General features: G+C 59.4%; 53 protein-coding genes and 9 pseudogenes (1 of these 62 only partly in view). 31 read left to right on the top strand and 31 right to left on the bottom strand.

Going from position 1 to position 56,643, the window contains the following annotated elements:
- The 4 genes from PKE80_RS03270 to PKE80_RS03255 all read right to left on the bottom strand — a co-directional run.
- Positions 1–434, bottom strand: partial view of an FkbM family methyltransferase gene (locus PKE80_RS03270; RefSeq protein WP_271181250.1) — the beginning only. Its footprint begins 520 nt before the window's first position; only the first 434 of its 954 coding nucleotides appear in the window; the start codon lies at positions 432–434; its stop codon lies beyond the left edge, outside the window.
- 167 nt (positions 435–601) lie between these two features.
- Positions 602–1,072 carry an NUDIX domain-containing protein gene (locus PKE80_RS03265; RefSeq protein ID WP_271181249.1) on the bottom strand — a complete coding sequence of 157 codons (471 nt, stop codon included), beginning with the start codon at positions 1,070–1,072 and terminating at the stop codon, positions 602–604.
- Positions 1,060–1,677 (bottom strand): 6-phosphogluconolactonase, encoded by a 618-nt coding sequence (locus PKE80_RS03260; protein WP_271181248.1) that lies wholly within the window; start codon positions 1,675–1,677, stop codon positions 1,060–1,062. Before PKE80_RS03260 ends, PKE80_RS03265 begins: the two co-directional genes overlap by 13 nt.
- 174 nt (positions 1,678–1,851) lie before the next feature.
- On the bottom strand, positions 1,852–2,082 hold the full coding sequence (locus PKE80_RS03255) for a ferritin family protein (protein WP_271181247.1): 231 nt from the start codon (positions 2,080–2,082) through the stop codon (positions 1,852–1,854).
- A 347-nt stretch (positions 2,083–2,429) separates the two neighbouring features.
- On the opposite strand from PKE80_RS03255, the gene rfbA reads away from it, so the two are divergent.
- The 8 genes from rfbA (at position 2,430) to PKE80_RS03215 (ending at position 10,206) form a co-directional block, all read left to right on the top strand.
- A complete protein-coding gene (rfbA, locus tag PKE80_RS03250) occupies positions 2,430–3,332 on the top strand; it encodes a glucose-1-phosphate thymidylyltransferase RfbA (RefSeq protein WP_271181246.1) in 903 nt (300 codons plus the stop codon).
- Entirely contained in the window at positions 3,329–3,874 is a 546-nt protein-coding gene (gene rfbC / locus PKE80_RS03245) for a dTDP-4-dehydrorhamnose 3,5-epimerase (protein WP_271181245.1), read from the top strand. Before rfbA ends, rfbC begins: the two co-directional genes overlap by 4 nt.
- Complete coding sequence (gene rfbD, locus PKE80_RS03240) at positions 3,871–4,728, top strand: dTDP-4-dehydrorhamnose reductase (protein WP_271181244.1); 858 nt, start codon at positions 3,871–3,873, stop codon at positions 4,726–4,728. The genes rfbC and rfbD overlap by 4 nt, the downstream gene beginning before the upstream one ends.
- Positions 4,721–5,791, top strand: coding sequence for a dTDP-glucose 4,6-dehydratase (gene rfbB / locus PKE80_RS03235; RefSeq protein WP_271181243.1), 1,071 nt, complete (start codon positions 4,721–4,723; stop codon positions 5,789–5,791). The genes rfbD and rfbB overlap by 8 nt, the downstream gene beginning before the upstream one ends.
- 658 nt (positions 5,792–6,449) lie before the next feature.
- The gene (locus PKE80_RS03230) at positions 6,450–7,247 is read left to right on the top strand and encodes a M48 family metalloprotease (protein ID WP_271181242.1); all 798 of its coding nucleotides are present in this window, start codon (positions 6,450–6,452) and stop codon (positions 7,245–7,247) included.
- Positions 7,248–7,606: 359 nt separating this feature from the next.
- Positions 7,607–7,867: a DUF6429 family protein gene (locus PKE80_RS03225; RefSeq protein WP_271181241.1), complete on the top strand. Its 261-nt coding sequence runs from the start codon at positions 7,607–7,609 to the stop codon at positions 7,865–7,867.
- A 17-nt stretch (positions 7,868–7,884) separates the two neighbouring features.
- Positions 7,885–8,682 (top strand): hypothetical protein, encoded by a 798-nt coding sequence (locus PKE80_RS03220; protein WP_271181240.1) that lies wholly within the window; start codon positions 7,885–7,887, stop codon positions 8,680–8,682.
- A 6-nt stretch (positions 8,683–8,688) separates the two neighbouring features.
- Positions 8,689–10,206 carry a hypothetical protein gene (locus tag PKE80_RS03215; RefSeq protein ID WP_271181239.1) on the top strand — a complete coding sequence of 506 codons (1,518 nt, stop codon included), beginning with the start codon at positions 8,689–8,691 and terminating at the stop codon, positions 10,204–10,206.
- Positions 10,207–10,717: 511 nt separating this feature from the next.
- Here the strand turns inward: PKE80_RS03215 and PKE80_RS03210 are convergent.
- From PKE80_RS03210 to PKE80_RS03170, 9 genes and pseudogenes are all read right to left on the bottom strand, one after another.
- Positions 10,718–10,978 (bottom strand): hypothetical protein, encoded by a 261-nt coding sequence (locus PKE80_RS03210; protein WP_036526832.1) that lies wholly within the window; start codon positions 10,976–10,978, stop codon positions 10,718–10,720.
- A 531-nt stretch (positions 10,979–11,509) separates the two neighbouring features.
- Positions 11,510–11,638 carry a hypothetical protein gene (locus tag PKE80_RS03205; RefSeq protein ID WP_271181238.1) on the bottom strand — a complete coding sequence of 43 codons (129 nt, stop codon included), beginning with the start codon at positions 11,636–11,638 and terminating at the stop codon, positions 11,510–11,512.
- Between the two features lie 50 nt (positions 11,639–11,688).
- Positions 11,689–12,147: a Dps family protein gene (locus PKE80_RS03200; protein ID WP_008827646.1), complete on the bottom strand. Its 459-nt coding sequence runs from the start codon at positions 12,145–12,147 to the stop codon at positions 11,689–11,691.
- Positions 12,148–12,235: 88 nt separating this feature from the next.
- A complete protein-coding gene (locus tag PKE80_RS03195; RefSeq protein WP_271181237.1) occupies positions 12,236–12,793 on the bottom strand; it encodes a hypothetical protein in 558 nt (185 codons plus the stop codon).
- A gap of 44 nt (positions 12,794–12,837) precedes the next feature.
- Positions 12,838–13,590, bottom strand: a complete 753-nt coding sequence (locus PKE80_RS03190; RefSeq protein WP_211150517.1) for an HAD-IIB family hydrolase — start codon at positions 13,588–13,590, stop codon at positions 12,838–12,840.
- Positions 13,591–13,756: 166 nt separating this feature from the next.
- The gene (locus tag PKE80_RS03185; protein ID WP_248006024.1) at positions 13,757–13,900 is read right to left on the bottom strand and encodes a hypothetical protein; all 144 of its coding nucleotides are present in this window, start codon (positions 13,898–13,900) and stop codon (positions 13,757–13,759) included.
- A gap of 28 nt (positions 13,901–13,928) precedes the next feature.
- Positions 13,929–14,078, bottom strand: a pseudogene (locus PKE80_RS03180) (DUF2721 domain-containing protein); the annotation flags it as partial.
- Positions 14,079–14,096: 18 nt separating this feature from the next.
- Positions 14,097–14,933 carry a class I mannose-6-phosphate isomerase gene (locus PKE80_RS03175; RefSeq protein ID WP_211150518.1) on the bottom strand — a complete coding sequence of 279 codons (837 nt, stop codon included), beginning with the start codon at positions 14,931–14,933 and terminating at the stop codon, positions 14,097–14,099.
- 10 nt (positions 14,934–14,943) lie between these two features.
- The gene (locus PKE80_RS03170) at positions 14,944–15,990 is read right to left on the bottom strand and encodes a mannose-1-phosphate guanylyltransferase (RefSeq protein WP_271181236.1); all 1,047 of its coding nucleotides are present in this window, start codon (positions 15,988–15,990) and stop codon (positions 14,944–14,946) included.
- A gap of 228 nt (positions 15,991–16,218) precedes the next feature.
- Here PKE80_RS03170 and otsB point away from each other — a divergent pair, with 228 nt between their 5' ends.
- From otsB to PKE80_RS03150, 5 genes are all read left to right on the top strand, one after another.
- On the top strand, positions 16,219–17,043 hold the full coding sequence (gene otsB / locus PKE80_RS03165; protein ID WP_211150520.1) for a trehalose-phosphatase: 825 nt from the start codon (positions 16,219–16,221) through the stop codon (positions 17,041–17,043).
- A complete protein-coding gene (locus PKE80_RS03160) occupies positions 17,040–18,854 on the top strand; it encodes a glycoside hydrolase family 15 protein (RefSeq protein ID WP_211150521.1) in 1,815 nt (604 codons plus the stop codon). Before otsB ends, PKE80_RS03160 begins: the two co-directional genes overlap by 4 nt.
- Before the next feature lie 86 nt (positions 18,855–18,940).
- On the top strand, positions 18,941–20,431 hold the full coding sequence (gene otsA, locus PKE80_RS03155) for an alpha,alpha-trehalose-phosphate synthase (UDP-forming) (RefSeq protein ID WP_211150522.1): 1,491 nt from the start codon (positions 18,941–18,943) through the stop codon (positions 20,429–20,431).
- Positions 20,432–20,979: 548 nt separating this feature from the next.
- On the top strand, positions 20,980–21,321 hold the full coding sequence (locus PKE80_RS25285; protein ID WP_373877733.1) for a transcriptional regulator domain-containing protein: 342 nt from the start codon (positions 20,980–20,982) through the stop codon (positions 21,319–21,321).
- Positions 21,242–21,787, top strand: a complete 546-nt coding sequence (locus tag PKE80_RS03150; RefSeq protein ID WP_051586921.1) for a DNA -binding domain-containing protein — start codon at positions 21,242–21,244, stop codon at positions 21,785–21,787. Before PKE80_RS25285 ends, PKE80_RS03150 begins: the two co-directional genes overlap by 80 nt.
- Here the strand turns inward: PKE80_RS03150 and PKE80_RS03145 are convergent.
- On the bottom strand, positions 21,784–22,293 hold the full coding sequence (locus tag PKE80_RS03145; protein WP_008827695.1) for a helix-turn-helix domain-containing protein: 510 nt from the start codon (positions 22,291–22,293) through the stop codon (positions 21,784–21,786). The two genes, PKE80_RS03150 and PKE80_RS03145, sit on opposite strands and share 4 nt — an antisense overlap.
- Before the next feature lie 215 nt (positions 22,294–22,508).
- Between PKE80_RS03145 and PKE80_RS03140 the strand changes: the two genes are divergently transcribed.
- The 4 genes from PKE80_RS03140 (at position 22,509) to PKE80_RS03125 (ending at position 26,156) form a co-directional block, all read left to right on the top strand.
- Positions 22,509–23,324 carry a GntR family transcriptional regulator gene (locus tag PKE80_RS03140; protein WP_309298975.1) on the top strand — a complete coding sequence of 272 codons (816 nt, stop codon included), beginning with the start codon at positions 22,509–22,511 and terminating at the stop codon, positions 23,322–23,324.
- A gap of 231 nt (positions 23,325–23,555) precedes the next feature.
- Entirely contained in the window at positions 23,556–23,687 is a 132-nt protein-coding gene (locus tag PKE80_RS03135; protein WP_162177395.1) for a benenodin family lasso peptide, read from the top strand.
- 61 nt (positions 23,688–23,748) lie between these two features.
- Positions 23,749–24,435 carry a lasso peptide biosynthesis B2 protein gene (locus tag PKE80_RS03130; protein ID WP_211150524.1) on the top strand — a complete coding sequence of 229 codons (687 nt, stop codon included), beginning with the start codon at positions 23,749–23,751 and terminating at the stop codon, positions 24,433–24,435.
- Positions 24,432–26,156: an asparagine synthase-related protein gene (locus PKE80_RS03125; protein WP_211150525.1), complete on the top strand. Its 1,725-nt coding sequence runs from the start codon at positions 24,432–24,434 to the stop codon at positions 26,154–26,156. Before PKE80_RS03130 ends, PKE80_RS03125 begins: the two co-directional genes overlap by 4 nt.
- A gap of 37 nt (positions 26,157–26,193) precedes the next feature.
- On the opposite strand, the gene PKE80_RS03120 is transcribed toward PKE80_RS03125, so the two are convergent.
- The 5 genes from PKE80_RS03120 to PKE80_RS03100 form a co-directional block, all read right to left on the bottom strand.
- Positions 26,194–28,290: an Atxe2 family lasso peptide isopeptidase gene (locus PKE80_RS03120; protein ID WP_271181235.1), complete on the bottom strand. Its 2,097-nt coding sequence runs from the start codon at positions 28,288–28,290 to the stop codon at positions 26,194–26,196.
- 2 nt (positions 28,291–28,292) lie between these two features.
- Positions 28,293–31,028, bottom strand: a complete 2,736-nt coding sequence (locus tag PKE80_RS03115; RefSeq protein ID WP_271181234.1) for a TonB-dependent receptor — start codon at positions 31,026–31,028, stop codon at positions 28,293–28,295.
- 94 nt (positions 31,029–31,122) lie between these two features.
- On the bottom strand, positions 31,123–32,124 hold the full coding sequence (locus PKE80_RS03110; RefSeq protein ID WP_271181233.1) for a FecR family protein: 1,002 nt from the start codon (positions 32,122–32,124) through the stop codon (positions 31,123–31,125).
- A 10-nt stretch (positions 32,125–32,134) separates the two neighbouring features.
- Positions 32,135–32,662 (bottom strand): RNA polymerase sigma factor, encoded by a 528-nt coding sequence (locus PKE80_RS03105; RefSeq protein ID WP_271181232.1) that lies wholly within the window; start codon positions 32,660–32,662, stop codon positions 32,135–32,137.
- Positions 32,662–33,486 (bottom strand): hypothetical protein, encoded by an 825-nt coding sequence (locus tag PKE80_RS03100; protein ID WP_271181231.1) that lies wholly within the window; start codon positions 33,484–33,486, stop codon positions 32,662–32,664. The genes PKE80_RS03105 and PKE80_RS03100 overlap by 1 nt, the downstream gene beginning before the upstream one ends.
- A gap of 308 nt (positions 33,487–33,794) precedes the next feature.
- Here PKE80_RS03100 and PKE80_RS03095 point away from each other — a divergent pair, with 308 nt between their 5' ends.
- Positions 33,795–34,007, top strand: coding sequence for a hypothetical protein (locus PKE80_RS03095; protein WP_271181274.1), 213 nt, complete (start codon positions 33,795–33,797; stop codon positions 34,005–34,007).
- Between the two features lie 46 nt (positions 34,008–34,053).
- Here the strand turns inward: PKE80_RS03095 and istB are convergent, their stop codons facing one another.
- Both istB and PKE80_RS03085 read right to left on the bottom strand, forming a co-directional pair.
- On the bottom strand, positions 34,054–34,794 hold the full coding sequence (gene istB, locus PKE80_RS03090) for an IS21-like element helper ATPase IstB (RefSeq protein ID WP_271181230.1): 741 nt from the start codon (positions 34,792–34,794) through the stop codon (positions 34,054–34,056).
- A 10-nt stretch (positions 34,795–34,804) separates the two neighbouring features.
- Positions 34,805–35,539: pseudogene (locus tag PKE80_RS03085) on the bottom strand (Mu transposase domain-containing protein); the annotation flags it as partial.
- 91 nt (positions 35,540–35,630) lie between these two features.
- Here PKE80_RS03085 and PKE80_RS03080 point away from each other — a divergent pair.
- Positions 35,631–36,571 (top strand): IS630 family transposase gene (locus PKE80_RS03080; protein WP_271181229.1). Its coding sequence is split into 2 segments (ribosomal slippage): positions 35,631–35,976 and positions 35,976–36,571, totalling 942 coding nucleotides; the frame shifts between segments, so codons are not numbered across the junction.
- Between the two features lie 7 nt (positions 36,572–36,578).
- Here the strand turns inward: PKE80_RS03080 and istA are convergent.
- Positions 36,579–37,379: pseudogene (gene istA, locus PKE80_RS03075) on the bottom strand (IS21 family transposase); the annotation flags it as partial.
- Between the two features lie 200 nt (positions 37,380–37,579).
- On the opposite strand from istA, the pseudogene PKE80_RS03070 reads away from it, so the two are divergent.
- Together PKE80_RS03070 and PKE80_RS03065 are read left to right on the top strand one after the other, a co-directional pair.
- Positions 37,580–38,206 (top strand): annotated as a pseudogene (locus PKE80_RS03070) (IS110 family RNA-guided transposase); the annotation flags it as partial.
- A gap of 42 nt (positions 38,207–38,248) precedes the next feature.
- Positions 38,249–38,539, top strand: a pseudogene (locus PKE80_RS03065) (transposase); the annotation flags it as partial.
- On the opposite strand, the gene PKE80_RS03060 reads toward PKE80_RS03065, so the two are convergent.
- The 3 genes from PKE80_RS03060 to PKE80_RS03050 form a co-directional block, all read right to left on the bottom strand.
- Positions 38,532–39,743: a tetratricopeptide repeat protein gene (locus PKE80_RS03060; protein ID WP_271181228.1), complete on the bottom strand. Its 1,212-nt coding sequence runs from the start codon at positions 39,741–39,743 to the stop codon at positions 38,532–38,534. The pseudogene PKE80_RS03065 and the gene PKE80_RS03060 overlap by 8 nt on opposite strands.
- Positions 39,685–41,889 carry a GumC family protein gene (locus tag PKE80_RS03055; RefSeq protein ID WP_271181227.1) on the bottom strand — a complete coding sequence of 735 codons (2,205 nt, stop codon included), beginning with the start codon at positions 41,887–41,889 and terminating at the stop codon, positions 39,685–39,687. Before PKE80_RS03055 ends, PKE80_RS03060 begins: the two co-directional genes overlap by 59 nt.
- Before the next feature lie 94 nt (positions 41,890–41,983).
- A complete protein-coding gene (locus PKE80_RS03050) occupies positions 41,984–43,318 on the bottom strand; it encodes an O-antigen ligase family protein (protein ID WP_271181226.1) in 1,335 nt (444 codons plus the stop codon).
- Positions 43,319–43,636: 318 nt separating this feature from the next.
- Between PKE80_RS03050 and PKE80_RS03045 the strand changes: the two genes are divergently transcribed.
- On the top strand, positions 43,637–44,461 hold the full coding sequence (locus PKE80_RS03045; RefSeq protein ID WP_271181225.1) for an IS5 family transposase: 825 nt from the start codon (positions 43,637–43,639) through the stop codon (positions 44,459–44,461).
- A gap of 219 nt (positions 44,462–44,680) precedes the next feature.
- Here the strand turns inward: PKE80_RS03045 and PKE80_RS03040 are convergent.
- Positions 44,681–45,334: pseudogene (locus PKE80_RS03040) on the bottom strand (IS21 family transposase); the annotation flags it as partial.
- A gap of 827 nt (positions 45,335–46,161) precedes the next feature.
- Complete coding sequence (locus tag PKE80_RS03035) at positions 46,162–46,725, bottom strand: polysaccharide biosynthesis/export family protein (RefSeq protein ID WP_271181224.1); 564 nt, start codon at positions 46,723–46,725, stop codon at positions 46,162–46,164.
- Positions 46,726–47,236: 511 nt separating this feature from the next.
- Here PKE80_RS03035 and PKE80_RS03030 point away from each other — a divergent pair.
- Positions 47,237–47,362: pseudogene (locus PKE80_RS03030) on the top strand (transposase); the annotation flags it as partial.
- Here PKE80_RS03030 and PKE80_RS03025 read toward each other — a convergent pair.
- The 3 genes and pseudogenes from PKE80_RS03025 to PKE80_RS03015 all read right to left on the bottom strand — a co-directional run.
- A pseudogene (locus tag PKE80_RS03025) lies at positions 47,358–47,459 on the bottom strand (hypothetical protein); the annotation flags it as partial. The pseudogenes PKE80_RS03030 and PKE80_RS03025 overlap by 5 nt on opposite strands.
- Before the next feature lie 57 nt (positions 47,460–47,516).
- A complete protein-coding gene (locus PKE80_RS03020) occupies positions 47,517–48,002 on the bottom strand; it encodes a helix-turn-helix domain-containing protein (protein ID WP_271181273.1) in 486 nt (161 codons plus the stop codon).
- Between the two features lie 9 nt (positions 48,003–48,011).
- On the bottom strand, positions 48,012–48,887 hold the full coding sequence (locus tag PKE80_RS03015) for an ISL3 family transposase (protein ID WP_271181223.1): 876 nt from the start codon (positions 48,885–48,887) through the stop codon (positions 48,012–48,014).
- 362 nt (positions 48,888–49,249) lie between these two features.
- Between PKE80_RS03015 and PKE80_RS03010 the strand changes: the two genes are divergently transcribed.
- The 3 genes and pseudogenes from PKE80_RS03010 to PKE80_RS03005 all read left to right on the top strand — a co-directional run bounded on the left by PKE80_RS03010 (position 49,250) and on the right by PKE80_RS03005 (position 50,488).
- Positions 49,250–49,903: an IS66 family transposase gene (locus tag PKE80_RS03010; RefSeq protein WP_373877734.1), complete on the top strand. Its 654-nt coding sequence runs from the start codon at positions 49,250–49,252 to the stop codon at positions 49,901–49,903.
- Positions 49,900–50,190: pseudogene (locus tag PKE80_RS25280) on the top strand (UPF0149 family protein); the annotation flags it as partial. The gene PKE80_RS03010 and the pseudogene PKE80_RS25280, both read left to right, overlap by 4 nt.
- Before the next feature lie 31 nt (positions 50,191–50,221).
- The gene (locus tag PKE80_RS03005; protein ID WP_271181221.1) at positions 50,222–50,488 is read left to right on the top strand and encodes a YecA/YgfB family protein; all 267 of its coding nucleotides are present in this window, start codon (positions 50,222–50,224) and stop codon (positions 50,486–50,488) included.
- Here PKE80_RS03005 and PKE80_RS03000 read toward each other — a convergent pair.
- Positions 50,454–51,287, bottom strand: coding sequence for an IS5 family transposase (locus PKE80_RS03000; protein WP_271181220.1), 834 nt, complete (start codon positions 51,285–51,287; stop codon positions 50,454–50,456). The genes PKE80_RS03005 and PKE80_RS03000 overlap by 35 nt on opposite strands.
- A gap of 560 nt (positions 51,288–51,847) precedes the next feature.
- Here PKE80_RS03000 and PKE80_RS02995 point away from each other — a divergent pair.
- From PKE80_RS02995 to tnpC, 5 genes are all read left to right on the top strand, one after another.
- Positions 51,848–53,074, top strand: coding sequence for a glycosyltransferase (locus PKE80_RS02995; RefSeq protein ID WP_271181219.1), 1,227 nt, complete (start codon positions 51,848–51,850; stop codon positions 53,072–53,074).
- A gap of 63 nt (positions 53,075–53,137) precedes the next feature.
- The gene (locus tag PKE80_RS02990; RefSeq protein WP_271181218.1) at positions 53,138–54,118 is read left to right on the top strand and encodes a polysaccharide pyruvyl transferase family protein; all 981 of its coding nucleotides are present in this window, start codon (positions 53,138–53,140) and stop codon (positions 54,116–54,118) included.
- A 466-nt stretch (positions 54,119–54,584) separates the two neighbouring features.
- On the top strand, positions 54,585–54,953 hold the full coding sequence (gene tnpA, locus PKE80_RS02985) for an IS66-like element accessory protein TnpA (protein WP_036524684.1): 369 nt from the start codon (positions 54,585–54,587) through the stop codon (positions 54,951–54,953).
- Entirely contained in the window at positions 54,950–55,183 is a 234-nt protein-coding gene (gene tnpB, locus PKE80_RS02980) for an IS66 family insertion sequence element accessory protein TnpB (protein ID WP_271181217.1), read from the top strand. Before tnpA ends, tnpB begins: the two co-directional genes overlap by 4 nt.
- 33 nt (positions 55,184–55,216) lie before the next feature.
- Positions 55,217–56,643: IS66 family transposase (tnpC, locus tag PKE80_RS02975; RefSeq protein WP_271181216.1), on the top strand; the 1,427-nt coding region annotated here is incomplete at its 3' end.

The following is a 56,643-nucleotide window of genomic DNA, read 5'->3' as shown; positions in this document are numbered from 1 at the left end:
TCCTTGATGAATAGCTGAGCGAGCGCGCAACATGCAGACTGCGGCTCGAAGCCGACATACTCTCTGTCCGCGTCGATCGACAGGATGCGCAGCAACGTCTGCCCCTTGTTCACTCCGACATCAACGATCGGTCCAGCCCGCGAAGCCATCGCAGCGCCCAGTGGCTTGGCAAGGTACGGCTCGTGCCCCATGTCGACGGCAAACTGGCTTGGAAGGTAGCCCTTCACGCGGTAGCGACGGGTACCAATGGAAACCTGACTGCCGAGTTCCCGAGCAAGACGCGCAAAGTGAAAACGCAAGCTTTGCAACTTCATCAGCTCTGGCCCCGGGAAATTGTTCATCCGGCTCGCTGGATACCAGCCCTGAAAATAACCGGGTATTGGGACAATCAACCACGCTGTTACTGCCGTTTTGCGACCGTAGCGCGGACTCATCACATGATCACCAGTGCGTATAGTGGTGACATGATACTTGGCGATGATGACCGTTGTCGTAAATCGGATGTCATCCAGTCAGCGGATTCGCGCTGCGGCGCCCGCGAATTGCGAAGCTCCGGAACAGCAGCCTCCCTTGCGCAAGGACGCGTCGCCAGCACGCTTTGTCAAGCTGCCACCCAGCGCCTGATCTCCTCCGCCAGCCCACGCGGCATGTGCTGCGGCAAGTCATCCAGGGCAAAGAAGCGCGCCTCAACGATTTCACGCCCGTCGGCGCGCGGCTCGCCGCGGGCGGCCCCGCGCACCACCCGCACAACATTGCGGCTGCCGTGCAGTTCCTCGGTGCTCACGGTCAGCAAGCGCGCGCCAACGAGTACGCAGCCGGTCTCCTCCAGAGTTTCACGCACTGCAGCCGCGACCGGGTCCTCGCCGGATTTGAGGCCGCCTCCAGGCGGCATCCATTTGTCCGAGCCATAGGAATGGCGTACCAGCAGTATGCGCTCATCCGCATCGAGCGCCAGTATGCGCACCCCGTCGAGGCGCGGACGCCACAGGCGCCAGATCTTCACGCGTATCGCATGCGCCGCCCGGTAGAGCGCCCGGTGCAGCGGCGCGGGCAAACGGATCAGCAGAAGCAAGTGACTTTCGCGCTAGTCGTACGCAGCAGGCGGGCGACGGGCAGGTCATGCTCCCCGGCAATCGCCGCGTCGAATACCGCGCGCTTGTCGGCACCCCGGATGACGAACACGATCTCGTCGCTATCGATGAGCGAGGGGATGGTGAGGCTCACCCGATCAAACGGCGCCTCGGGAGGGAGCGGATCGGGAGTCAGCCGACGAACGGGCAGCAGATCATCGACCTGGGGGTCGGTATTGGGGAACAGCGAGGCGATATGACCATCGCTGCCCATCCCCAGCCATGCGATGGCGAAATGCGGCGGCGTCGCATCCTCGGTCAGCGGGACAATCCTCGCGCCGGCGGGCTCGAGCCGGGCGCGGATCTTGCCAACGTTGCTGGCGGGATGGTCCTCGGCAACGATGCGGTCATCGCCGGGCCACACCGCAATGCGCGGCCACGGGAGATCCTCGGCCGCAAGCCGCTCGAAGATCGGGAAAGGCGTGGACCCGCCCGGCACGGTCACGGCGATCTCGATAGATACAGCCAGCGCACTGCGCAGGCGCGCGGCAAACCAGGTGGCGATGGCAGCGTCGTCGGCGCCTTCGATCATTTCGACGTTGAGCATAGGGAGCCGCCCTAGCACTCCGCCGCTCGCTGCGGAATGGGCCAAGCGAGATTCTCGCGCAGGAACCGCGCGCGCTGCACGGCTTGGTCGGCCCGGTCGTCGATAATGCTGACAGTGGCGTTATCGCCGGCTTCTCCGGCCGATTGGCTTCTCCCGCCAGTTCCTTGGTCGCTTTCAGCGTCGCGACAAAGGCCGTGTTGTCCTAGAAAAGTCCTTAACCATGGTCATCGCGTCGAGGCTGGTGTCATCCTCGTTCTTGATCGTGGTCTTGGCGCCGATCGCGCCAATCAACGTCAAGGTCTTGTCGCACAGACTGCGCACCCGCTCAGCGATGAGATCGGTCAGGCCGAGATTTGCGTCGCATAGGCGCCCAACAGGCGTGCAGCCCATGGCACTGCGCACCACGCGTGTGGGAGTGGAAATTTCTAGTTTTCAGGTCGAGCACACAAACGCGCAGCCAGCATCCTGCTTACGCAAATTATCCTTTAGAATTTCCTCCATCCTTTAGGACAAGGCTTTTGCCGTATTAATTATCCTAATTGCGCTGCAACATGGATTCTCCGATGAGGACTTACGCACGGGTCGGAGGTCATCTCAAATCCGCTATACTTCCGTCACGAAGCCGTGACGCAAGAGCGAGATCCATAAGTATCTTCCCTAGTAAAGATGGCCCAACCATTTTTCGACATGTCCATCGAAGCAGCCTGATCTCTTGTCGAACACAGCCGCTAGGTCAGAAAGAGGGGTTGAAGTTGAGGAAAGGTATCATTCTTGCCGGTGGCTCCGGCACCCGCCTTTTTCCGCTCACCCGAGGTGTGTCGAAACAATTGATGCCTGTCTACGACAAGCCTATGATTTACTACCCTATGTCTGTCCTGATGCTAGCGGGTATCCGTGAAATCCTCATCATCACTACGCCGCATGACAACGCCGCGTTCAAAGCCTTGCTGGGCGATGGGTCGCAGTTCGGGATCGAACTGCAGTATGCTATCCAGCCCGAACCTGCGGGGCTGGCCCAGGCCTACCACATCGGTGCGGAGTTCGTGGGCAGCAATCCTTCCGCGCTGGTGCTGGGCGACAACATCTTCTACGGCCATGGCCTGACCCAAATGCTCGATCGTGCCGATGGACGCAAAACCGGGGCCTCGGTGTTCGGATACTACGTCAAAAATCCAAAGGCCTACGGCGTCGTCTCGTTCGACACGCAAGGTCGTGCTGAAACGATCGAGGAAAAGCCGGAACAGCCGCATTCGAACTACGCTGTGACCGGGCTTTATTTCTACGACAGCAAGGCAGTCGAGTATGCGCGTGACCTCAAGCCCAGCCGGCGCGGCGAGCTCGAAATCACCGATCTCAACCGCATCTATCTTGGAGAGGGCGAACTCACGGTCGAAATCATGGGCCGCGGCTACACCTGGCTCGATACAGGTACTCATGCCTCGCTGCTCGATGCGGGAAACTATGTGCGCATCATCGAGCAGCGCCAGGGCCTGAAAGTCGCCTGCCCCGAGGAAATTGCATGGCGCAAGGGCTTCATCGATGATGGCAGACTGGAGGAGATCGCTGCGCCGCTCGTTAAGAGCGGCTACGGAGCCTATCTGCTCAACCTGCTTAACAACCCCGACGCGCTGCTCGCGACCGAGGTCGGAGCATGAACGTCATACCCACCGACATCGAAGGCCTCGTCGTCATCGAGCCCCGCGTATTCGGAGATGATCGCGGCTTCTTCATGGAAAGCTGGAGCCGCAAGACCTTTGCCAACCTCGGCCTGGATCTAGACTTCGTGCAGGACAACCACAGCTGTTCCGCCAGGGGCGTGTTGCGTGGCCTGCATTATCAGCAGCCCAAGCCGCAAGGCAAGCTCGTGCGCGTCACTGCCGGTCGCGCCTGGGATGTCGCGGTGGATCTGCGCGCCGGCTCGGCGACCTACGGCAAATGGGAGGGTATCGAACTTTCTGCCCAGAACAAGCGGATGCTATGGGTGCCACCGGGGTTCGCTCATGGTTTCGTCAGTCTGGAAGACGGCACCGACTTCCTTTACAAATGCACTGATTTCTACGATCCCGCCAACGAGCATTCGCTCATGTGGAACGATCCTGAAGTCGGCATCGAATGGCCGCTCGAGGGAATTGATCCCCAGCTTTCTGCGAAGGACATGATCGGCAAGCCGCTGAACCAAGTGGAGCCTTTCGCATGAAGGCGCTGATCGTCGGGGCCAAAGGGCAACTCGGGAAGGGCCTGTCCGCAACCGCCCCCGCCGAAGCCGACATCGTCGGCCATGACATCGACACCCTCGATATCACCGACCGCGCTGCAGTATCCTCGCTCGTTGCCGAGGTTAGACCCGATGTGGTGTTCAACGCCGCCGCCTATACTGCGGTGGACAAGGCCGAAGGCGACGAGGACGCCGCGCTTGCGGTAAACGCGACGGCGGTCGGTTACCTCGCCGATGCCACGCGCAGTGTTGGGGCCCGCTTCGTGCACGTTTCCACCGACTTCGTGTTCGACGGACTGTCCGGCGTGCCGTACGCACCCGACGCCAGGCCCGCGCCCATCAGTGCCTATGGCCGCACCAAGCTCGCCGGCGAAGTCGCCGCAGGCGAGGACGCACTGATCGTGCGTACGGCCTGGGTCTATGCCCCCCATGGCGGCAATTTCGTCCGCACCATGCTGCGCCTCATGAGCGAGCGTCCGGAAGTGCGCGTGGTTGCCGACCAGATCGGAACCCCGACATATGCCCCGGGTCTTGCTGCAGCATTGTGGACGCTCTCGTCCAACGGGGTGACCGGATTGCACCACTACACTGACGCAGGGGCGTGCAGCTGGTACGACTTTGCCGTCGCAATCCAGGAAGAGGCACTCGCGGCCGGGCTTCTGGACACGGCAGTACCGGTGATTCCGATCAACGCAGTCGAATATCCCACGCCCGCGCGCCGTCCACACTATTCCGTGTTGGACAAGACCTCGACGTTCACCGCCCTTGGCGGCCCCACGCTGCATTGGCGCATCAACCTTCGCAAGATGATTACCGAGATCAGGACCAATGGCTAATCTTATCGTCACCGGCGGCGCAGGCTTCATCGGCGCAAACTACGTCCATTACCGCAATCGCATCGCGCCGCAGGACAACATCGTCGTCCTCGACCTGCTGACTTATGCCGGTAACAAGTCCAACCTCGACGGACTGGACGATGTCCTCCTGGTAGAAGGCGATATCTGCGACACCGATCTCGTTTCGTCGATCATCGATGACCATGACATCGACACCATCGTCCACTTCGCGGCGGAAAGCCACGTCGATCGCTCGATCACCGGCCCCGATGCTTTCGTCACGACAAACGTGATCGGCACGCACAGCCTGCTCAAAGCGGCAAAGACGGCGTGGCTCGACAAAGGCAGCGGAAAACCACATCGCTTCCACCACGTCTCCACGGACGAAGTCTACGGCTCGCTCGGCCCGAACGATCCGGCCTTCAGCGAGACCACTGCCTATGCACCCAATTCGCCCTACTCTGCGTCCAAGGCAAGCAGTGACCATCTCGTACGCGCCTACTACCATACCTACGGGCTTGAAAGCACGACCAGCAACTGCTCGAACAATTACGGCCCTTTCCAGTTTCCCGAGAAGCTGATCCCGCTGTTCACCCTCAACGCGCTGAACGGCAAGTCCCTGCCGATCTACGGCGACGGCATGAACGTGCGCGACTGGCTGCACGTCGAGGATCACTGCCGGGGCATCGAGGCCTGCCTTCAGAATGGCAAGCCGGGTGAAGTCTACAACATCGGCGGCGGGCAGGAACTGCCGAATCTGAAAGTGATTGAGGAAATCTGCCGCGCGGTAGACAACGCCTTCGCCGCAGACTCCTCGCTGGCCGAGCGGTTTCCCAATGCCCCGGCCGCACGGGGGCGCAGGAGCGAGGAACTCAAGGCCTTCGTAACCGATCGCAAGGGTCATGACCGTCGCTACGCGATTGACGAGACCAAGGCTCGCAATGAACTCGGATACGCCCCCGCACGCGATTTCCCGCAGGGCTTCACGGAGACGCTGTCCTGGTTCCTTGCGCGCCAGGACTGGTGGCAGCCGCTCCTCGAAAGGGCAGCCATCATTCGCTGATCCTTCCCGCGTCAGCGATCCGAGCTGACATCAACGCATATGTTCGTCCAATTCGGCGCACACCGCCTCATCAGTGTCGCGCCGAGCGGATGCTTGATACAGCATCGTGCCAATTCTGGTCGGCGGGCGGCGACACCGGATGCCTCATGATCGGAAAGGACGACGAACCATCCGGCATGCGCCGACATCCGTGAACCGCATGTCGCAGCTGCTTGCTGATTGAAACAAAGACACGGGCGGTAAAGGCCCGATAAAACGAACCAAAATGGTCAATGAGCAAAAAGGCAGCTAACGCATTGTCTCAACAGGCTGAATCACCTGAGAGCTAAAAAATCATGTACATCAAAATCTTATAGCGTTCCATCTGATAGAATCGGATCACAAACCGCTCTAGCAGGGTGCGACAGGAGATGGTATTTCCTGGCTGGATGCAAAGCAGTAGTGTTACATCCAACTGGACCGTAGCCGTAAGTCGCCTTGCTGGCGATGGGCATGAGAAATGAGGCCAGACCGCTTGCGGGTACGCAGAACGAATTGTTTCATACTCCGGCTCTGCGGCTGGGCCGTGCTGTCACTCGTCCTTGGGAGCGAAGCGCTGTCATCCCCGGCCGTGGCGGCAGCGCCCGATGAGCCGTGGCCGGTTACCTTGCGACAGCAGATGGCGCGGGTAACTTCGATTGGATACCGGCTGAACCGCGCTGCTGTCGGCATCTGCGAGAAGCAGGCTTCTACGATCGGTGTGGCAATCGATGATCTGGGCGCCTATGAACAAAGCGATCGCTCCGCGATTTCCCAGCTTCTGGGCATGGGCGAGGATCCTCAGATCGCGGTCGTCGTCAAAGGCGGCCCTGCCGATATCGCGGGAGTGCATGCCGGCGATGCGCTGGTTTCCATCGATGGCCGTGCTGTCCGCGACATTATCGCCTCATCATCTGACAAAGCGCTGATCGCCGACGAACTCGAGCAGCGGCTCGCGCAGTTTCCCGCCACCGCGCCTCTCACGCTCGGCCTGCGCCGCGACGGAAAGGACGTCCAAGCGCAAGTGCGGCCCGAGCGTACCTGCGCGGCTCGTTTCGTCATCAAGACCGGTCAGGGGATCACCGCTTTCTCGGACGGCAACAATGTCGCGATTTCGAGCAGGCTCATCGACTTTACCATCAACGACGACGAACTGGCGCTTGTTGCGGGACACGAGCTTGGACACGTGGCCTATCAGGACGGTACCGCGCCGAACATTGCCGAACGTCGCCGAATGGAAGATCGCGCTGATGCCGTGGGCTTGCAGCTTGCGACATGCGCCGGCTTTGATCCGGAAATCGGACTGCAGTTCTGGTTACGCAGGGACAAGCAGGACATGCTGCGACTGCTGCGCGACCCGACGCACCGCTCGCGCAAGGCGCGCGTCGAACTCATGAAGGCGGAGATACCGAAAGTTCACTGTCCGGTTCGCTTGTGAGTCGCTCACAGCCATTGATCCTGACGCCGCTACCCCGCCCTTTCTGATTCCCTTGCAAGCCGCGCGGCACCCTCGCGAAGCTCCTGACATCTGGTCGCATGCGCGGCTTGATCGGATCCGGCCTGGCACAGTTCGTTGTAATGCTTACCGGTAGCGATCATGCATCGCCTCGCCGCCCCGGCCACGAGCTCCCGCGCCACGTGATGCTCCGGCAATCGTCAGGACCGAGGTTTCCCCTCCTGACCTCGTCATGCTATCGTCCCATTGCCAGACGACGGAGTCTTGTGGCCGCCAAGTTCGCGCGATCAGGCACGAGCGGCAATGCGGCCTTTAGCCATACGCGCGCCAGGACGAGAAGCATGGAGATTGCCAACGACAAGGTGGATGAAGCCATACTCGCATTGCTGTGGCTCAACCAGCACGTAACGGGAGTGGCGTGGAAAGGCTTCGACTGGGCAACGATGAACCGGCTTCACGAGCGCGGGCTCATTTCCGACCCCGCACGGCGACGCAAGTCGGTGTGGTTCACCGAGGAGGGTGATGCCGCTGCGGAAAAAGCGTTCAGATCGCTGTTCAGCTCTGGAAATGACGAAACTTCCGGGTCAGAAACGACGCCGTAGTCGAGGAAAGGCACCCAATGGCGGCTTTGGAGACCGAGAGCGAGGTCATCGCAGTGACCGGCTATGCGGCAGTGCGGCAGGCGTTCAACGACGTTCTTGACTTGTGTGTCGTCAAGCTGACGCAGGCTGATCGCAGGTTCGCGTGGGAGGTCCTCGATCTCGGCGGCCTCGATGAAGATGACACGGCGGCCATAGAAATGCTGAGCGACACCGCTCTGTTCTCGCGGCGCAACCCCCTGCGCGCGCGCCGCGCTATCGACCGGATCGCCGGCAAGCTGCCGGTCAAGCGCGATCCGCTCAAATCCGCGATCGCTGCGCGCCTGCCTGCAGCCATTTTCTCGATCTTTCGCGTGATCGGTCGTCACAAGGACGGGGGTGTACACGCACTGGATTTGCTGGATCGCCAGCGCCCCATCCATATCATGGATCATGCGCTAGCCCAGCAGGTACAAGTGATTGGCGAAGTGCTGATAGCGGGTCGCTTCGTGGACCTTGGCCCCTGGTATGTCGGCTTCGGGATCGTCGTTCCTTTGCGCAAAAGTGAAAGCCTTGCGATCATGCTCGCACTTTCCGCAAGTGATGGCGGTCCCGACGAGATCGAGGAGAAGCGTCACGATCTGCATGAACTGATTTACCAGTCGCACCTGATGGGTGAGGATCTGGTCATGCGCGCCGTTGAACCCATGATCTCCGCCATCGCGATGGGCATCGACATGGAAGAGGATTTCGACGCGGCGATGAAATCCCTGGCACCGGTCTTCCCTTTGCGCCGCGCCGGTGGGCAGGCCGAGAACAAGAACGCGAACGACAGGTGAACCCGCTTGAGCAGCGATATCAGGGCCGAGCTCGAGAGGCTCAGCCACGCAGCGCTGATTGACCTCATTGACCGTCACGCCCGTGACGACGACCGCTTCAAAGCCTGGCTCGCGGCGCAACTGGCTATCCAGACCTCGCTGAATGACGGTGCCGGGCTGGATCCGGCACCGTTCGAAGCCCGGATTGCCGCATTGCTCGCGCCACCGTTCGTGGAATTCCGAGGAGGCTATCGGCACGATACCCTGTCCGAAGTCGACTACGAAGCACTCGATGAACTGGTTGCGCAGGCGAACACATTGCTTACCGCGAAAGACGGTGTCAGTGCGCTGGCGATCCTGATCCCTCTGGCGCGAGGGCTCGCCGAGGTCGCAGGCAATTGCGACGAGCGCGATGGCTGCTTCGAGGACCTGCTGGCGATTCTCAACGAGCGGATTGCGGTTGCCGTTCTTCTCGAGAGCGTCACCCAGGAATCCTGCGACGATGCCTGCGACTCGCTCAGCCGCTGCCAGCACGAAATTGCCAAATACAGCGATAGCGGTGCATTCGAGCTGGCCATCGCCGCCGCTTCGCGCCGATGGGACGACCCCGGCCTCGAGGATCTCCTGGCCGGTCGTGGCTCGACCTGGCCGCTGATCGGCAGCAGCGATGCCGATGAGGAGCGGCTTACCGCAGTCCGGCTATCGGCGCTGAACGTGATGGATCGCCACCAGGAGTTCCTGCGTTTTTCATTCGCCGCGAAGCATTTCCCAGCGCATGCAGGAATGCTGGTACGCCTTGACCGGATCGAGGACGCCATGGACGTTGCCAGAACCCATTTGCGCGCGCCCGAAGATGTTCTCGGACTTGCCAAGGCCGTGTGGGACACCGGGCGGTGTGACGTCGCGCTCGATCTTGGCGGCTGGGGCCTGTCGATGCCGCCTGATCCCGATACGGCGGTCCACACAAGCGCTCACGCATGGCTGACGCTGTGTCGCTGGGTGCGAGATCGGGCGGCGCTCGCAGGTCAGCCCGCAAAGGCGGTGTCAGCCGCCATCGGCGCGTTTGAAACGAGCCTGGCCCGCGAGGATTTTAGAGCGGCTGCGAAAATCTGCGAGCCCCATCATTGGGACACAGTGCGAGAAGAACTGCTCGGTCGCCTGATCGCCGCCGCTTACGCCGTCGACCGCATCGACATCCTGCTTGATGAAGGTAGGCTCGATGACGCGATCGCAAGCATCGAACACGCCAACCCACGATTGCATTATGCCCGCGACGAAGCGCTCGTTAGGCTAACCAATGCCGCGCTCAAGGCCCGCCCTGAATGGGCTGCCGGTTTTGCGGTGAAGATGGCGTCCCCCATCATCGAGAGCGGGCGCTCGAGCCGATACGACCTTGCCGCTTTCTGGCTCGAGCGGGCTGCGTGCGGGTTCATAACGCTCGACAGAACCGCCGAGTGGCATCACTATCTCGACGAGTTGATGACGACGCATCGACGCAAGCACAGGCTGATGGGCTTTCTCAGATCCTTACGCTCGCGCTCGTGAAGCGCCGCGCGCCGAGCCACCCCCGTCGAGCGTGCGGATCAGACGTTGCTGCCCCGGCGCCGGGCATTGAAAGGTGCGGCGGGGATCGTCTGTGAGGCAAAGTGTTTTGCGCCTCGCCCCAACTGATCTGGGCGTACCCCATTCGGCGAATATTGCCTGCGCGGCAATGTTGATGTCCGGCGCCGGTACCAGTACTTCTGGCGGCGCGGGTGCCGTGAGACAGGGGTACGTCACAGGCCGGGGGTCAACGGCGACAGGCGCACCTCGAAGTAGCGGGCCCTTACTCGTTGAGGTGTTCCACCACCCGCCCCCTCTCCTTCCGACTCGTCTGGTGCGCGCCTGACGGGGCTCCGCCTGGATGCCCTCACAATTCCGGCCCATGCCCAGGCCAGTGACCTACGTGACGACTTGGCAACTTGTCTGCTCGGTACGAAAGCCTGCACAAAACGAAATGGCCGGGGCGGTATGCCGCCCCGGCCATCCCACTCTTAGTCTGAGTTCCCGAAAAAGATCAGGAGCCGTTCGACTTGTTATCATCGTCAGCGATGACGTAGATGCCAGCGCCTACCGCAGCCACGCCAACAGCGGCGAGAATGATGGTGCCGGATTCAGCGTTGTTCTTCTTCTTAACAACGGACGACTGACGAGCGCCAACGCCGCTGAGGTTGGAAATCTTACCAACCGAAGCCGAAGCGGTGGTGCCAGCCTGGGCCGCCACAGGAGCGGCAACCATCGCCGCGACGCTCAGAGAGAGCAGAGTTTTCTTGATCATAAATATCCTTTCGACGTCGAGAAAGGGATCCTCACTGCCGCCCTGATTTCACCGAAGTGACCTGCAGCATACATTCAAGTTGGCCGGGAGGATCGGACACTATTCGCTGCAGTGCACAATGGGTGCGGAAAGGTCCATCGCAACTCAAGCGCGCATGGATGAAGCGTGCTCTGCCAGCGATGAATCGCTGTGCATACTTTGAATTAGCTAAAGATCACGGCAAAATTAGCGTGTGAAAAGTAGATCCTCGATTAGAGGAAAAAATGGGTTTCCGCTTAATTTGGCATAATCCGCTGCGCTTTTTCGCCGAAGAAGGATATGTGTGAAAGTCTTGCAGGCGGTAGATCCTTAAAATTTGTAAAGTCAATTTTTTTGCCGGATATGTGCGTTGTTGGTGTTGCAGCAAATGGACACGCCCATGTCGCCCCGCAGGAAATGCGCCCATTTGTGTATTGAAATTTCAGCGGCATCTTGCCTCAGCCTATTGGTTACTGACGCGGCCACGACCACAGTGCTTCTGCAACAAGCAGGTCAAATATCGTAAATGCGCGAGGAGCGCGCACGGCCGGGGCCGGCGATATCATCCGGGACGCCCACCGACGCGCTCACACCCTCGGCGAACCACATGGCAATAGCGACGCCGCCTGCGCCTTCGATCATTTCGCTCTGAGCGCGGGGAGCGCCTTGGCGCTCCCCGCGCTCAGAGCGGGTCAGGCGAGAATCTCGCGCAGGAACCAGGCGCGCTGCTCGGCCTGGTCCGTCCAGTCGTCGATGATCCCGTCGGTGGCGTTGTCGCCGGCTTCACCGGCCAGTTCCTTGGTCGCCTTCAGGGTCGCGACATAGGCGGTGTTGTCCTCGAACAACGCCTTGACCATCGCCATAGCGTCGAGGCTGGTGTCGTCCTCGTCCTTGATGGTGGCCTTGGCGCCGATCGCCCCGATCGAGGTCAAGGTCTTGCCACCGAGCTTGCGCACCCGCTCGGCGATGAGGTCGGTCAGGCCGAAGATCTCGGTCGCATGGGCATCGAACAGCAGATGCAGGTCATGGAACTGCGGGCCCCGGACATGCCAGTGAAAATTCTTGGTCTTCACGTAGAGCGCGAAAGTGTCCGCCAGCAGCCCGTTGAGGCTGTCAATGAGCGCGGCCTGCGAGTTGTCCTTGGACGTCATGTTTGGATTCCCTCGATTTGTCGTGTTGTGAACAGAACTAAGCCCAAGAAACGCGATTGGAAAGCGTAGGTTCGATTGCAAAAATCGATCACAGAATGCCGATTTGCCGGAGGAACACGGTGATCGCCGTGACCAGCAGTACGGCGCCGACCACCCGGCGCATCCCGTGCGCCACCGGCGTCGCCAGAAGGTCCGGCCTCGCCCACGCAAAAGCGACAAGCATTGTGCCTCCTATAGCTCCGGCGGCTCCTGCCGGCCATGGCCCGGCAAGTCCCACACCCATGCCAAAAACGAGAAAGCGCGGCGCATCTGTGACCTGATGCGCCAGCAATACCAGTGCGAGCGCACCAAGCGAGTTGGTCGGCTCGCGCGGATCGCGGCGGGGCGCCAGCACCATGGATTCAAGCCCGGCCATGCCGAGGGCGATGGCCGCGAAAATGGTGCGCGCGGGCGGCGGTAACTGGACGAGCATGAGCGCAGCCGCATAGGCCGCCAGCGTCGCGGTCGCGATGCTGGTGAGGATTGCCACGACCAGAACGGCCGGACGCCGTCCCTGACCGAGCGCGAGCCCGGCGATCGTGACTTGGTCACGCGCGCCGAGCCCCGCCAGCAGGACGGCCAGGAAGGTAAGGTAGAAAGCGGGCATCAGGCCTGTACCATGCCCGCGTCCGGCACTCCGGGCGAGCCCTCTCAGCCCGCCTTCTGGCAGGCGACGATCGCGGTGATCACATTGGCGGTATCGGCCGGATCACGCACGCAGACGGTGTCGAGGCCCATCGCCTTGGCCGGATAGTCGTTGCCGCCCGGGAAGATCGCATCGCCGATGAACAGCATGTCCGCTTCCGCCACCCCGCTGCGCTCGGCAAGGCGGCGCAGACCCCACGCCTTGTCAACGCCGGGCTGAGTGACATCCACCGAAGTCGCACCGCCGAGGTTGATCGACACGCCCGGAAGGCGCTTGATGAGATCAGCCTGGATCACCTTTCGCTTGGCGAAGTCCGGATCCCAGTGTTCCTTCGCCTCCAGCGGGGCCTGCTGGCCCAGTGCCGAGAAGGTGATCTGGCTGCCGCGGTCCTCGATACGCTCACCCCAGGTCTCCTCGGGCGTGAAACCGGTCGCGGCCAGCGAGGCGTCGAAGGCATCGAGGATTTCCCGCTTCTGCTCCTCGGTGAACAGTTCCGCATAGACCGGCGACCACGCGCCGTCGCTGTGCAGGTAGAGCTTGGCGCCGCTGGTCGGCATCATCCACAAGCGGGAGAGATCGGCATGCGCGGGGAGACGACTGGCGACCTGCTTGTCGAACTGCGGCCAGTCACCGCCCGAAATGACGGCCACCTGCGCAACGGTGAGCAACTGCGCGAGAAGCTCCGCCATCTCCTCCGTCAGCGGCTGCTTGCTCAGCGCCAGGGTACCGTCGAGATCGAACGCAACGATTTTCTTCATTCCACATCCTTTAAGAACCGGCGAGAAACCCGATGATCAGAAGGTTCATAAATCGGCCTCCGCGGTATCGCAGAAACCGACCTTGTGATGACCAATCGGCCGTACACTGCCATGCCCGGCCATTGGGAAACTTTGAGGTCAGGCACAAGCGACTTTCGGTCAGCGCCTACTCGTTGACGGCACCGGCGAGCTTGCCCACCTTCTGCATGCCGGCGATGGTGGTGATCATAATGTCGTCGCCATGGACGACGACGATCACGTTCTCCAGCTCGATCACCGAGGCACGCGGACCGTCGCTGTCGACCAGCACGCCCTAGTTCGACCACCATGTCGTGCTCCATCCCCTGCGTGGTGCCGTGCCGCTCCTGCAGGATGCGCGCGCGATCGACCACGCGCCCGAGCCACGTCGAGAGGATGTTGAGGATATTGCCGATGGCCACGAGCACGAAAACCGGCGTCAGTGCCAACTGGATGGTCTGGACGATCATGTCCCCCTTCATGCACCGTCAGGACGCGATTTTACAGGGCCTCGTCAGCAGGCAAACGCCGTTTTCCGCAAATCGCACGTCGGCGAGGCTCATCGCCAGCGCACAGCTGCCGGGCGCGATGGACTCGCCCGCGACTTCGACCGCGCCCTCGCGCGGGATCACCAGCAGTGCATCGGGATAGCGCATCGCGATCTCCTGCGACGGCACGCCCGCGACCTGGTCCAGCACGAAGAGCGGGCCATCGACCAGCACCTGCGAACCGTCCAGCGGCACGTGCCTGAACCATTGCTCACGCGAGTACGGCTCGCCGTGCGATACCGCCATCCCGTCCTCCAGATGCAGCTCGCGCGGGCGGCCGTAGTCGTAGAGGCGATAGGTAATGTCGCTGTTCTGCTGCACCTCGATCAAGCTGACGCCCGCGCCGATGGCATGGACGGTATTGGCCGGGATGTAGAAGAAGTCGCCCGGCACGACCTCATGCCAGGTCATCAGGTGTTCGATCGACCCGTCAAGCGCGGCGGCGCGCATCGCATCCTCGCCGATCTCCCGGTCGAAGCCGATGCCCAGCTTGCCACCCGGCTCGGCAGCGACGATCAGCCAGCATTCCTCCTTGCCCTGCCGCCCGATGCCCTTGGCGAGCGTCTGCGCGTCGGAAGGGTGGACCTGCACCGACAGCGCCTCGCCGGCGAAGATGTACTTGACCAGAAGCTCGGGCAGAGCGGCGGGCGGCTCGAACCAGATTTCGCCGATGCGCTGGCCCTCGGGCGCCTCGAACGGCGCAGGCAGGACGTCCAGGCCCCAAGGCTTCTCGACCTGTCGGATCGGCAGCGAGGCGGAAGTCCGAGCGTTGGTCATCGGCGAATACTCACTGATTCTTGGCGCCGGAAAGATTGCCCACCTTCTGCACGCCGGCAACGGTAGTGATCATGATGTCATCGCCATCGACGACGACGATCACGTTCTCCAGCCCGATCACCGAGACGCGCGGGCCGTCGCTGTCGACCAGCACACCCCGACAGTCGACCATCTCGACCGTGCCCGAACCGCGCACCGCATTGCCATCCGCGTCGGTCTCCAGCGCCTCATGCAGCGCCTGCCAGTTGCCAATGTCGGACCAGTCCATGTCGGCGGGCACCATCGCCGCGCGGGTCGTGTTCTCCATCACCGCGTAATCGACCGAGACGCTGGGAACCTCGGCAAAGGTCGCCGCGTCCGGGTGGAAGCGCTGGCCGTCCTCGGCGCCTTTCGCCACGGCATCGGCGACGCTGGCGGCAACATCCGGGCGGTGCGCGGTCAGTTCGGCGAGGAAATCCTTCACCCGGAACGCGAAGATGCCGCCGTTCCAGGCGTAGATACCCTCGGCAAGGAACGCCTTGGCGCGTTCCAGATCCGGCTTCTCGACGAACTGTGCGGTGCGGAAACCGCCGTGCTCGGGGATCGCATCGCCGCGCTTGAGGTAGCCGAAGCCGGTCTCGGGCCGCGTCGCCTCGATGCCGAAGGACACCAGCCAGCCCTGCTGCGCCAACCCCGCCGCAGCGGCTGCGGCGACCGCGAAAGCCTCGGTATTGCCGATGTGGTGATCGCTCGGGCAGACCAGCATCACCGCGTCTTCGGGCAGGCGGCAGGCAGCGAGCGCAATGGCGGCGGCGGTGTTGCGCGCCGAAGGCTCGACGATGACCTGCGCCCCCTCGACCATGCCGAGTTGCGCTTCGACATGGGCCAGGTGCTTGTGGCCGGTCACCACGACCGGGGCCGCGAAACCCCCGGAACCGGGGCAGCGGGCCAGCGCCGCTTCGAACAGAGTGCTGTCGCCGACCAGCGGCAGGAACGGCTTGGGCATCGCGGCCCGGCTGCGCGGCCACAACCGCGTGCCGCTACCGCCGCAGAGGATCACCGGTACGATTATAGACATGGCCGAAAGGTCACTCACGGATGCGGGGTACTTTGGGAAAACCGGTAATAGCTGCCACGTGCTGCGATGCAACAGGGAAGTGCTAAATAACTCCTGCGCTGCCATATCGGACTGGAACAGAACGGCTTGTTGTCCGTTGACCGGTGAGCAATTGCGGCGCAGCATGTGATTGAACCATCTGGCAGCCCTTTGAGAAGGGCATGAACTTGGTGCAAGGCTGAAATATAAATGACCAATTCGAGCGACGGTCCGTCACAGGCGGCGCATCGAGACTGTTTTTTCGCCACAGATACTGTCCTCGGCCGGCCTCCATGCCTGCGCCTTTCGCAATCGACGGCCCTTTTCCTCGATTTCGACGGAACCCTAGTCGAAATCGCCGATCACCCGGACGACGTCGTCGTTTCGGAATTCCTACCTGCGCTTCTCGTGCAGCTTTCCCGTAAGCTCGACGGCCGTCTGGCGATCGTCACCGGCCGGTCTATCGCTGCCCTCGAGGCTTTGCTGGGGCCGATCAGCCTGGCTATCGCAGGATCGCACGGCGGCGAATTCCGGCCCGCGGCAGATGCCGAGATCGAGCCTCTCGCCGCCCCGCTGCCCGGCGCCGTTGTTGACGAGCTCAACCGCTTCGCCCGGGCAAGCGGCGGACTTCTAGTTGAACCCAAGCCATTCAGCGCGGCAATCCATTACCGCCATCATCCTGAAGTGCTGCCTGATCTTCGTGCCTGCACAGAAAGCCTGGCTGCCAAATTCGGCCTGGCCATCAAGCACGGCAAAAAGGTGATCGAAGTGACGATGCCCGGGTCGGACAAAGGTTCGGCCGTAGAGCGCTTCATGGCCCTTCCGGCGTTCGATGGTGCCATCCCGATCTTCATAGGAGACGACGTGACCGACGAGGACGCATTTGCGGCCGTGCGCCGGTACGATGGCCAAGGCGTGCTGGTTGGCGCTCCTCGACCCACCGCAGCCACTTCTCGCCTCGACGGCGTCGCCGAAGTGCACAGATGGCTGCAAGCCGGCCTCGAGGCCGTTCATAAAGGAGATTTCCGCCCATGACGTCGCCCGTACCGACTTCGCTGGAACTCTGGCCGATCGGCAACTGCCAGGTCAGCGCTCTCATCAACGAGTCCGGCGCCATCGTCTGGGGCTGCGTTCCGCGCGTCGACGGAGATCCCACTTTCTGTGCCCTGCTTCGCGGAGACGGGGGGCAGGATGCTGGCACCTGGCGCTTTGAACTGGAGAACCAAGTCTCCGTCCAGCAACACTATCTGCGCAATACACCCATACTCGTGACCCGGCTTGAAGACGCGAGCGGAGGGGCGGTGGAAATCTACGATTTCGCGCCCCGCTTCGAACGATCTGGCCGCATGTACCGCCCGGTTGCCTTCGCGCGCATAGTCCGGCCCGTATCCGGAGCCCCGCGCATTCGCACTATCCTCACGCCGATGAGCGGATATGGCGCGAAACTCGCCCCGATCACGCAGGGTTCGAACCACATTCGTTATTTGGTCGAGCGCAATTCCCTGCGCCTGACCACCGATGCGCCGGTCGGCTACGTGCTCGACGAGCGCTGGTTCCGCCTGGAAAAGCCGCTGCACTTCTTCCTTGGCCCGGACGAGCCGTTTGCCGGAAACGTCGAGCATGATCTTGAGACGATGCTCCAGCGGACCGGCAATTACTGGCGCCTGTGGGTGCGCGGCCTTGCCACTCCGCTCGATTGGCAGGATGCGGTAATCCGGGCAGCCATCACGCTCAAGTTGTGCCAGCACGAGGAAACCGGCGCGATCGTCGCGGCCTTGACGACCTCCATCCCCGAAGCGCCTGGCAGCCAGCGGAACTGGGACTACCGGTATTGCTGGATACGCGATGCCTACTACACCGTTCAGGCCCTCAACCATCTCGGCGCCCTGGACGTCCTCGAGAAGTACCTTGCCTATCTGCGCAACATCGTTGCCGATGCACCTGACGGGGTCATCCAGCCCCTCTATGCGGTCAGCGGCGCCAAGGAGATCATCGAGTGGGAGGCCGCCGACCTACCGGGCTACCGCAACACCGGGCCCGTTCGGGTCGGCAACGCGGCCTATTACCAGGTGCAGAACGACTGCTACGGCCAGATCGTGCTGCCTTCGATCCAAAGCTTCCTCGACCAGCGCCTGCTGCGCATCGCCAACGAGGACGATTTTCGCAGCCTCGAGCAGGTCGGCGAAATGGCATGGAAGACGCACGATATGCCCGACGCCGGCCTGTGGGAATTGCGCACCCGAACTGCGGTCCACACCTATTCCAGCGTCATGAGCTGGGCCGCGTGCGACCGCCTGTCCAACGCCGCGCAGTATCTCGGTCTGGACGAGCGCGCTGCCTTCTGGCGCGACCGGGCGGACACCATACGTGCCAACATTGACGCGGGCGCTTGGCACGAAGTGGAAGGTCATGACGCAGGCGGGCATTATGCGGCCAGCTTCGGCGGGTCGCAACTCGACGCAAGCCTGCTACAGATGGTGGAACTGCGCTATCTGCCGCCGGAAGATCCCCGGTTTCGCGCAACCCTGAAAGCCGTTCAGAAGGCGTTGCGCCGAGGCGAGCACATGCTTCGCTATGACAGCGAAGACGATTTCGGGCTTCCTGAGACAGCTTTCAACATCTGCACCTTCTGGTTGATCGAGGCGCTTCACCGCAGCGGAGAGGATGAGGAGGCCCGGCGACTCTTCGAAGCGATGCTGGCTCACCGCACGCGCTCCGGCCTCCTGTCCGAGGATATGGATTTTGAAACCTCAGAGCTTTGGGGGAACTTTCCCCAGACCTACTCGCTGGTAGGTATCATAAATTGTGCCGGGCAATTGTCCCGGTCGTGGCGGGACTGGCGTTAACGCGCAGACTACCCGCAGCTACTGCGAGCCCTCAAGCGTTCGGTGGGAACGCGTGAACAGGGCGACGCGAATATGAAGGACAGAACATGGGCCGATTGATCGTCATCTCGAACCGCGTAAGCGTGCCAAGCGCCGCAGGCGCGGCGGGGGCGCAAGGTGGCCTTGCTGTTGCCCTGAACTCGGCGCTGCGGGAACATGGCGGCATCTGGTTCGGGTGGTCCGGTCAGGAGACCGATGATTTTTCAGGCCACCTCGACATGCAGCGCAACGAGGGCGTCACAACCGCCACGATCGACCTCGAATCTCAAGATGTCGAAGAATATTACAACGGATATGCCAATAGAACCCTTTGGCCGCTGTTTCATTATCGCATTGACCTGACCGAATACGATCGCAATTTCGGTGAAGGATATGAACGCGTCAACGAACGGTTTGCAGACTCTGTCTATCCTTTAATTGCAGACGATGATCTGGTATGGGTTCACGACTATCATTTGCTTCCCCTTGGTTCAATTTTGCGCCGCAAGGGAGTTAAGAACCGCATCGGCATTTTCCTCCACACCCCGTGGCCGCCAACCCGGCTTTTGGCATCGCTGCCCTTCCATGAGCGCCTCGTCGCATCGATGCTCGAATATGACGTGATTGGCCTGCAAACGACCGAATGGCTGGAAAGCTTCCTGCATTATGTCCAGAAGGAAATGGGACTGACGGTCAATCTGGACAATTCAATCGACTATCAAGGCCGCCGCGTGATCGCCCGCGCTTTTCCGATAGGGATCGACTACGCCGAATTCTCGGAAGCCGCGAAGAGCGACGTTGCCAAGGAAGCGCACCAGCGGCTCAGGGATAGCGTCAGGGGCCGGAAAATTCTTATCGGCGTGGATAGACTGGACTACTCCAAGGGGCTCGGTGAGCGCTTCGAGAGCTTCAGCCGTTTTCTTTCCGATCACCCCGATATGGCCGGAAAGGCAGTCCTTCTCCAGATCGCGCCGCCAAGTCGGGGCGACGTTGAAAGCTATCAGCAGATTCGCGAGGACCTCGAGCGAAAGACAGGGCACATCAATGGCGCTCATGCCAATGTCGATTTCGTACCCATCCGGTACGTTAACCGGGGCTATCCCCGGGCTGAACTTGCAGGGTTCTATCGCGCGGCAAATGTCGGGTTGGTGACTCCACTGCGCGACGGCATGAACCTTGTGGCAAAGGAATACGTGGCAGCTCAGGATCCAGAGGATCCCGGCGTGCTGATCCTTTCGCAGTTTGCCGGCGCGGCCACCCAACTCAAGGACGCCCTGCTGGTCAACCCGCACTCGGTGGAACATGTCGCCGAGACGATCAGCCGCGCCTTGGATATGCCGTTGAAGGAACGTAAGCGCCGGCATGCGGCGCTGCTCGCTTCCGTGAAGGAAATGGACGTCCTGCACTGGCTGAAGCAGTACGTTCTTGCATTGTCCGGCGTGGAAAAGGGCAGCAGTGCGCTTAAGTCGGACGGCGGACCGAGTGCCGCTGACCCAGAACTCGCCGCGCAGGAGGAATCGGCCAAGTTCGGTGCCACCGAGATAGCCGGCAGTCATTAACCTGACACCGAGGGGGCACGGCTCGTCGGCCAAGGGTGTGACTGACAAACTGGTACGCCCGCGCGCGACACTGCTGAAAGAAGGCGTCGTTAACCTATTAGTGATGGTCAAAGGGGCGGGCTCTTTCCAAAAGCCTGCTCGAAGGCGGCGCCCTTCTACACCGCACTGCAGATGAGCACACGTTGTCTCAGAGCCGCGTTGATATCGAGTGGCATTGCCGCTAGGGCTGGCAGCGCGGGTGCCGCGAGATAGGGGCGCGCCACTGGCCGGGGGTTATCGGCTGCAGGCCCATTCCGAAGCAGCGGACCCTTACTCGTTGAGGTGTTCCACCACCCGCCCCCTTCCCGAATCGCCTGGCCGACGAGAAAGCTGCGGGAAACGCGTCGGCATCAGGTGGGCGGACCGCGAGATTTCCGCGAAGGCGCGAAGCCAAGTTGCGTTTCATGTGGTTCTGACCGCAAAATGTCGCCAATTTGCAGTGGTTTAAACGAAGTGTCACGAAGCATCAGTGTCCATTGGCTGTCTCACAGATCCATGGAGCACCGCCAATGGCATGTCCTGCTTTGTCTGAACCTCACCCCCAGATCGTTGCGCGCGCTCTGCCTGATCCAGCGCTTCTTTCTGACCCCCGTGCCTTTGCCTGGGAAGTTCTAAGGCGCCGGGGCGACTATTGCGCGGCCGTGCCTGCCAACAGGCGGGTCGGCATTCGCGATGGCAAAATCGAGGTGATTGTCGCCGTCACGGCAACGCCGCAGTGGGGCTTGCGCTTTCGAGGAAACCCCAGAGCTGAATGCCGCCAACGCTCGGCTGATGTGGGATCACAAACTGGATCCCCTGACGATAAGGGCGACGGCACGTGCATGTTCGGCGCAAAGTGCGGACGCGTTTGACATCCATCGCAGCAAACTTGGCGTCACGGTACTAAAGGATCGGGCCGGCGAGGAAGCGCTAATTGGCTATGGCCGCAATGCCGTCCGGCTGAGCATTCACGAGGGCTCGCTGCTCGATGGGCCGGTTTGCCTGACATACCATCTGTCAGGAAGGGAGCATTTCGCTCGCCGGATATTGGCCTTGCGCCAACTCGACGCGATTATGCGGTTAGGTCGCGTTACAGCCGGTGTGTCCACGCCAGCGTCTAACCCGAGCCGTCCCATAATGCTGCTACGAACGCTTAACGCGCTGGCCAGTCATTCCTCGGCACATTTAATCGCGTGCTCGCTGTTCGGCGAGGAGGTCGTCGCGCGCGATTGGGGCCACCCATCCGATTACCTGAGGATGCAAACTCGGCGGCTCATCAGCCGCGCGCGGCGTCTAGCTGCCGGAGGCTATGTCATGCTGCTGCGCGGTATCCACTAAGCGCGTTTCTTGCGCAGGCCGCGAACGCTGAGATTTCCCAGTGAAATCGAATTTCCCTGGCGCCCTTCAAAGAAGCGGCTGAGCGTCGTCTCGTTTTCCCGCAGCTTGGCCCCAAGATCCTTGAACACGCGTTCAAAGCCGCCAATCAGATTCGGCGGCTCCAGCAAGGCTATATCCCTACCGTGCTCCTCGAAGAAGGTTTCAAGGAGCATCATCATGATATAAACGAGCTTGGTGTCCGCGCAGGCGACCGCAAATTCGGAAGAGCGAAACGGCACTGAAAAAAGGATCGCAAAGGGATCGCTGTCGGTGGCCTCCGCGAATTCGCATATGCGGGCAATATCCAGTCGGCTGCGTCCGGCCTCGAAATTTTCATAGCTACGCAGCGCCATGCCCATGCGCTGGGCCACTTCGGCCGTACGCAGACCACGCTCGCGTCGAATTTTGCGAAAGGCCGCGGCAAGGGTGTCACCACCGTTTGCAAACCGAGCCGACACCGAATCCATCTGCAGCCCCTTTCTTCCCGAGACTGGTCGCTTGACCGGACTACCGCCAGAGGGCCGAGCCTACCGTAAACGCCCTTTGCGGCAAGTCGATTCTCGGAAGAAAGCAACTGCAATTAACGACAGGTCGAATCAGTAGGCATTCGAGCGTGGAAAACGGCGCAAGAATTTGGCGCGTAACCCGCACGATTTCTACGGATCGCACCACCTTTCTTTGGATGCAGACTGATTCGCTACTCTTGAAAGGCGGTGAGAAATCGCACTTTGCTCGACGCTTAGCCGTTAGCCTGCCTTACCCTGTCAACCCACTGATGACAGAGGAAGGCTATGACCAGCGTGCATCTCGAGTTCAACCACTTCCCCCACATGCAGCAAGGTCCGAGGATGGTGGACGACAACGCCGGCGCGAGCATGGCCTGCTTGGTATGAATAGATTGGGGCCAGCAACCAGGCGCGCGTACGACTCGATCCGGCACCGGCTTGCCCACCTTGAAGTGCGACCAGGTGGCCGAATCGAACCTCTCATGGTGGCCGATGAGCTGAGCATCAGCGTGACACCAGTGCGAGATGCACTGCACATTCTGGCAGGCGAGCACCTCGTCGATCTCCGCCATGGCGACGGCTACTTCGCCTTCCCTATGGAAGAAGCCGATTTGCGCGAGCTTTACGATTGGAACCAAGAGTTGGTTCTTTCGGCGCTGCGCCGGCGCACACTGTCCGGCATAGCGCTGCCAGAAGAAGACTATGATTACAGTGTCCAGGCCGTTGAAAGGATATTTACCGCTATTGCCCGCGCCTCATCCAGTCTGATCCACGCGGAGGCAATGCGCTGGACAAACGCGCGGCTCGGCGCCGCGCGGCATATCGAAATGACCTATGAATTGAGCGGTCGAGAAGAGCTGTCGGCGATCCACGCGGCGGCTTCGTCGCAGGATTTAGCAGGACTGCGGCGTCTGCTTGCGACCTACCATACCTCTCGTAAGCGCATGGCCAGAACTGTTATCAAAGCAATGCGCACTCAAGCTGAAATCTAAGCAAATCCCGCCGAAAGGCCCCTCCATTTAGCCAATATATGCCTATCAACACATCCAAGTTCCCAAAAATGGCCGTCTTGGAGAATTAATTTTCAGCGTTTTGCGCTTTTTATTTATGAAGACATTTTTACTTCCGCATATATTCGTTGCATATTTTCCATATATCCTTCTTCCCAACAACTCTCAGGGTCATAATTCCGCTGCTGCATGTCGCAGCAACGGAGAAATGTCATGGAGCATGTAGAAGAAGATACCATGGTCGAGCTTGGTGCGGTGAGCACCGAGACCAAGGGTGGCCAAGTCGGGATCAATGATTTCGAGCGAGGTCTTCAGCTCACCGGCAGCGGTCTCACGGACGACTGACCATAAGACGCGCGTGCCCCTTATGAAGGGGCACGCGCCCTTTTCGGGGATGCGCGGAATCATGCGAGTACGTGAAGGTCTCTTCTGGTGCATCTGCACGGACCGCGCCGTCTTCCTTGATATTGAACAGGACCAGTACTTCACACTTCCCCATGCCTTGCAGGGCGCGTTTCAGAGTTGGGCCGCGGGCGGCGATCCTGGCGAAGCCGCGCTGCAGCGCCTTTTGCGTTGCAACATCCTGGCTTCCGGCCCGGGAGAGTGTGATCGCCGCCCGCTTTCGCTTGTGCCGATCCGGCGCGACTATGGCGCTCGCACCGGATCCAGCTCAGCACCCACGGCGCGAGGGAACCTGCTGGAGGTTGCGAGGGCCGCACTGGCTCAGCATCGCGCCGAGACTGCGTTGCGACGTTTTCCCTTGGCACAGGTTCTGGCGGACCTGCCCAAGGCCCCCTCCCGCCTGGCCTCGCTTTCGCGAGATGTTGTCGATGGTCAGCGAATCGGCGCAGCCTTTGCCACGACAGCGCAAATGATGCGCTCTGCAGACAAATGCCTGCCTCGGGCGCTCGCAGCCTGGCGCTTGTGTGTGAGGCGAGGTCTTCGCCCCGTTTTGACGTTCGGCGTCCGCATGGATCCTTTCGCGGCGCACTGCTGGATTCAACTCGGCGACGCCGTCGTCGTTGGCGACCTCGAACAAGTTCGCCTGTTCACGCCGATCATGTCTGTCGCATGCGACCACGTTATCTCTTGAGTATCGCGCACGGCGGCGTGCATACCCCCTCTGCAGATCGCCTGGCGGAGCTGACAGGTCTGGACGTAATCCACCAAGAGCACCCTCTGGTGGCGCTCGCTAATCCGGCGGCGTTGACCCCTTTTCCGACAAAAGGCGGCGTCGTTCTAGGCACCCTCTTCCGTCGCAATGACCGTGAGAAGCGTGACGACTGCTCCCAGCCGTTCGATGCAATGCCACCGATCAGCACCGAAAGCGATCTGCTTACGCGCTTCTGGGGCGGCTATGTCTCGGCAAAAACCGACGGCACTTGCTCGAGCGTGATGCGCGATCCGTCCGGCGCTCTTCCTTGCTATTTCACGCGTACGGCGAGCACCACCTTCATGGCCTCGGACATCGATCTGCTCCTCGCAAGCGACACTGTACGCCCCGCGATCGACTGGCCGGCACTCGCACGCTTTCTCTATTGGGATGGCCTGCCAACTGCAGAAACCGTATTGGACGGTATCAGCGAATTGCTTCCGGGTTTTGCTCTCAGGCTCGAAGGCGATAGCGCGGCGCTTACCGCAAAATGGTCGCCATGGGCCTTCACCACGCCCGTTGCGGGAAGGCACATTGCCATCGCCGCCGACCGACTGCGGCAGACTGTTCAAGACTGCGTAGCGGCATGGGCTTCGCTCTATCCTCGTGCCCTGGTTAGTATATCGGGCGGGCTGGATTCGTCCATCATCGCAGCCTGCCTTGCCACGCCAGGCGTTTCCGCCACATGCGTCACGATGTTCACGGACGATCCGATGGGAGACGAGCGCGCGTATGCCCGGTCCTTGTGCAGCCACTTGGGGCTTGGACTGACCGAGCAGCGTTTTGAAATGGCGGGGATTGATCCGGCCCGCGCGCTTGGCGACCACCTGCCAAGACCCATCGGCCGCGCCCAGGAGCAGGCTTATGAGGCTGCCAACGTCGCGGCCGCGACGCAAGCGGGCGCCGCAGCATTCTTCACCGGCAACGGCGGCGACAACGTCTTTGCCTATTCCCAATCTGCCGCCGCGATCGCTGACCGAGCACTCCATGAAGGATTATCCCCTGGTCTTTTCTCCACCATCCAAGATGTCTGCAGGCAGACGCAGAGCGGTGTCTTTCCGGCGCTGCGTGCGGCATTGCGCCTCACCCTCCGACCACCTTCCTATCGCTGGCGCCCTACTCCCGCTCTGCTTGAGCCGAGCCTCTGTGCCGCTTTGGCGGTGCAGCCCGCCGCGCACCCGTGGCTTGTTGCGCCTTCTGGGGCGCTTCCGGGCAAGGCGGCACATATCGCGGCCCTCCTTCGTCCGCAGTTAAGCCTGGAGCCGGATCGCAGTCGCCACCTTCCGGTCATCACCCCCCTGCTATCCCAGCCGATTGTCGAGGAATCACTCGCGATTCCCAGCTGGCAGTGGCGCCATGGAGGCCGTGATCGGGCTGTAGCCCGCGAGGCCTTCGCCACTGCTCTACCGGCGCAGATCACCGCCCGGCGATCAAAGGGGAGCCCCGATCCGTTCTGCAACGCCATTATCCGAGAGCATCATAGCCTTATCGAGCGACGCCTTCTCGATGGGCACCTCGCGCAGCAAGGTCTCATCGACCGACTGGCAATTGAGAAATGCCTTCGCCGCGAGTGCATGATGGACGCTGAACGCAATGTCCGCCTCCTCCAACTGCTCAACGTAGAAGCCTGGGTCACGGCCAAGCTCGGCGAAGGATCCTGAGGCGGATCCAGGACAACAGAGAATCGCCTCTGGAATTTCACGAATTTCCTGCCGAAAGCTGGTCGCGACGCAGTGCCTCCCAATGGCTGAGTTCCCTGGGCCGAGCGTATGCCGCAGGGCGCGTGTCCTTGAGCCAGTAATCGAACCAGTCGAGCGAGCGCTGGTACTGGGCCAGACGGTGAGCGGGTTGCCACTTGATGTGATGCTCGCCTGGGAACACGAACATGTCGATCGGCACCTTTGCCTCGCGCAGCGCCGTATACGTAACGAGCGCGCTACTGTACTCGTCGTCCGACAATTGAAGCAGGATTGGGGTGCGGATCCGGTCCGCGTTGTACGACAGCGCGATCTGACGCCAGAAATCCTCGGCCTGCGTGCTGCGATCCGTCAGCTTAGGGTAGCCATAGAAGTAAAAACTCTTCGCAGCCCCGGGCCCACCCCTTGCGGTCATTGTGGGATCATAACAACACTGGCTCATGGCCGCAGCTGAAAAGAGCGTGCTATGCAGCAGCGCGAACATGACCGTCGAAGCGCCATCGCTCAGACCGGTGATGCCGACACGCTTGGGGTCAGCTATACCCCGCGCGATCGCCAGGCGGACGCCCTGCTCGACTGAAGAGAGGACGCTGCGGCGATCCGCGAAATCCTTGAGGTTGATTCGATCGGCTTCGGCGAAGTCCGTGGTCCGGGACAAGCCGATCGATGCGGGTTTGCTTACGCTGAGTACGGCGTAGCCCCGATTGGCGAAGGCCTGGATGGGATAGTCGTCGCCTGTCCCTCCTCGCAGAAACCCCCGTGTATGATACTGCACCACCACCATCGGATAGTGCTCGCCAGGCTGATAGCCCACCGGCAGGACAAGATCCGCGATCGAAGGCAGGCCATAAGCATTGGTAAGATGCAGCCGCTCGGCTTTTCCGAGCGACAGGCCCGCAAACTCCGGGTTGGGATCGAACAGGACCTGTCGATGGCCGGTTCGCGGATCAAGTCGTTCAAGTCGGCGCGGGATGAGAGAGCTTTCGCGAAGGCAGATCAACCCATCGCCGTCGGGCACACAGTCGACCAGCACGTCGTCAGTGACATAGATCCTTCGTGGGCTTCCATGGCCAGGCCGCCACTGGTAAATCGCGGTTGAACCGTCAGCCCAGCCCTCCCGCCGCACAAACCGGACGTAGCCTTGCCTGGTCCACCAGGGACGACGAACACCTGCGCACACTGCATCTGGGCATGCGAGCGATCGACGGTCGGCAAAATCCACTGTCAGACGGCCCAACTGCTGCCAGTATGTCGGTGCTGCCGTATCGAGCCACGCCCGGTCGCCACGCGGATTGCTCGCTTCTTTCCAGGTCCCTTCGCGCGGGCCTCCCGCCTCCAGACCTTCGCGCTCCTCGTTTGTGGCCGGGCGCAGCGCACCGGAAGACAGGTCCATGAACCAGACCATGCGCTGTACCGGGGCCGGCGGGAAAGGCCGCGGGCTGGAACCCGGAGCAAAACGCTCATCATAATGGAAACCCGTTAGACCCTCATTATCGATAGCCTGGTTCGTCTCACGCAAAGACGCGACGGAAAAGACGAGGCGGTTGCCGTCCCCCGCCAGGTAAAAATCCTCAACATCGTCATCACTGCGCGTGATTGGCGCGCTGCGGCTTCCATCGGCGTTGGCTCGCCACACTTGCGTGACCGGTCCCTCGCGCTTGAGATAGGCAAACCATCGCCCGTCAGGCGACCAGTGCGGCGTGATGACTTTGGCAATCCCCGTCGGCGACCCCGCGTGCGCCCTCAGATCCAGCGTCGTGCGGATGAATTCCCCGCCGCGATCGACAATACGCACGGGCTGGCTGCCTGTCACATCCGCCACCACCATGGCGAGACAATAGGCGTTGCCCTGCGGGTTGGCGCGCCGCAGCTGGAACGCGAGATGCTTGCCATCGGGCGACAAGGCCAGGATACGGCGGTCCTCGCTGGGGGTATCGACAGGCCCGATGTCACGCAGGCGGGCCAGATCCTCGGCAATCAGCGCCCGGCGAACCGCATTTCCCGACTCCGGCAGCAAATCTGCGCAGTCCTGGCTATCCGCGGCGTGCACCGGCCAAGACAGCAAGGCCGTGGCCAGGGCGCAGATAGCATGGCTCATCCTTACCATGATTTGGTCACCGCCAGGCTGACGAACCGACCGATCGAGGACTGATTGGTCGAATCGAAAGGAATTGCCGCAGGATCGCTCGTCCTGATCACGTCTGGCTTCTCGTTCAGGATATTGAGCGCGGAGACGCGCAGGTCGACATTGCGAAGCAATCCTGCCTGCGCAGTGCTGCGAAAACCGGCACTGAGATCAAGCGTCGTGAAGGCACCGATCGCCGCGGGGACGACAAAACGGTCGTCGACAACACCGCCGGCGTAGTTCAGCGACGCAGCGACCTGAGTATTGGCCCGCTCCCAGTTCAGCCCGCCCCGCACCCGCCAATGCGGCGGAGTGAAGATTACGCCGGATCGCTCCAACGGTGCCTGTCCGGCGCTCAGCTTGCGGTCGGCATCAAGGTAGCTGGCTGCGGCCGTGAGCGTAAGGGTATCCCCTTCACCCAATGCGGCTCGGTAGAGGGCCGAGATATCAAGCCCGCGGGCGCGTTCGCGCGCAGTGTTGCGCAGGCTGGTGTCGATGATCGCTCCAACGCCCGCAGGGTCGAACGGGCCGCCACTTTGATTGCTCAGCCCTTCGGGCAGGCCTGCGATTATCGCCTCGATCTGCTGCGCCGAGGGATTGAAAGTGATGAAATCGGCGAAGGCCGGATTGCCGAGCGAAGACAGCACCGATGTCACCGGCGAGGCGATCCGCTGACGGTAATCGACATCGAAATAGGTGGCCGTTATCTCAAGGTCCGGGATGAAGCTGGGGCGAAGTTCGAAGGTAGCCGTCCAGGTTGTTGCACGCTCGGCGCGCAGATCCGGATTGCCGCCGCCCAGCAAGAGAACCGTCGCCCCTGCAGGCAAGCCAGGGCTTGGCTGGGGCGCAAACAGGCTCGCAGGCAGCAGGCTGCCTGCCTGAACCTGATTGATCTGATTGAGAGTCGGAATCTTGAACGATCGCCCCCAACTGGCCTTGAGGGTAACGTCGCGGTGAGGAGCATAGACGATCCCGAACTTGGGGGTCGCGACTTCGTCGATGCCCTCATACCGCTCGTAACGCACCGCCGCGCTGAGATGGAGATCGTAAAAGCCGCTCGAGCGGTTCGCCGACCCGACGACTGGTACAGCAAGCTCGCCGTAAGCGAAGAGACTGTTGCGTTTTTCGCGCGCATCGCGGGTCGTCACCGAGGCGCCGCCGACAATTTGGCTGACGTCAATATCGAGCCCGAACTTGCGGTAGCCTGCGCCGATTGCGAGGCGCGCGTCTCCGCCGGGAAGGCGTACCAGCGGTCCTTCCGCGCTACCCTCGATATTGGTCAGGTGGTTCTCGTAAGTAAGCCGCCCGGGCGAATCCACGCCAGCGGTAAAGCGATGCGATAGAATGTCCGTTTTGCTTACCGAGCGCGTGAATTCCAAAGACGCGGTCCACTGCGACGGTAGCTCGATCCGCACGACCGGCGTGAGGGCCCACGTGCGCACGCGGGGACGATTGACCAGTCCGTCGGTGTAGGCGTCCCGGGTCACAAAGAATGCCGTTGCCTTGCGCGAGCGGCGATCGGCGACCTGGGCGTCTATCTCGAAGGTCACGCCTTCAGCCAGTCTCTGATGCCCTGCGACAACGGCACTGAACTGGGAATTACGCAACAGCAACATCTGCGATTCGTCGAGATGGCGGGTGTAGCTTCGATCCGCTGCGGTGATGGGCGACGAGTGGGTATAGTCGGCAGCCACCATCACACCGCCGGAATTCCACCGTGCGCCGGTCACGCCGGTATACTGCTGCTGGCTGTTACCACCGTCAGTGGAAGCCCCATAGCGGGCGCTGACCTGCGCACCGGAATAGTCGCGGCGCAGGACGATGTTGGCGACGCCGCCTACCGCATCGGACCCATAGAGCGCCGAGGCGCCGTCCGCGACCACTTCGACCCGTTCAATGGCAGCGAGGGGAATCGTCGATATATCGATACCCTGATTGAGCGCATCGTAAGCCAGGCGATGGCCGTTGATCAGAGTCAGCGTGGCGTCGGGGCCGAGACCCCGCAAGTTAAGCGTGGCCGAGTTGTTGATATTGTTCTGCCCGCCCTGGTCCCCGCCTCCGGCAACACCCGGGTTCTGTCCGCCAGTGAAATTCTGCAGGAGGATCCGTGAAAATCCCGCCATATCGGTGATGCCAGCGTCCTCTAGCGCCTGACGAGTGGCCGTCGTGCGCGGCGACGGACTGGCCGCGCCGCGAATGCGGCTCCCTGTCACTACGATCTCTTCATCGCGTGCAGTCATCGGATCTGGCGCGGATCGTTCGGTTCCTACGCCTGACGCCGCAATCGAATCAGGAATTGGTGCGGCCGTCTGCGACGCGGCATCAGCCTCTCCTGACACGGTCAAGGCACCGGTACCCGGGCGTGTGCCGTACCGCTCCAGCACGATGACGCGTTCGTTGACCTGTCGAATGTGGAGGCCCGTGCCCTTGATGAGACGGTCGAGCGCGACACGGGCGGGAAGCTTTTCGCGCACCGCCGACGCCGTCCGGCCAGCCACATTTTCGGGAGCATAGATCAATTGCAGGCCCGATTGCCCGGCAAAAGCCGTCAATGCGGCCTGCAACGATCCGCCAGGAATATTGAAAGCGATCGCTTTCGAGCGCGCTCCCCGGGCCTGCACTGATCCATTTGCGAGCAAAGCACACGACAGCGCGGCATAGGTAGCCGCTCCATAGAGAAGTGAAAGAGATCCCCTCATTTTCATAGCCATATCCCATTGATACGCATCTGCAGTGCAAGGGCAAAGCACCCGGGATCTGCATCAGCATTGTTTGGGAATAAGACGTGCGGGGAGTGCAGTAACCCTAACGGGATTGATCATTTTCTTTTTGCGTAATGACCCGCTCTGATAAACGGATGCGTCCAGCCTTGTCGAAAGTCTGCTCCACCGGCAACAGAGCGGAGACTGCGGCCGCGAAGCTCTCGCTATCACCAGCTTCGAAGGAACCGCTGATGCGGCGGGTGCCCAGTTGCGGTGTGCCTAGAACGATCTGCCTCCCGCGATGGCGATTGATTTCGGCGACAGCATCAGCAAGCGGCGCATTTTCGAAGATGATGCGCCCCTGGGTCCAGGCGGTGACGGCCTCTGCGTTCACGCGCTCCAACGTGGCCCCACCTGCTGATGATCGCCATTGCTCGCCGGGACTTAAGCGGATGGTTTTTCCATCGGCAGCGCGGACCAGAACGCTGCCCTCGATCAGGGTCACGAAGGTCGTCTTCGCACGAAGCGCGACATCGAAACGGGTTCCGGTGGCTGTCACGGTGACCCCGCCCGCGGTCACCGTAAACGGCCGCGCCTTGTTGTGCGCCACCTGAAAAACCGCCTCGCCGCTCCGCAACTCCAGTTGCCTGGCCTCGGCGGTGTACTTAACGCGCACGGCTGTCTCGACGTTGAGATTGAGGCGTGATCCATCTGCCAGTGCGATCATTCGCTGTTCGCCTGGAGGTGTGCTGAACGTCTCCCCTTTCGTGCTGAACGCACCTATCCCGGCAAATACGAGGAGCAGCCCGGCACAACCGATGGCGAGGACAGCCAGGGCGCGCGGTATTCGAGGAGCGCGTCGCCGGGATTGACTGCGCGCCTCGGCCTGCTCGATGGCGCGCAGAATTGCCGGGCGCTCGCCCACCTTCGCCGCCGTCGACCAGAACCGTTCCGCATCTTCGAAAGCTTTGGCATTGTCCGGATCGCGGCGCCAAGCGAAGAAATCGTTGAGCGTACCTTGGGATACCGGTACTGTCTTGAGGCGGGCGAACCACCGGGCTGCGTCCTCGCCCCGTTGCCGCGCCGCGAAATCCTCCTCGTCCATCCCCTGCCGCCTAGCCCCGCAATCTATGGGCGCAAAGCTCGATAGCCCTGCCGATCCGCCATTCGACGGTTTTCACCGAGATCCCAAGCTGTGCCGCGATGTCTCGATTCGTCATCGAGCGAAACCGGCTCAATATGAATACATCACGGATGCTTTCGGGCAAATCGAGAATTGCCCGCTCGAGCTCCAGATTGCCCTCTTGCTCCGCCATCGCGGAAGGATCGATGCTGTCTCGGCAACTATCGAAGACCAGACGCAAATGACTGCTGCGCACATGCTCGCGGCGCCGCCCATCTCGAAACAGGTTGACCGCCACACGCGAAAGAAACGCGCGGGGATGCTCGACATCGCTGAGCGAGGTGTGGCTGATCCGCAGCCATGTATCTTGCACGATGTCGTCTGCTTCGGATGGCTGGACGTGCAGCGTACGTACTAGGTATCTGTGAAGCCACCCAGAATGGGATGAATGCCAAGCTATCAGGGCGTGCGCATCGGAAATACCTTTTTTGCGGCCGGGTGGAACGTCTGGAGGAGACATCACACTTGCTCCACGCAAATATGTGGCGCACATTTGCTATTTTCGCATTTTATATGAATGGGCCATAAAATATTTATCTGAAAGAGATTGTCTATCTTGGAATGTATATTTTCATATATCGAAATTTTTTGTAATTTTAATACACATTTACAAATTTTTACTGAGCATAGACATATAGATTGCACAAAATCAGAACATTTGTGATCGCCGCCAGCATTAACAAGGCGTGCCTTAGCAACACTATTGCAGTAAAAATATAATTTACGCCCCCCAACACCGAAGGAATTAAAATATAAAATCTTATAAGAAATAAGTCGCAATAAATTGAATGTTTCTTTAAATTTATTGCGCGTAATTATCAATTTTATATAAAGATAAAATCTTACTAATGAATTAATATTTATATTTTTATCAATTGGTGTCGATGTAATATTATTAATATTTTTCCCATTAACCATGAATTTGGCGCCGCGCGCCGAAGCACAAAATTTATTAGCCCGCCATGTCGGGCCGCCGTGCTGCGATGAGACAGAACTAAGATCGTCCATCATATTCCTCCGGTCCGCATTTGAGCGGGTGAAAGGGATAGACGAGACAAATGCGAACTGGTCCCGAACTCCCGCACGCTTAGGCGCGGGAGCCGCCGGAGCTGGTAACATGCCAGAGACATGCGCCGCGGCCTTTAACCCGGAGGTCTGGACATGCGCAACGGCACCCCGGAAAACAGAGTTTCCCGAGCTTGCTTCTCTGGCGGGATTACCAGTCCCGGCGCTGCCGTTTACGCAGCGCGAGCCATGAATAACAGACGCAGATGCGCTCGCCAAGAGCGCCGTATGCGTGTTTTGGAAAGTCCTGGACTGCGATTCCGTTAAGTCGCGGAAAGTGATTTCAAAAAGTCTCGGACAGGCATTTCACCCGACCGTATCCGGTAAAAATCCCCCACATTTGCAGATGCTCCGAGGCTGGTAGTTTCGTACGCATCCGCTGAGCGGCGCCTTGCCGGTGGGATGATGGATCGGTCTTAAGGTCGCAGTTATTTGCGAACTTAGGAGCGGTGTTGGGTAAGACCGTATGTCCGCTGCGCGACTGAGGGCGGCCCTACGCTTACACTGTGTTGGCGAGGGCAGCGCAGGTGCTGAGCCTTCGCTATCGCGGAGATGGTGTCATGGATGAGCTACGAGAGGCGTTCGTCGGCATTGACGTTGCAAAGCTACGCAACGCCGTGGCCGTTGCCGACGGCGGACGCATGGGCGAAGTAAGGTATCTGGTTGCGGATTCCGACCATCGCGCGCAGGCATTCCGATTTGATGCCGCGCAGCGTTCCGATCTGATCGCGCGCAGTTGAAGCGCCTGATCGTTGGTCGTGGATGTCACCTATGTTGGCGCCTTGGTCAAGCCGCGGCGGTGGCGGCATTTCGACGCATGGATTCACCTTCGAGTTCTAGGCGGTGTGCGTTGTGAACGAGGCGGTCCAGGATGGCGTCGGCGTAGGTCGGATTGTTTATGGTCTGATGCCAGCGGGGCACCGGAAGTTGGCTGGTGACCAGCGTGGAGCGCTGACCGTAACGGTCCTCAAGGATTTCGAGCAGATGGTGCCGGGCGTTGCCGTCGAGAGGCTGAAGCCCCCAATCATCCAGGATCAGCAGATCGACCCGGGCAAGGCTTTTCAGGCGAGCAGCGATACGGACGTCACCCTTGGCCAAGGTGAGTTCGTCGATTAGCCGCGGCAACCGGGTGTAGAGAACGGAACGGTTATCACGGCAGGCCTTGTGACCGATCGCACAGGCCAACCAACTTTTCCCGATGCCGGTCGGGCCGATGATGGCCAAGTTCTCGTGCCTGGATATCCATTCGCCAGCGAGCAACGTCTCGAAGAGCCGGCGGTCAAGACTGCGGCGCGTTCGGTAATCAACGTCCTCGGGCACGGCGCGGTGTCGCAGCTTGGCATGTCGCAAGCGCAGAGCGAGGCGCCTGTCATTTCGGTAGGTGGCCTCGTGGTCGAGCAGCAGTGCCAGCCATTCTGCGTGGCTGAGACTGGCTGCGTCATCGTTGCTTTCCATCTCGGCGAAGGCCTTGGCCATGCCGGCGAGGCCGAGTTGGCCCAGAAGGTCCAGAGTGGGATGCTTCAGCATTCTTGCTCCTTCAGTTGTAGTAGCTCGAGCCGCGGATGTTGGAATGGATGATCGGCTCTTGCTCGGGGGATTGGGGAACGGGCACCTGGTCGAGGCCCTTCTCGAGGATCGATTTAACCGACGGGTAATTGCGCGCCTGGATCTCCAGCGCGCGCAACGCCGCAGCTTCGAGGCGCTCGGGACCGAAGCGTTTTTCGAGCCCGATGATGCCCAGACAGGATCGATAGCCCTGTTCGGGATGGGGCTTTGCCTCGATGACCTTCTCGACCAGCAAGGATAGCATCGGCCCGATCCGGCTTGCCTCCTGCCGGATTTTCGCCAGCGTCCATTCGCCGTAGCGCCGGTGGCTGGATGGCATGTGCTCGGGGACGGTGGTGTGCCGGCCATTGCCGCTGCTGCGCAGGTGCACAGCAATGCGCTCGCCTCCCAGGAAGATCTCGACGGTACTGGCAGTGAACCGGGCTTCGACCTCGCGGCGCGCGAAGCGGTGCGGAACAGAGTAATGATGTCGCTCGATCGCGATATGGTAATCGAGCCCGACGCGGCAGCGGCGCCATTCGGCATGAACCCACGGCTCTGCCGGCAGCGGCTTGAGGTTTGGAACATCGACTTCGTTGAACAACTGGCGGCGCGTCTTGCCAAACTGGCGCAGCACGCGCCGGTCATTGAGATCGGCAAGGCACTCGGCGATCGCCGCGTTGACCTCCGCGAGGCTGTAGAAGATTCGGTTACGCAAGCGGCCTAGAGCGGTTTTCGACCATTTTGAATCGGCATGGGATTCCCTTGGTGTGCGATTTCTGATTCAGAATTCGTGCTGGTGAAGGAGGCCGGCATGGATGGCTCTTTCGATCGATTTGCGCACTCGGCTTTTGGCAGCGGTAGATAGTGGATCGAGTTGCCGTGCTGCGGCAGACCGGTTCGGTGTAGCACCATCAACGGCAGTCCGCTGGCGAGCACAGCAGCGCAAGACGGGTGACATTGCCCCAAAGCCGCGCGGCGGGGATATGCGCTCGCGGCGGATGGAAGAGCGGGCAGCGGACATTCTGGCCATTTGGGAGAAGCGCAGGGACATCACCCTCGAAGAACTGCGTTTGGCGCTTGCGGACAAGGGCATAGACGTTTCCGTTGCCGGGCTACATCGCTTTTTTGTTCGCCGTGGACTGACGCGCAAAAAAAGACAGGCCATGCGATAGAGCAAGATCGACCAGACGTCCTGAAGCAGCGTCAGGACTGGTTCGAGGGTCAACTCGATCTCGAACCGGAGCGCCTGGTCTTCATCGACGAAACCTGGACCGCGACCAATATGACCCGCAGCCACGGTCGTTGCCCGAAGGGCGAGCGGTTGCGGATGGGCTTCCCGCACGGCCACCGCAAGACCACCACCCTGGTCGCCGGCCTGCGCATGACTGGGATGGTCGCGCCCATGGTCCTCGATGGGCCGATCAACGGCGACTGGTTCGAGGCCTATGTCGCTCAGGTCCTCGTCCCGGAACTGCGGCTCGGCGACGTCGTCATCATGGACAACCTATCGAGCCACAAGCGCGCATCGGTGCAGGTGCTCATCGAGGCCGCAGGCGCAACCCTGCGATTTCTTCCGCCCTACAGCCCCGACTTCAACCCGATCGAGAAAGCGTTCTCCCGCCTCAAGGCTATGCTCCGTAAAGCGGGAGAGCGAACGGTCAGCGGCCTGTGGAGCTTGATCGGCAAACTCGTCGATCTCTTCCAGCCCCAGGAATGCGCCAACTACTTCAGATCATGTGGCTACGAACCAGAATGATCGAAAACCGCTCTAATAGCCAGCGCTCGACGATACCGACGCAGGCTTCGACCTTGGCCTTGTCCCGCGGCTTGCGCGGCCGCGTCGGCAGGATCGCCGTACCGTAATGCCGCGCCATGTCGGTGTAGCTTCGGTTCACCTGAGGATCGAAGTGACAGGCCTTGATCACCGCCACCTTGGCGTTGTCGGGCACCAGCAACTGGGGAACGCCGCGGAAGAAGGCGAAGGCGGCGTTGTTGCCCGCGATCCAATCGGGAAACTGCTCGGTCCATGTCGCCAGCGCAAACGACAGGCTCGATCCTCCCATTACGGCAACGAAGATGTGGGCACCGCGGACTTCCCCGGTCCTGCGGTCCACCACGACCGGCACCGTGTCGCCAGCGTAGTCAAGGAACAGCTTTTCGCCTCCGGCATGGCTCTGGCGCATGACCAGCGGCAGGCGGCCTTCCCACCGGCGGAACAGATCGCAGAACCGGCTATAGCGATATCCGTCTGGATGCTCGGCGCGGTACTCCTCCCAGAGCACCTGCAGCGTCACGTGTTTGCGCTTCAGTTCGCGCGCTACCACCGGCCAGTCCGGCTCCGGAAGCTTGCGCCGTCCCGGCTTTACGCCGGGAACGCCGTAGAGCCGCTCCTCCAGATCCGCATCGCCAATCTCGGGCGGCAACGGCCACGACAGCCCGGATTGATCAAACCGCCTGAGCGTGTCGCGCACCGTGGTTGCCCCCGTCCGGACATGCTCTGCTACCGCTCGGGTCGAGAGCCTGGCGTCCAGGCTCAGTCTCAATATCTCGCGCACATGGCGCATCATAACCCTCCTCGTCGGCATCCAATCCTCCTGGCTGCTCAGCCAGGGAACTGGTCCCAACGATCAGGCTTCACGTCATCCCAAACTGCGCGCGATCATCTCGGAATGCTGCGCGGATAATTCTCGGAACGCTGCGCGCGATCACCTCGGAATCCTGCGCGCCATCAATTCGGAATGGTGCGCGCGATAATCCCGGAATCCGCAATCTGGGCGAGTTCGACGCTGACGAGGCGAGCATGCGACGCCTGGTGAAGCGGCTTGCCGCGAAGCACGAAAGCGTGATCTTTTGCTATGAGGCAGGGCCGACGGGATACGGGCTTCATCGGCTGATCCAGTCGATGGGCTTCGAGTGCACGGTCGTCGCGCCTTCGCTCATTCCACGGCGCCCAGGCGATCAGGTGAAGACCAACCGGCGCGATGCGATCGGACTGGCTCGGCTGCTCCGCGCAGGAGAACTCACCGCAGTATGGGTGCCGGACGAAGGTCATGAGGCTATGCGCGATCTGGTTCGCGGCCGCTCGGCAGCTGTCGAGACGCAGCGCGTCCATCGCCAGCACATCACGTCGTTCATGCTCAAGCATGGCAGGATCTTCCCACGGAAGAAGACGTGGTCGATGCGATATCTGCGATGGCTGCAGGAACAGCGGTTCGACCATCCGGCGCACCAGATCGCCCTTCAGGAGATGGTCGATGCACTGCGGCTGGCCAGCGAGCGGATCAAACGCATCGAAGCGGCGATCGAAGAGTTCCTGCCAAGCTGGTCTCTCGAACCCCTCGTGCGCAGCCTACAGGCCCTGCGTGGTGTCGATCTGATCGCGGCGGCCAGCGCGCGGCCATCCTCTACACCCTGATCCAGACTGCTCGCCTCAACGACAAGGCTCTGCTTGCCGACAAAGGGGTATGATGGTGATGCCGTTCGCGAAAACCTGCTGATGCAGGACATCCTGCCGATCATCCCGCCCAAGTCCAACCGCCGCGAACCCATTCCTTGCGACTTTCGGCGTTACCGGGATCGCAACCGCATCGAGCGCATGTTCGGTCACCTCAAGCAGTTCCGCCGGGTCGCCACCCGCTACGACAAAACTGCTTTGTCCTTCGCAAGCTTCCTAAATCTCGCCGCTATCCGAAAATGGCTGCCACACTTTGTCAACGCTACCTAAACATTCTAATGACTGGCGTCATAATTTTGCCTGTACCCATACGAACCACCACACGCAGTTCTTGAATTTGGCAATTCGCAGTGGGAACTGTAAACTCCATCTGGCCCTTGCTCCTTTGGAGAAGTTTGATCAAATACCAACCGCTCTTAGCGCCAGTACAAGCTATATACCACTCCGCGCCTCTCGCTGACATCCGCGTATCCAAAGTGTATTTAGCCGGCGCTAACTGAAGATAGCGACGAGCTATTAAGTGCCGAATAGCGTCAGAATTCTCATATAATAATACAGCACCATCTTCTTCTTTCGCAACATCCAAACTTATACCAGCGCTATCGGGATAGCGCCAAGACAAGGGCCCTGGCTCCCGATCAAGTGCGCCGAATGCAAGAACGTCGGGATTTTGCGAACTTTCGTTGGAACACAGCGCTTGCCAAAGCGCAGAGGCCTCGGCGGCCTTACCATGAAGCACTAGTCGATCAGTTTCGTCTGACAAGACGTGGCAATTAAACAAAGAATAGCGCGATGATAAGTTCTGAGATAACTTTTTTACAGTCGATGCCGGTAGATTTCTCGCCGACCAAACTAGGAAGCTAGGCACCCAATCGCCTTCATGAAGAACTAAAGCATCATTAAAGGCTGCGAGGCCAGCTGGTCGCATCAAGACGGCCTGAGTTAAGTCTCTCACCCAACTTGATTGATCGCCTTGACGCCATAAGCCAAGTACGCGCTGTGCTGCGATTTTTGAATCCTCATTCTGCAGGGCAGAAAGAATGACTAGTCGTTGAACAAAGCGATCACGCCATCCTCTTTGAGCTGCCAATTGCAACGCCGGCTCAGCGGCACTTACCTGCCCGCTGTTGAGCAAAGCCATTCCATAGAGAGATAGGTTCTCCGCTGGAATAGGGCGCCGCTCCAAAAGTTCGCGCGAAAATCCTGCCGCACCAAAATAGTCATTTCGTTCGAATGCTTCTCTAGCAAGAACCTCAAGGGCATATCCCTGAAATGGAGCGGGCACCACTCGAGCAAGCGCAGCATCTCTCCGAGTTTGGCGATCCAATTGAACGCCGATTGCAGTCATCGCCACAGCAGCAATGGCTAAATACCACCCAACCGCAAGAATGCCTGCACCAACTTTTCTCGAAATCTTACCGTTTTTCATTCGAGCCATAGCTGTAATAATTGTATGCGTAATATTCGTACTCACTGTCGCCCGCACGAGGTTCAAATCGGTTAAGAGCAACGCCGAGAACATTAGCTCCGACCAACGTAAGACGCCGTAGAGCAGATTTTACGGCACCGCGATGGAAGCCCGCGCCATCGATTACAAAAAGCACGCCGTCAGCATGACTAGAAAGAATGACAGCATCAGACAGACCCAAAAGTGGCAGCGAATCGATCACAACTAAGTCATACCTTTCGCGCGCGAGCGCAAGGAATGCAGTAAGACCTTCTCCAGACAGTATTAATGCTGGGTCTGGCGGCGTAGGCAAACCAGAAACATAATTAAGCGTCTCGATATCAGACGGAGCTACAACTTGATCGAAAGTTTTGTTTCCAGTCAAAACATCCGTAAGGCCCGATTTTCCTTCATCCCCCATGATCCGATGGAGCGTCGGGCGCCGAAGGTCAGTATCAACCAAAAGCACCTTTTTCCCTAGACTTGCAACATCTCGAGCAACGGTGCGTGCTGTGGTAGACTTCCCTTCACCTTCCTTTGAACTCGTGATGGTCAGGACCTGCGGAAGACCGGTAGCGGTCGAGTATTGAAGGTTCGTTACAAGCGAGCGATAAGCCTCGCTAACGCCCGAACGGCGATCTGCGATTCTCTCGTCAATGCTCTCCTCATCCTTTAGCATGGGAATAAGCCCGAGCAGGCGAATGCCAAGCTTGCGCTCGACATCCTCTGGTGTGCGGATCGCGTCATCGAATATCTCGCGAAGGAACACAGCGGCTGCAGCAAAAATTATGCCAAGAACAAGCGCCAATGCAAGATTGACAAACAAAATTGGCGAAGACGGATCGCGAGGAACCTCAGCACGGTCTACAATGGTAATATTGTTATTCGACGCCCCAGCAGTGGCACTAATTTGATTATAGCGTGAGAGCAACGTTTCATACAATGCTCGGTTCGTGTCAGCCACTCGCTTCAGCACTGAGTACTGAACGCCACGGTCTTGTTCATTCAAAGCGTCGTTCTGTAAACGGTTCACACGGCTCACGAGGGACTTTTCCCGTTCCGCAGCAGCTACGTAGTCAAGGTAGGCTGACTTTTTAATTGAGTCCGCCAGAACATTAATGCGCCTGTCAAGCTCACTAATCTGCGCTCGCTTTGATTTAACAGTCGCAAACTCCTCCAAGTGGCGCGACCGCTCTTCCGCGAGATCACCTTGGATTTTTGTTTTCTCGCTTACAAGCTGCTGAACGGCTTGGTTAGACGTAACCTCAGGTACGCTTAAAGCCGGTTGGTTGGATAACGTCTTCCAACGATCTTCGGCCGCAATGCGATCCGCGACGGACTTAGAGGCGGCCTCGTTCAATTGCACAAGCGTACTGTTTGTTACTGAGAGAGCAGATTCCTCCGGCCCATTTGCCCCTTGACTTGTAACGCGGATGAGTCCTGCAGCGCGGGCGTATTGATTTAGATCATGCTCCGACTGAGTGAGCTTCGCACGCGCCTCTGCCAACTGGTCACCGAGGAACTGACGTGCATACGACGAACTTTGGTACTTTTGATTGAGATTATATTCTACGTACCGCTGTGCGTAGAGATTTGCCATTTGGGCAGACAGGACTGCGTTGCGGCTCACAACAGTCAAGGTTGCAATTCGGCTATCGCGCGGCAGATCAACCTGAAGATTCTTCAACAGGAGATCAACGGCTTCATCCTCACGGACCGCCTCAAGCTTCTTACCAAAAAGACCGTCATTAGAGGGGACGCCGCCGCCCAGGGCAGAAAAAAACATATCGTCCTTCGAAAAACGACCGCTTTTCACTACCAATCGCGCAAGCGAGCGACTCTGAATAATCCCCAGCTGCGTTTGCAAGAAGCGGTCAGTATCCCAACCAGCCCCAATTTTCTGCAGTTCGCTGCCTTCGATTATCTGATCCGCTTGGTCCTCGATCAAAACCTGAGCACTTGCCTTGTATTTAGGAGTAATAAGGAGCGTAGCAACGACTCCAAGCGCTAACGTAGCAACTATGGTCGCTGCTATTAGCAGTACGTTGCGACGAACCGCACTGATAACCGTCCTAAAGACGGCAGCGAGATCAGGTCCTTCGCTGTGTTCTTCGGGATAATCCTCGCTGACATCCCTGTCGAAAACCACGTTTTGCAAGTCTTTTCCCGCCATTTGTTTGCAGCGCAGAAACCTACGCCAATCTCGACCTCGACCACCGATTCCCAAGCTCGCGACCAGTCACAAGCCTACGATGAAATCGGTCCTCCTACTCACGCTCGCGCGCCTGAACTAGTGACGCCGGCAACAAAAATGCCAGCATCAATCCGGCCACACATAGCATTGCCTCGCTTCGTAAAGGATAGTCCAAAACGGACTGAAACGCCAAGAGAGTGAAGATGGCGGCCGCCGCGAGCTTACCTCCGTCATTTTGGGACCCGCGTATTCCGCTTGAAATAGCAAAAAAAATCGTTCCGATCCAGCTGACAACGAGCACGCCCCCCAGGCCACCCGATTCGATAAGAACTTCAAGATAATCGTTATGCGCCCGCCCTGCCCGTCCGGGGCCGACGTTTTCAAGAGCTTCATCCACCTGAAACACGTCGTCAAAACTCCCTACTCCGGCACCGATCGGCCAAAACCGCTTGGCGGAAGAAATGGCGTCTTCCCAAATTGCGGGTCTCGCATCTTCAAGATGATCGAAACGCGACAAGCTACCCTGAAGCCTTTCATTTCCTACTGCAATCAAGATTAGAATGCTCAAAAGTCCCGCGACCGCAGCCAACAGCGTTCGCTGCAAGCCGGTCACTCGAAAATGCGCGCGGAAACTCCACAAATAATGTACAAGCAAAATAAAAGGAATTACGCCGAGAACCATGCTCGAACGCGATCGTGTCAAAAACAGCCCTGCAAGCAATAACAATCCGACGCCGGACGTGACGCTAATCGTAACCACGTTCACACGCGAACACATCAATAATCCAATCAGCGCGCATAGAGTGATATTCAAGAACAGCCCGGCCGTATTGCGATTTGCAAAGACGCCCTGCAAGTCAGGCGTTCCAATAGTTTCGGAGTAGAACATAAGGTGCCTATTGCCGAGCGCCATTTGCTGAGCACCCAGCAGGACTTCAAAAACGCCGCAGGCGACAAGCAGGGCCAAGAGCGCCGGCCTACGATGCTCTTGGAGCTGCGTCGTTAAAATTAAAATAGTAAGTGGTGGGAGTAGCGAGAGGAACGCTACCAAAGTGCGCCGCACATTAAGCGACATCGGCATCCAGTCGTTACGGTGGCCGACGATTTGCAGCGACTGCTCTGCCAGCTGACGCCCGGGCAACATATGCCATAAGGCTGACGGAAGCGGGATACATTGCAGCAACGGAAGCAAGACCGTAACACCGACCAACACAGCGACATGCCGAGGCGATTTCCTAAAAAAGCTCGATAAGGTAGTAGGGTGTAGTGCTAGCACCAAAATTGCTGCAAGCTGGACGGCTAAATTGGCTAGTCCGGCTCCAGCCCCCCCTCCCCCTAACAGGAAACCTAAAATCAACAAGATGCCGACAATAAGAAGATTACGATCAGGTGACAATGTTCTACGCACGCGTCGCCTTTGCCTTGAATTCGAACGAACAGACTGCCTCCTGGATCTACCATGTCAGGCGGAAAAATCTCAACCCCGGATATACCTAAGATGGCGCAGGGTTAGTCCGATAAAAATTACGATAAAATCTCAATTCATCCCGTTTATGCGTCCCGTTGTCGATTTAAAAGATGTGGAAAGACCCGCTTTGGGGGTCACGTCCGTCAACGTGGTGTAATTTCGATTGTGAACCGCACCGGGTTTGCCGGAGGCTCCAACTCCTGAGAGCCCGTTTGAGAATGGGTTGATGCGGCAACGCGGGCGTGATTCAAGCTTGGCATGTGGAGCCGAGCGAGCCGTAGCCGGATGGCAGGATTTGAAAAGCGATCGAAGCGCTACCCGACCGATCTGACGGACGAAGAATGGCTGTTCATTCAGCCGTTTCTGCCGCCCGTGGCCAAGCGCGGTCGCAAGCCAGAAACGGACCTGCGTGATGTCCTCGATGCGTTGCGCTATCTGGCCCGAACAGGTGGTGGATGGCGAATGTTGCCGAACGACTTCCCGCCCTGGCAGACGGTGTATTGGTGGTTTCGCCGTTTCGTGCGCCGACTGCTGTTCCGCACGATCCACGACGTTACCCTCATGCTGGACCGTGAACGCGAAGGGCGTGAGCAAAGCCCGACGGCGGCCGTCGTGGATAGCCAGTCGATCAAGGCGCCAGCGGCAGAAAAACGGGGCTTTGATGCAGGCAAGAAGGTCCTCGGTCGTAAACGGCACATTGCCGTCGATACCGATGGCCGATTGCTCATGGTCAATCTGACCACTGCCGACATCTCCGACAGCGCTGGCGCTCAAACGATCGTCGCGGCCGTTCGCAAGCGATGGCCGTGGCTGAAGCATTTGTTCGCCGATGGCGCCTACGACCGCACCCGCCTGATGGACGCCGCCGCCTATCAGGACTTCGTCCTCGAGATCATCCGCCGCTCCGACAAAGAGCCGGGCTTTAAGGTGCTGCCAAGGCGCTGGGTCGTCGAGCGTACCTTCGGTTGGATGACCCGGTGGAAACGCCTCGTCCGCGACTACGAGCAGCGGATCGACGTCTCGGAGGCCATGATCCATGTCGCTCTAGGCAGTCTCATGCTCCGCAGAATTGTCCATCCATGACATTCTCAAACGGACTCTAAGAAGGTGGAGCCTATATGAGCGCCAGAGATCGCTGACCGAGCTGTCCCCGGGCATTGGGAAGGCGATCTCATCCTCGGTCTCGGCCGTTCCGAGATCGGCAGGCACGTTTTCGGGCACAAGCGCGGCGTGCTCCCGCATGCGGTAGCTGGACGATCTGGATGACGACGGCGTGATGCAGCAGCCTGTCGAGCAGGGCCTGGTCAGGTCGACCCTGGCATCCGCGTCCAGATTGCGGAAGGCGGCCGAGAGGCTGTCGGTACGATGAAGCTTCGGCGCGCCGCCTGCGGACCAGAGCGCGTTCTGCAGCCCTTCAGCCAAGGCGACGAAGCTCTCGCCGCCCAGGATAATGTGCCCGTGTTCGAAGCCGCCACACGGAAGCCGGAAGTGATAGAGCAGATGGTCCATGGGCTGTCCGGCAATGGAAACTTCCAGATCGTTCATGCACGTAAAATCGGACAAGCCGAGCCGCCCGGCCTCGTGCACTTGCCGGAAAATGACTTCGCGATCTCGCCCGTTCATGGCGCGCCAGTCGCGAATGCGCCTCTCCAGGGTTCGCCGGGAGCCAAACTCCGTCTCGGGATATCGGCGCCGCAGCTCCTCGAAGATCGCTATGGGCCGAAGGCCCGGGACAGCCTCTAACATCGGCACGACAACTTCATCGAAAATACCGGCAAGGGGGTCGGGTCGGCTGCGCGGTGTTTGCCGCTGTGATGGCAGCCGGGTGTCCTGCAGAACCCGACAGCCCGTCGCCGGACTGAACCCGGCCTTCGCCGCCGCCAGGGCGACGGGGTCATAACGTTTGTTGGTCATGAAAAGTCTCACTTGATGATCGTTGATGTGTCGGCCGGCCACACGCCAAGTCCCCCTCCCCGGAAAACCCGATGCATAGCGGCCACCACGACCATCACAGGCACCCGGCAAAGAGTGCCTCCGGTGTGTCGGGACGGGCTACGGGCTACGCCCTACGCCAATCCCGACACACCGGATTCTCATCTTGATTGTCGCGCTTCTTCATCCAGATCGCCGCGCGACAGTTTTGATCTGTCGGCCCTCCAGGCTGCGCCCGGGGGCGTCGCGAAACGTGACTTGATAGGAGCCTGAGGGAGTGCCCCTCGCCAAGTGTCCGATTGTACACGACAAGGCCATCCGCATCGACATCGGCCGCCATGATGATGCAGCACGCTCTCGGCGATAGTGCGCAGGAAATCTCCGTCTCCGGTCTTCGCCATCAGTTCGGTAAGCGGTAGTCTGTCATCGGTCATCGGTCATCGGTCATCGGTCATCGGGATTAACTCCTCGGTGGGCGTGTGAAGTGTGGTAACTCCACCTTACCGATGAGCCCGATGGCCACCGAGATCGAATCCCATGGGGTGGGGCATGCCCCACCCCATGGGACCAACTCAATCTACAACGGAAATTGCACCACGAGCACGGACGCTAACCGGCTTGGGAACCCCGCTTGATGCAGACTTTACGCAAGTTGTTATAAGTACGAGAACCCCATAGGCTCCAACATAATCCGCACCCCAGTGACAAAAACAGGCGATTCGGCAAAAGTTCGGACAAATTTTTTCAGATTTTAGGTAATTAATTAAATTATACACCTATATTACAGTACAAACACGCCTTAAATCGCAAAATAATTGATTAACTGAATAACACTTTCAGCTGCCTGCAAACTACCTCGTCGCAACGATAGCGAAAACGTTAAATATAGGCATGGTCTTTAGGAAATCCTGCCATAGGCCTTTTGAGCGCGAAAAACCGACCATAACGACGTCTCCATCGAGAATCATTGGATCCGGAGAAAGTCCTACGCGAATATCCTTTAAGTTGAAGCGAGCCGCCATTGGCTTTTCGTCGATTGTACGAAATACGACTACCTCGTCGAGCTTAGCTGTAATCGTGGGACTTTCCGCCTTAGCAAGTGCTGCCAATAGCGTAGTGCGACCCTGCATTTCATAAACACCGGGTTTCTCCACCTCGCCTTCTACAGACACATAGCTTGGAGCAGCGGTTTTAACCGAAACGGACACTTGAGGGTCAACAAGATAACGGTTTCTAAGCCTCGAAGTAATTTCTCCGGAAATCTCATCTGCACTTCGGCCTTCGGCCTTCAGCGGGCCAACCAAGGGAACCTGAATCACTCCAACGTCATCCACGCGCAACTCTTCTTGCGACAAATCCGGCTCGCCGAAGACACGAAGCGTGAGGATGTCCTTGGGTCGAATCGGATAGGCCACGGGCACGGGGACTGTTGCGGGGATTACGTCATACGCAGCTGGCCCTTGGGGAAGGTTAGGATTTGAACTTGTTGTGCTGCATCCAGCGAGAGCCGAACTCGCCATCAGGGCAAGCGCAATAGCAATTTTAGTTCTAGGCACTACCGGGTATCTCCATGGCGGCATGGGTGTGAACTAGGCGTAATGTTAGGAAAGAGATGGCGCAAGCGTGACAGAGACCTTCCTACCAGTCACCGGTCGTGGTGACACCATCCAAAGTGCACACTTTCGTTGGATTGAGCTGTCACTGTCACTGTAATTTTCCTTGGAGCGGGGCTCTCCCGCACTTTTGATGCAATTGCTTCGCTTTCTCCCCCGCATCGACAAACGTCACCGGAGAGGTGACCTGAGGAATCCGCACACTGAGATAGTTGAATTTTCTGCCTGAGAGCAGCCAGGAAGGCTGCGAGACAGGAGCAGAGAATGAGCAGACGACCCCGGGGGCAACCGCAGCGCGTCCTTTAAGGCGAAGGTGGCGCGTGCCGCGAACAAGGGCGAGAAGACGCTGGCGGAGTTGGCGCAGGATTATGACTTGCATCCCAATCAGATCACAACGTGGCGCACCCAGTTGCTCGAAGGGGCGGCCGGTGTGTTCGGGTCTTGTCGCGCAGTAACCCATCCACGCCTTCGGCCATGAACCTTTCCTGCCAGCGCCATACGCACGTCTTGGATTTGCCCGTCGCCATCATGATCGCCTGAGAGGCTGTTTGGAAAATCGTTGGCGGGGGTTGTCGCGAGGCTCTGGGTCTGATTCAGGCTCTGGATGTGGACCCATCAGAGTCGAGGTCGCATGAGCGCATCATGGCATGGAAGCGATCGAGGGCCTCACGTGCGATGATCAGCGCGGGCACGGCCTTTTCGATCGCCGCGTTGATCAAGGCGGTTTGCGCAGAACCGGTCTCGCGTTCGGTGGTCATGCTGCGCGCAATGGTCCGCGCGCTCAGCCCAGCGCCACCAGAGTGGCCGAGTTTCTCATCGCGACGGCGGCGCGTAGCCCATTCGCTGACAACCCGCAGGGAGCCAGCAAAACCGGATGCCTTCAGCCGACGCCAAAGTTCCGCGCCGATCCTGCACCCCACGTTCCACTCGGCCTCGAGTGTCAGCGACCAAGCGTCGAGCGAACTCTCGCGGCTGCGGAACGTATCGTGCCGCTGGCCGCGCAGAACCTTCCGGATCGTCTGGCGCGAAACGCCGGTTGCGCGCGCCATGGCCTTGATCGGTATGCCTTGCGCGGCCAGATCGATGATCTAACGATTGAGCGCCTCACGCAATTGCGCACCATCCCACTGGATACGCTCGGCGCGGGTCAAGGTTGCGGGATCAACTGGGCCAGTGGGCGCCAATGCCCGACGTAGGCAGAGCATTTCCGAGCGCACTGCGGCGAGAAACGCTGCCGAGGCATTCTCGAACAGGTGCCAGCGGTCGGCCACCTGCCGCGCCTGCGGCGCCGCTTCGCTGGCTGCGACACCATACCCCGGGCCTCGGTCACGGCAGATGATCTCGACCTGCGGGTTCTGGCGCAGCCACGCGATCACAGTATCGCGCCGGCGATCGGGCAGCAGGTCGATGACCTGACGGCGCTCGAGATCCACAACGATGCTGCCGTAGCTGTGGCCGCGGCGCCAGGCGAAGTCATCGATGCCGACCACCCGCGCGGGCGGCGGCAGTTCGGCGGCAGGATCACCACGCCGTAGGACACGCAGCATCGTGTCGCGCGACCACGGCATCGCTAGTCGCGCCATCATCCGCGCCTCGGGCCGACCGCCTAGCGCCACCGCTGCTGCCCGTACCAAGGCGTCGCAGCGGCCCACCCTGCGGCCATATCGACGGCCAACCGGCGGCGCCAATGGTTCGCTGAACGTGCGTCGTTGGCAAGACGTGTGCGTGCAGCGAAACCGACGGACCGACAGCCGAAGCCGAACCGTGCTGCCGCTGACCGGCAAATCCGAGAGCGTGCGGTCGTATCGACTGTGAAAGGACGTCGATGGGTTAGCGCAGTCCGGGCAGATCGCTCCAGCAGACGCCAAGCGGCCCGAAACCTCAACAGTTCCGTCCACGACAGCCCTGCTCTCCACAATCAAACCGGGTAGCGTCAGGCTGCTGTCCCATGCTTTCACGGCCATTGACCCGTACTCCTCGCTTTCCGTGAGCTGGAGTTCGCGGCTACCCTTCGAATTTGTCAAATCTGCACGGAATTTGAGTCAGACCCCTTTTTGCACGCCGCTGCACATACCGGTCGTTCAGTGGCACGAAATGATCGGTGCCCCCACGATCGCTGACGCCATCCTTGACCGCCTGAACCACAACAAGGCATCTATGACCAAACTGCGCCGGCTGTCCGGGACTTAGCGAAACGCCTGTCCGCGATTTTGTGAAACGGCTGTCCAGAACTTCTGAAATACGCACGCACGGCCTGATCCGCACCTGGGATGCCAGCGCGGCGAATGCACACGATGGCGCAAGGCTGTCCAATCAGATCCGAGGTATGATGAAAACATTCGGCTTGATTGTGCCGAAAGGCCGTGGCCGCGTGTTCGAGGGTCAGGCGCCAGCGCCGCGCAGGATGATCGAAGGTGGGATAGCGACGACCTCGCTGATCGCCTGGATCGTGACACAGCGCTTCGCATGGTATCTTCCAGTTTATCGCCAGGCCCAGATGCTGGCAGGGCATGGCCTGCAGATTGATCGATCGACGCTGACGCGCTGGCTGAAGTGCGCGGCCTGGTGGCTCGAAGGCCTTTACGATCTGCAACTGCGGGCAATCCATAGTCACCCACGTATCCACGTCGACGAAACCCGGATGCCCGGGACTGGGGACGGCAACGGCAAAGTCCGCATCGACCAGTTCTGGGCCCATGGAACCGATGATCGCCCTTGGAATGGCCCGGCACCACCGGCGGTGTGCTATGTCCACGCCCGTTCCCGAAGCCATCACACGATATCCGAGCAGCTTGGACGCTATCAGGGCGTGCTCCAGGTCGATGGCTATCGTGCCTACAAGGCCTTCGAGAGCCCGGACGGGTTGTCCGGAGAGATCCGGCTCGCGTTCTCGGGCGAGGTCCTCAACAACGATCTCGACCAGCTCCTGGCATGGAACTGGCGCCCCGCTGAGCCGGCCGCTATGCGACTGGCCGCATGAGCAGCACCAGTCGCTTCAAGCGCCCGAAGAAGCCCATAAGAGCGCGCATCCTCACCCATGACAAGCTTGAGGAATGGCTGGCCACTCGCGAGCATCCGATGCCGGGAGTATCAATGATCGACGGCGATCTCGCCGCGCTCGTCGTATCGCCCCAGTTCATTCCTCCCGAAGACTGGCTGCGTCCTATAGTCGGAGACGGCATCGCCTGGGCGCCGGATGGCAGTATCGAGGAGGCTGTGCGCAACACGATCTTCCAGCGGTATAGTCAGATTGGTGCGACCCTGTCCGGCGGCCCGAAGCGCTATGCCCCCCATCTACATGCGCACGGACGGCGGCGAAGTTCTCCTGGAGGACTTCGCCAACGGCTTCTACCTCGGCATGCAGCTCAACATCGACGACTGGAAGCCACACATATCCAATCCGGAAATCGGCCACCCACTGACCGCCATCCTCGGCCATTGCACGACTATGATGCCTGAGGATCAACGCCAGGACGCACTACGCGGCCAGGCCGGTGAAATCCTGGCTAAGTGCCTGACTCGGAAGTTTTTCAACCGTAGCAATACCTTGCAGTTCTGCGGGTAAGCATGCGGATAGAAGCTATCGTCGCCCATGCCGTAGAGGATGCGATGGTGGTTTCCCAGTCCTTGGCAAGGCGGCGGCATCGGCCAAGCCATGCGAAGGTGCGTTCGACGACCCATCGCCGAGGGAGAACCTGAAAGCCCTTCGCCTTGTCCGAACGTTTGATGATTTCGATCGTCCAGGCACCCGAGCCGGTCAGGGCGGCACGAAGCTTGTCGCCGGCATAGCCTCCATCTGCAAAGACATGGCGCAGCCAAGGGAAGCGTTTGCGTACGGACTTAAGGACATCGACAGCACCGTCGCGGTCCTGAATGTCGGCGGTGTGGACGAGGATGAAGATGAGAAAGCCGCAGGTGTCCGTCAGGATGTGGCGCTTGCGGCCTTTGATCTTCTTTCCCGCATCATAGCCGCAAGGGCCGCCGCTTTCCGTTGTTTTCACCGACTGGCTATCGATCACACCGGCGCTTGGCGAGGCTTCGCGCCCCTCGATCTCCCGCAGGTTCAAGACCAGCACCGTGTTCATGGCCTCGAGCAGACCGGTGTTGCGCCAAACGTAGAAGTAGCGCTGGACCGTCGAAACCGGTGGAAAGCACTTGGGCAGAAGCCTCCAGGCGCAGCCGCTTGCCGCAATGTACAGCAGCGCATTCATCACTTCGCGCATGTTCGTTGTGCGACGTCGACCTCCGCGCCTGGCTGGCGGGATAAACGGCGCCGCCAATTCCCACTCCCTGTCCGTCATATCGCTGGAATAGCGCAACCCTTTCCGGCTATGCTCCTGCCGGGCAATACCAGTCCATGCCATTGTTCACTCCATCTCTCGCAGGACGGCGTGAATCACAACATGCTGGTATTGCTCAACAACTTTCGGGGCGGGCTCTAAGTCCTGGAAGGTCGTTCCGGAGCTGGTCGAGATGCTTCACGTCAGCATCGGCGGCGCTCGAAACGTCGAAATCCGATAACCAGCAGCGTCGACGTGGGGCTCTCGCACCGCTAACCCCCAAACGTTTGGGAAAGCCCACATCTGCGGAAACTTCGGTGCCCATTTTACAATTCGAGGCGCCCGCCTTGCTTGCTTCAGGATTTTCCCTCATTCCTCCACAACTGCATTCTTGCCGCAGCGCAGCATGAACGGCAATGTTCGTTCTTGGCACGCTCTTGCGGACTGGAATATGGCTGCATATCAGTTGTTAGCTCGCATAACGCAATATTCATAAAAGTATAGATTATGATGAAATTTTCTGACATTAATATTATTTGCAGAATTGGCGTTTAGAAAAAATCAATATCATCGTATATTGAATTCATGCCGGCCGTGCAGCGCATTAAAATCTATCATGCCTAATATAGTTGAGGCTAAAATTGATGAAAATTCTTCAAATAGGCAGCTATCTTCCTCCAGATTTAGTTGGAGGGGCTGAGTATACTGCCAAATGCTTCGCTGATTCCTTTGAGCGTGCAGGTCACCAAGTTGTTAACTTGCGATGGAAGATGCCTCCTTCGGCTGGATTTAGAGGCTCAGTCGCTCCTTCAACTGTAGGGGGATGGGAGTTACGCGCCTGGCGTCCGATGGAGCCAATCAGATCAGCAGCACTCACTCGCAAAGCTCTTTTCTATGCGATGGAATGGGTTATGCCCGTTAACGGTAACGCGCTCAATCAAATGATAGAGCAGGAGGCAATAGATCTTATCGTCGTGCACTCATTCCGCGGACTGGGCTATGATATTCTAAAAAAAATTGCAAAATGCAACCGGCCTATCGTAATGGTCTTGCATGATTTCGCGCTCATTTGTCTTAATAAAGGAATGGCTCGAAAGGGCTCAATTTGTAAGACATTGTGTTCTGTATGTCGGGCCGTGGCGAGGAGAAACAGTGAGGCTTTAAATTTGTCACCTCAAGTAGCACTGCTGTCACCATCGGCGTTTATGCTCGACCGTGTGCGATCGAACCTAAATTTGTCGAATGCCATCAGTCGTCATATTCCTAATCCGAATCGCTATAATTTCTTGCCTAGAGTAAGAGATAAAAGCGGTGCCTTAACATGGGGATACTTCGGCCGGATCGAGCCCGACAAGGGATTTGTTTCTGATTTGTTCGAGGCGGCGGACCGAATCCATCGACACTCCGGCGCTCGTTGGATTGTAGCAGGCAAAGGAAGTATGCAAGATGCTCTTACATCTTTCGCTCGCACTAGGCCATGGGTTGATTTTCGAGGATTATTGCCCGAAGACCAGATGGCACAGGCGTTTGACGCGATAGACGTTTTGGCTCTGCCGTCTCTCTGGCCGGAAAATTTCCCAGGCATCTTGGTTCAAGCATTGGGCAATGGTGTTCCAGCAGTCGGCTTTGACATTGGCGGTATTCCTGAAGTGATTGACCATGGAAAAACTGGAATAGTCGCACCTTTTAAAGATTTCCAAGCCCTTAGTGATGCAATTCTTTCATTGGACGCCGACCGTGATCGGCTAAAGAATATGTCAATTGCTGCATTGGATGCAGCAAATCGCTATGATGCTGATAAACTTGAAGGTCAGCTATTGGAATTGGTTACACAAGTTGTGTCGAGGCAGGATTTCAGTGCGCTGCCGTGAAGTTCCCAAATAAAATCGGCGATAGTATTTAATTTTATTGCTATACAAAGGAGCGGTGTAGAGATGAATATTGAGCCGGATCATAAGTTTCGCGTGATCGCGGTGCTTGACCCAAGCGTAACGAGCGAGAACGTTGGCGACGAGATAATTTTTGATTCTGTTAAGGCGGAAATCAGGCGTCTATTTGGCGATCCACTGCTTATTCGAGTGTCGACTCATGCTTATATGTCTGGTGATGCATCTCGACTTCTTAAGAAGGCATCGTATGTGTTCGTCGGCGGTTCTAATTTGCTCAAATCCAAGATGGAGTGGAACATTCAGTGGAAGTTAAGCCCACTTGACCTGTTGAATCGTCGTAATGCGATCTTACTGGGATGCGGCTGGCGTCACGATGAGGGAAGGCCTACCCCTTACACGCGGATGTTATATAATAGAATATTGTCACCGACGGCATTGCATTCACTTCGTGATAGCAGTGCACAAGCTCAGTTACAAAAGGCTGGCTTCAGTAAGTCGCTAAATACCGCTTGCGTTACTATGTGGAATCTAACCCCTGAGCACTGCGCTGCAATTCCTGCGCAGAAGGCGGATAACGTCGTGGTAACTCTTACAGCATATCATCCTGACGTCGAAAGTGATAAGAAATTACTAGAAGTTGCATTTAAAAACTATAAAAATGTTTCTTTATTTGTTCAGCAGCCAGAAGATTTTCTATATGCTCGGTCGCTAACTGATAATGATTTTTACCGAGTTGTCGCTTCGCTGGATGCGTACGACGAATTATTAAGTCAGCCTACTGACTATATAGGAACTCGGCTTCACGGCGGAATGCGCGCAATTCAGAGGCAAAGACGTGCGTTAATTATTGTGGTCGATAATCGCGCGCGAGATATTGGCCGCGACACCGGACTTCCGATTGCGAGCCGGCAGGACCTTGCCCAGCAGCTCGATGGGTGGATCAATACTCCACAGCCAACTCGCATTGCATTGCCCGACGCAGCCATAGCAGAGTGGCGCAGCCAATTTGATATAGGAAGCGCCTAGTTTAGAGTTGACTCACGCGGTAAAGACTGAAAATTTAAGGACTTCATCATCGACCGGGAGGATCCCGGTCGATTTACGGTACCCCGCCCCTTTCTGTACCGCTTTTGGTTTGACTCTGAACTACGTAAGCGCCGAGGGAACCAAACCTTATGGGAATGGGTATCGGCGTGAAGTTCAGCTCAAGCTTATCAAACGGCCGATGTATGGCCGCGCGGGCTTGGAACTCCTGCGAGCTCGCGTGATGGTCTGAACAGCACCAAAAGTGCGGGAGAGCCCGCCCTCGGTGTTCCGCTGTCTTGGTGCAGGCACCAGCGAGGCGTCCACGAGTTGCCCGGACATTGGAATGTAGCCCTTCTTCTGGAGGTGACCGCTGCACCGACCGTACCCATCCGGCGAGGCCCGCCTTGCCGATGAGGTGAGCGAGCGGTCTTAAGTGCGCTCTTAAGAGTGCGCTTAGGAGCGGTCGATGGGTCAGATCACGGTGTTTTCCGGGCCGGAGCGGCGTCGCCGTTGGAACGACGAGGAACGGCAGGAGATCCTGAACGAGGCCTTCGCGCCGGGGGCCTGCGTCGCCGAAGTGGCACGGCGGCATGATGTGTCGACCGCACTGGTCTACACGTGGCGGCGTAAGCTGCGCGATGCTGTCGTCGAGCCCGAACCAGGCGATTTGGCCGCTCCCGGTTTCGCAGCGGCCGTGATGATCGAGGATTTGGACGTCGCTCCTTCCGAACTGCAGCCGGCGATCGTCATCGACCTGGCACGCGGCAAGCGGATCAGCATTTTTGCCTCGGCATCGCCGGTGCTCGTGGCCGCGGCGTTGAAGGCGTTGCGATGATCCCTTCGGGCGCCCGCGTGTGGATCGCGATGGGGCACACGGATATGAGGAAGGGGATGCAAGGGCTGGCCTTGCTGGTCCAGCAGGGCCTCAAGCGCGATCCCCATGGCGGCGACCTGTTCGTGTTCCGCGGGCGGGCTGGATTGGCGGCAGGCGATTGTTCACGACGAGGTGCTCGTGCCGACCCTCGCATGAGCGATGAAAGCTCGGAAAACTGCCGTTTTATGTAGGCGGGAAATGCCGCTTGCGCTATAGTCCGGGGCATGCGGTTCGACCTTGATCGCCTCCCCACAGACCCCGTTCTCCTGCAGAAAATGCTGCGGGAGATGGCCGAGATCATGGAGCTGGAGCGGGCCGAACTGGGGGCGGCAAAGCAGACCGTCAAAGCTCAGGGTCTGACGATCGAGAAGCTGGAGCACCGTCTTGCTCGGCTGCTGCGCGTCCAGTTCGGTCGCAGCTCTGAGAAAATGGATATCGCGCAGTTGCGGCTGATGTTCGAGGAGGTGGATGCCCCGGAGCCGGCCAATGATGACGCTCCTGCGGCGTCGAACGCGAAACCGACGCGCAAGGCCGGAACCAGGGCGCCGATCCCCCTACATATCCCCCGTGAGACGACCCAGCACCTTCCGGAGCCATGCGGTTGCGGTGGTAGCGAGACCGTCATCTGCGAAGACGTCACCGAAGTGCTGGATTACGTACCCGCCTGCTTCCGTGTCCTGCGTCATGTTCGCCCTCGCATCGCCTGCCGATCCTGCGAAACGATCCGCCAGGCGCCGGCCATCGATCTGCCGTTGCCCAAGGTGATGGCAAGCAGCGCATTGCTCGCGCACCTCGTCGTCAGCCGCTTTGTCGATCATCAGCCCTGGCATCGCCAGTCGGTGATCCTGCGCCGGCAAGGGGTGGAGATCGATCGCGACGTGATGGGCCGCTGGTCGCGCAAGCTGGCCTGGTTGATGGCGCCGCTCGGCGAACGGTTGCTCGTCCATATCCTCGAAGCTCCAAAGATACATGGCGACGAAACGCCGGTGACTTTGCTGCAAGGCGAAGACGGTAGCCATACCGCCTACTTCTGGGTCTATCTGCGCGACAGCCGATCAAGCGGGGACATGAGCCCGCCTGCCGTGGCGTTCCGCTTCACGACCGGGCGCGGCGGTAAGCATCCGGCGGCCCACCTTGCAGGTTACCGTGGATACCTTCAAGCCGACGGTTATGCTGGCTACAACGCGCTGTATCATGACCCCAAGACCAAGGCGCCGCGCGGCGTGATCGAGGTTGGCTGCTGGGCTCACTCGCGACGCAAGTTCACTGACATTCTGGAAAAGAACCCATCGCCGGTAGCTGCTGAAGCGGTCGTGAGGATCAGCGAATTGTTCGCGATCGAACGGGATATCAAGGGAGCGCCGCCCGATGAGCGGCGACGGGTTCGCCAGCAGCAGGCTCTCCCGAAGCTTGCAGCCTTGCGGCCATGGTTGCATGCCCAGATGCAGGGATTGTCCTCGGACAGCGCCTTGGCGAAAGCATGCCGTTATCCCCTTAACCGCTGGGCGGCGATGGTCCGTTATTGCGAAGATGGCCTGCTGGAGATCAGCAACAACCTGGTCGAAAATGCCCTGCGCGGCGTTGCAACGACTGGTTCATTATGCACCTCCTCTTCAAACGTCCGGAAACAGGGACTTTTGGTTTTCCATTT

It is taken from the genome of Novosphingobium resinovorum (assembly GCF_027922145.1).
Classification (GTDB): Bacteria; Pseudomonadota; Alphaproteobacteria; order Sphingomonadales; family Sphingomonadaceae; genus Novosphingobium; species Novosphingobium resinovorum.
The sequence above is the reverse complement of the archived record's forward strand: the minus strand, read 5'-3'. Positions and strand labels throughout refer to the sequence as shown.

Bases quoted from the DNA above. Each gene is read 5' to 3' on its own strand.
- PKE80_RS03260 (WP_271181248.1), bottom strand. From the start codon at position 1,677: ATGCTCAACGTCGAAATGATCGAAGGCGCCGACGACGCTGCCATCGCC.
- rfbC (WP_271181245.1), top strand. From the start codon at position 3,329: ATGAACGTCATACCCACCGACATCGAAGGCCTCGTCGTCATCGAGCCC.
- rfbD (WP_271181244.1), top strand. From the start codon at position 3,871: ATGAAGGCGCTGATCGTCGGGGCCAAAGGGCAACTCGGGAAGGGCCTG.
- rfbB (WP_271181243.1), top strand. From the start codon at position 4,721: ATGGCTAATCTTATCGTCACCGGCGGCGCAGGCTTCATCGGCGCAAAC.
- PKE80_RS03230 (WP_271181242.1), top strand. From the start codon at position 6,450: ATGGCGCGGGTAACTTCGATTGGATACCGGCTGAACCGCGCTGCTGTC.
- PKE80_RS03225 (WP_271181241.1), top strand. From the start codon at position 7,607: ATGGAGATTGCCAACGACAAGGTGGATGAAGCCATACTCGCATTGCTG.
- PKE80_RS03220 (WP_271181240.1), top strand. From the start codon at position 7,885: ATGGCGGCTTTGGAGACCGAGAGCGAGGTCATCGCAGTGACCGGCTAT.
- PKE80_RS03210 (WP_036526832.1), bottom strand. From the start codon at position 10,978: ATGATCAAGAAAACTCTGCTCTCTCTGAGCGTCGCGGCGATGGTTGCC.
- PKE80_RS03205 (WP_271181238.1), bottom strand. From the start codon at position 11,638: ATGATCGAAGGCGCAGGCGGCGTCGCTATTGCCATGTGGTTCGCCGAG.
- PKE80_RS03200 (WP_008827646.1), bottom strand. From the start codon at position 12,147: ATGACGTCCAAGGACAACTCGCAGGCCGCGCTCATTGACAGCCTCAAC.
- PKE80_RS03195 (WP_271181237.1), bottom strand. From the start codon at position 12,793: ATGCCCGCTTTCTACCTTACCTTCCTGGCCGTCCTGCTGGCGGGGCTC.
- PKE80_RS03190 (WP_211150517.1), bottom strand. From the start codon at position 13,590: ATGAAGAAAATCGTTGCGTTCGATCTCGACGGTACCCTGGCGCTGAGC.
- PKE80_RS03175 (WP_211150518.1), bottom strand. From the start codon at position 14,933: ATGACCAACGCTCGGACTTCCGCCTCGCTGCCGATCCGACAGGTCGAG.
- PKE80_RS03170 (WP_271181236.1), bottom strand. From the start codon at position 15,990: ATGTCTATAATCGTACCGGTGATCCTCTGCGGCGGTAGCGGCACGCGG.
- otsB (WP_211150520.1), top strand. From the start codon at position 16,219: ATGACCAATTCGAGCGACGGTCCGTCACAGGCGGCGCATCGAGACTGT.
- PKE80_RS03160 (WP_211150521.1), top strand. From the start codon at position 17,040: ATGACGTCGCCCGTACCGACTTCGCTGGAACTCTGGCCGATCGGCAAC.
- otsA (WP_211150522.1), top strand. From the start codon at position 18,941: ATGGGCCGATTGATCGTCATCTCGAACCGCGTAAGCGTGCCAAGCGCC.
- PKE80_RS25285 (WP_373877733.1), top strand. From the start codon at position 20,980: ATGGCATGTCCTGCTTTGTCTGAACCTCACCCCCAGATCGTTGCGCGC.
- PKE80_RS03150 (WP_051586921.1), top strand. From the start codon at position 21,242: ATGTGGGATCACAAACTGGATCCCCTGACGATAAGGGCGACGGCACGT.
- PKE80_RS03145 (WP_008827695.1), bottom strand. From the start codon at position 22,293: ATGGATTCGGTGTCGGCTCGGTTTGCAAACGGTGGTGACACCCTTGCC.
- PKE80_RS03140 (WP_309298975.1), top strand. From the start codon at position 22,509: ATGCAGACTGATTCGCTACTCTTGAAAGGCGGTGAGAAATCGCACTTT.
- PKE80_RS03135 (WP_162177395.1), top strand. From the start codon at position 23,556: ATGGAGCATGTAGAAGAAGATACCATGGTCGAGCTTGGTGCGGTGAGC.
- PKE80_RS03130 (WP_211150524.1), top strand. From the start codon at position 23,749: ATGCGAGTACGTGAAGGTCTCTTCTGGTGCATCTGCACGGACCGCGCC.
- PKE80_RS03120 (WP_271181235.1), bottom strand. From the start codon at position 28,290: ATGAGCCATGCTATCTGCGCCCTGGCCACGGCCTTGCTGTCTTGGCCG.
- PKE80_RS03115 (WP_271181234.1), bottom strand. From the start codon at position 31,028: ATGGCTATGAAAATGAGGGGATCTCTTTCACTTCTCTATGGAGCGGCT.
- PKE80_RS03110 (WP_271181233.1), bottom strand. From the start codon at position 32,124: ATGGACGAGGAGGATTTCGCGGCGCGGCAACGGGGCGAGGACGCAGCC.
- PKE80_RS03105 (WP_271181232.1), bottom strand. From the start codon at position 32,662: ATGTCTCCTCCAGACGTTCCACCCGGCCGCAAAAAAGGTATTTCCGAT.
- istB (WP_271181230.1), bottom strand. From the start codon at position 34,794: ATGCTGAAGCATCCCACTCTGGACCTTCTGGGCCAACTCGGCCTCGCC.
- PKE80_RS03055 (WP_271181227.1), bottom strand. From the start codon at position 41,889: ATGGCGGGAAAAGACTTGCAAAACGTGGTTTTCGACAGGGATGTCAGC.
- PKE80_RS03045 (WP_271181225.1), top strand. From the start codon at position 43,637: ATGTGGAGCCGAGCGAGCCGTAGCCGGATGGCAGGATTTGAAAAGCGA.
- PKE80_RS03015 (WP_271181223.1), bottom strand. From the start codon at position 48,887: ATGGCCGTGAAAGCATGGGACAGCAGCCTGACGCTACCCGGTTTGATT.
- PKE80_RS03010 (WP_373877734.1), top strand. From the start codon at position 49,250: ATGATGAAAACATTCGGCTTGATTGTGCCGAAAGGCCGTGGCCGCGTG.
- PKE80_RS03005 (WP_271181221.1), top strand. From the start codon at position 50,222: ATGCGCACGGACGGCGGCGAAGTTCTCCTGGAGGACTTCGCCAACGGC.
- PKE80_RS03000 (WP_271181220.1), bottom strand. From the start codon at position 51,287: ATGGCATGGACTGGTATTGCCCGGCAGGAGCATAGCCGGAAAGGGTTG.
- PKE80_RS02995 (WP_271181219.1), top strand. From the start codon at position 51,848: ATGAAAATTCTTCAAATAGGCAGCTATCTTCCTCCAGATTTAGTTGGA.
- PKE80_RS02990 (WP_271181218.1), top strand. From the start codon at position 53,138: ATGAATATTGAGCCGGATCATAAGTTTCGCGTGATCGCGGTGCTTGAC.
- tnpA (WP_036524684.1), top strand. From the start codon at position 54,585: ATGGGTCAGATCACGGTGTTTTCCGGGCCGGAGCGGCGTCGCCGTTGG.
- tnpB (WP_271181217.1), top strand. From the start codon at position 54,950: ATGATCCCTTCGGGCGCCCGCGTGTGGATCGCGATGGGGCACACGGAT.